General features: G+C 59.6%; 68 protein-coding genes and 6 tRNA genes (1 of these 74 only partly in view). 48 read left to right on the top strand and 26 right to left on the bottom strand.

Going from position 1 to position 53,143, the window contains the following annotated elements; all coding sequences use genetic code 11:
- Positions 1–8: 8 nt before the first annotated feature.
- Positions 9–1,856: a PHA/PHB synthase family protein gene (locus DQ393_RS06335; RefSeq protein WP_112340934.1), complete on the bottom strand. Its 1,848-nt coding sequence runs from the start codon at positions 1,854–1,856 to the stop codon at positions 9–11.
- Positions 1,857–2,016: 160 nt separating this feature from the next.
- On the opposite strand from DQ393_RS06335, the gene DQ393_RS06330 reads away from it, so the two are divergent.
- The 4 genes from DQ393_RS06330 to recJ all read left to right on the top strand — a co-directional run bounded on the left by DQ393_RS06330 (position 2,017) and on the right by recJ (position 7,149).
- A complete protein-coding gene (locus tag DQ393_RS06330; RefSeq protein ID WP_112340933.1) occupies positions 2,017–2,469 on the top strand; it encodes a hypothetical protein in 453 nt (150 codons plus the stop codon).
- 222 nt (positions 2,470–2,691) lie between these two features.
- Positions 2,692–3,912 (top strand): LL-diaminopimelate aminotransferase, encoded by a 1,221-nt coding sequence (locus tag DQ393_RS06325; protein WP_112340932.1) that lies wholly within the window; start codon positions 2,692–2,694, stop codon positions 3,910–3,912.
- 57 nt (positions 3,913–3,969) lie between these two features.
- Positions 3,970–5,289, top strand: coding sequence for a homoserine dehydrogenase (locus DQ393_RS06320; protein WP_112340931.1), 1,320 nt, complete (start codon positions 3,970–3,972; stop codon positions 5,287–5,289).
- 54 nt (positions 5,290–5,343) lie between these two features.
- Positions 5,344–7,149 (top strand): single-stranded-DNA-specific exonuclease RecJ, encoded by a 1,806-nt coding sequence (recJ, locus tag DQ393_RS06315; protein ID WP_432421982.1) that lies wholly within the window; start codon positions 5,344–5,346, stop codon positions 7,147–7,149.
- A 74-nt stretch (positions 7,150–7,223) separates the two neighbouring features.
- Here the strand turns inward: recJ and DQ393_RS06310 are convergent.
- The 5 genes from DQ393_RS06310 to DQ393_RS06290 all read right to left on the bottom strand — a co-directional run bounded on the left by DQ393_RS06310 (position 7,224) and on the right by DQ393_RS06290 (position 9,272).
- A tRNA-Glu gene (locus DQ393_RS06310) sits at positions 7,224–7,298 on the bottom strand.
- A 138-nt stretch (positions 7,299–7,436) separates the two neighbouring features.
- Positions 7,437–7,511 (bottom strand) — tRNA-Glu (locus DQ393_RS06305).
- A gap of 81 nt (positions 7,512–7,592) precedes the next feature.
- A tRNA-Glu gene (locus DQ393_RS06300) sits at positions 7,593–7,667 on the bottom strand.
- Positions 7,668–7,840: 173 nt separating this feature from the next.
- A complete protein-coding gene (locus DQ393_RS06295) occupies positions 7,841–8,626 on the bottom strand; it encodes a hypothetical protein (RefSeq protein WP_112340930.1) in 786 nt (261 codons plus the stop codon).
- 205 nt (positions 8,627–8,831) lie between these two features.
- Positions 8,832–9,272 carry a VOC family protein gene (locus DQ393_RS06290; protein ID WP_112340929.1) on the bottom strand — a complete coding sequence of 147 codons (441 nt, stop codon included), beginning with the start codon at positions 9,270–9,272 and terminating at the stop codon, positions 8,832–8,834.
- 197 nt (positions 9,273–9,469) lie between these two features.
- Between DQ393_RS06290 and DQ393_RS06285 the strand changes: the two genes are divergently transcribed.
- From DQ393_RS06285 to DQ393_RS06265, 5 genes are all read left to right on the top strand, one after another.
- A complete protein-coding gene (locus DQ393_RS06285; protein ID WP_015339721.1) occupies positions 9,470–10,048 on the top strand; it encodes a cold-shock protein in 579 nt (192 codons plus the stop codon).
- Positions 10,049–10,061: 13 nt separating this feature from the next.
- Positions 10,062–10,562 carry a DUF192 domain-containing protein gene (locus tag DQ393_RS06280; RefSeq protein ID WP_432421981.1) on the top strand — a complete coding sequence of 167 codons (501 nt, stop codon included), beginning with the start codon at positions 10,062–10,064 and terminating at the stop codon, positions 10,560–10,562.
- A gap of 149 nt (positions 10,563–10,711) precedes the next feature.
- Positions 10,712–10,788 (top strand) — tRNA-Pro (locus DQ393_RS06275).
- 180 nt (positions 10,789–10,968) lie between these two features.
- Entirely contained in the window at positions 10,969–11,274 is a 306-nt protein-coding gene (locus tag DQ393_RS06270) for an ETC complex I subunit (RefSeq protein ID WP_112340927.1), read from the top strand.
- Between the two features lie 89 nt (positions 11,275–11,363).
- Positions 11,364–11,440: transfer RNA gene (locus DQ393_RS06265), tRNA-Arg, on the top strand.
- A gap of 8 nt (positions 11,441–11,448) precedes the next feature.
- Here DQ393_RS06265 and DQ393_RS06260 read toward each other — a convergent pair.
- The 18 genes from DQ393_RS06260 to DQ393_RS06185 all read right to left on the bottom strand — a co-directional run bounded on the left by DQ393_RS06260 (position 11,449) and on the right by DQ393_RS06185 (position 19,988).
- Complete coding sequence (locus tag DQ393_RS06260; RefSeq protein WP_112340926.1) at positions 11,449–12,537, bottom strand: tyrosine-type recombinase/integrase; 1,089 nt, start codon at positions 12,535–12,537, stop codon at positions 11,449–11,451.
- Complete coding sequence (locus DQ393_RS06255) at positions 12,537–12,719, bottom strand: hypothetical protein (protein WP_112340925.1); 183 nt, start codon at positions 12,717–12,719, stop codon at positions 12,537–12,539. The genes DQ393_RS06260 and DQ393_RS06255 overlap by 1 nt, the downstream gene beginning before the upstream one ends.
- A 30-nt stretch (positions 12,720–12,749) precedes the next feature.
- Positions 12,750–13,277: a hypothetical protein gene (locus DQ393_RS06250; protein WP_112340924.1), complete on the bottom strand. Its 528-nt coding sequence runs from the start codon at positions 13,275–13,277 to the stop codon at positions 12,750–12,752.
- Positions 13,277–13,738 (bottom strand): hypothetical protein, encoded by a 462-nt coding sequence (locus DQ393_RS06245; protein ID WP_146758963.1) that lies wholly within the window; start codon positions 13,736–13,738, stop codon positions 13,277–13,279. The genes DQ393_RS06250 and DQ393_RS06245 overlap by 1 nt, the downstream gene beginning before the upstream one ends.
- Positions 13,739–13,854: 116 nt before the next feature.
- Positions 13,855–14,241 carry a hypothetical protein gene (locus DQ393_RS06240; protein ID WP_210209408.1) on the bottom strand — a complete coding sequence of 129 codons (387 nt, stop codon included), beginning with the start codon at positions 14,239–14,241 and terminating at the stop codon, positions 13,855–13,857.
- Complete coding sequence (locus DQ393_RS33165; protein WP_146758962.1) at positions 14,238–14,456, bottom strand: hypothetical protein; 219 nt, start codon at positions 14,454–14,456, stop codon at positions 14,238–14,240. The genes DQ393_RS06240 and DQ393_RS33165 overlap by 4 nt, the downstream gene beginning before the upstream one ends.
- Complete coding sequence (locus tag DQ393_RS06235; RefSeq protein WP_112340922.1) at positions 14,450–14,791, bottom strand: hypothetical protein; 342 nt, start codon at positions 14,789–14,791, stop codon at positions 14,450–14,452. Before DQ393_RS06235 ends, DQ393_RS33165 begins: the two co-directional genes overlap by 7 nt.
- Positions 14,772–15,884, bottom strand: a complete 1,113-nt coding sequence (locus DQ393_RS06230; RefSeq protein ID WP_112341067.1) for a phage Gp37/Gp68 family protein — start codon at positions 15,882–15,884, stop codon at positions 14,772–14,774. Before DQ393_RS06230 ends, DQ393_RS06235 begins: the two co-directional genes overlap by 20 nt.
- Positions 15,885–16,113: 229 nt before the next feature.
- The gene (locus DQ393_RS06225; RefSeq protein ID WP_112340921.1) at positions 16,114–16,464 is read right to left on the bottom strand and encodes a hypothetical protein; all 351 of its coding nucleotides are present in this window, start codon (positions 16,462–16,464) and stop codon (positions 16,114–16,116) included.
- The gene (locus DQ393_RS06220) at positions 16,457–16,741 is read right to left on the bottom strand and encodes a hypothetical protein (RefSeq protein ID WP_112340920.1); all 285 of its coding nucleotides are present in this window, start codon (positions 16,739–16,741) and stop codon (positions 16,457–16,459) included. Before DQ393_RS06220 ends, DQ393_RS06225 begins: the two co-directional genes overlap by 8 nt.
- Positions 16,741–17,328 (bottom strand): hypothetical protein, encoded by a 588-nt coding sequence (locus DQ393_RS33350; RefSeq protein ID WP_181592293.1) that lies wholly within the window; start codon positions 17,326–17,328, stop codon positions 16,741–16,743. The genes DQ393_RS06220 and DQ393_RS33350 overlap by 1 nt, the downstream gene beginning before the upstream one ends.
- Entirely contained in the window at positions 17,328–17,480 is a 153-nt protein-coding gene (locus DQ393_RS33345; RefSeq protein ID WP_181592292.1) for a hypothetical protein, read from the bottom strand. Before DQ393_RS33345 ends, DQ393_RS33350 begins: the two co-directional genes overlap by 1 nt.
- Entirely contained in the window at positions 17,470–17,826 is a 357-nt protein-coding gene (locus DQ393_RS06210) for a hypothetical protein (RefSeq protein ID WP_112340919.1), read from the bottom strand. The genes DQ393_RS33345 and DQ393_RS06210 overlap by 11 nt, the downstream gene beginning before the upstream one ends.
- Complete coding sequence (locus tag DQ393_RS06205; RefSeq protein WP_112340918.1) at positions 17,826–18,101, bottom strand: hypothetical protein; 276 nt, start codon at positions 18,099–18,101, stop codon at positions 17,826–17,828. The genes DQ393_RS06210 and DQ393_RS06205 overlap by 1 nt, the downstream gene beginning before the upstream one ends.
- Before the next feature lie 2 nt (positions 18,102–18,103).
- A complete protein-coding gene (locus DQ393_RS06200) occupies positions 18,104–18,295 on the bottom strand; it encodes a hypothetical protein (protein ID WP_112340917.1) in 192 nt (63 codons plus the stop codon).
- Positions 18,296–18,344: 49 nt separating this feature from the next.
- Positions 18,345–18,767 (bottom strand): helix-turn-helix domain-containing protein, encoded by a 423-nt coding sequence (locus DQ393_RS06195; protein WP_112341066.1) that lies wholly within the window; start codon positions 18,765–18,767, stop codon positions 18,345–18,347.
- Positions 18,768–18,841: 74 nt separating this feature from the next.
- Positions 18,842–19,030 (bottom strand): hypothetical protein, encoded by a 189-nt coding sequence (locus tag DQ393_RS06190; protein ID WP_112340916.1) that lies wholly within the window; start codon positions 19,028–19,030, stop codon positions 18,842–18,844.
- Between the two features lie 271 nt (positions 19,031–19,301).
- On the bottom strand, positions 19,302–19,988 hold the full coding sequence (locus DQ393_RS06185) for an XRE family transcriptional regulator (protein ID WP_112340915.1): 687 nt from the start codon (positions 19,986–19,988) through the stop codon (positions 19,302–19,304).
- 56 nt (positions 19,989–20,044) lie between these two features.
- Between DQ393_RS06185 and DQ393_RS06180 the strand changes: the two genes are divergently transcribed.
- From DQ393_RS06180 to DQ393_RS06115, 14 genes are all read left to right on the top strand, one after another.
- Positions 20,045–20,323, top strand: coding sequence for a hypothetical protein (locus DQ393_RS06180; protein ID WP_245430266.1), 279 nt, complete (start codon positions 20,045–20,047; stop codon positions 20,321–20,323).
- Positions 20,324–20,491: 168 nt separating this feature from the next.
- A tRNA-Met gene (locus DQ393_RS06175) sits at positions 20,492–20,569 on the top strand.
- Positions 20,570–20,718: 149 nt separating this feature from the next.
- Positions 20,719–21,225, top strand: a complete 507-nt coding sequence (locus DQ393_RS06170; protein ID WP_112340914.1) for a hypothetical protein — start codon at positions 20,719–20,721, stop codon at positions 21,223–21,225.
- 3 nt (positions 21,226–21,228) lie between these two features.
- Positions 21,229–21,666, top strand: coding sequence for a hypothetical protein (locus tag DQ393_RS06165; RefSeq protein ID WP_112340913.1), 438 nt, complete (start codon positions 21,229–21,231; stop codon positions 21,664–21,666).
- Between the two features lie 3 nt (positions 21,667–21,669).
- Complete coding sequence (locus DQ393_RS34200) at positions 21,670–22,344, top strand: DUF2312 domain-containing protein (RefSeq protein WP_112340912.1); 675 nt, start codon at positions 21,670–21,672, stop codon at positions 22,342–22,344.
- Positions 22,344–23,312 carry an ATP-binding protein gene (locus DQ393_RS06155; protein WP_112340911.1) on the top strand — a complete coding sequence of 323 codons (969 nt, stop codon included), beginning with the start codon at positions 22,344–22,346 and terminating at the stop codon, positions 23,310–23,312. Before DQ393_RS34200 ends, DQ393_RS06155 begins: the two co-directional genes overlap by 1 nt.
- On the top strand, positions 23,309–24,499 hold the full coding sequence (locus tag DQ393_RS06150) for an MT-A70 family methyltransferase (protein WP_245430265.1): 1,191 nt from the start codon (positions 23,309–23,311) through the stop codon (positions 24,497–24,499). Before DQ393_RS06155 ends, DQ393_RS06150 begins: the two co-directional genes overlap by 4 nt.
- Entirely contained in the window at positions 24,496–25,056 is a 561-nt protein-coding gene (locus DQ393_RS06145) for a Rieske 2Fe-2S domain-containing protein (protein ID WP_112340910.1), read from the top strand. Before DQ393_RS06150 ends, DQ393_RS06145 begins: the two co-directional genes overlap by 4 nt.
- Complete coding sequence (locus DQ393_RS06140; RefSeq protein ID WP_112340909.1) at positions 25,053–27,677, top strand: DNA methyltransferase; 2,625 nt, start codon at positions 25,053–25,055, stop codon at positions 27,675–27,677. The genes DQ393_RS06145 and DQ393_RS06140 overlap by 4 nt, the downstream gene beginning before the upstream one ends.
- The gene (locus tag DQ393_RS06135; RefSeq protein WP_112340908.1) at positions 27,664–27,957 is read left to right on the top strand and encodes a hypothetical protein; all 294 of its coding nucleotides are present in this window, start codon (positions 27,664–27,666) and stop codon (positions 27,955–27,957) included. The genes DQ393_RS06140 and DQ393_RS06135 overlap by 14 nt, the downstream gene beginning before the upstream one ends.
- Positions 27,947–28,246: a hypothetical protein gene (locus tag DQ393_RS06130; protein ID WP_112340907.1), complete on the top strand. Its 300-nt coding sequence runs from the start codon at positions 27,947–27,949 to the stop codon at positions 28,244–28,246. Before DQ393_RS06135 ends, DQ393_RS06130 begins: the two co-directional genes overlap by 11 nt.
- Positions 28,243–28,437, top strand: coding sequence for a hypothetical protein (locus tag DQ393_RS06125; protein WP_112340906.1), 195 nt, complete (start codon positions 28,243–28,245; stop codon positions 28,435–28,437). The genes DQ393_RS06130 and DQ393_RS06125 overlap by 4 nt, the downstream gene beginning before the upstream one ends.
- Complete coding sequence (locus tag DQ393_RS06120; protein WP_112340905.1) at positions 28,434–28,724, top strand: hypothetical protein; 291 nt, start codon at positions 28,434–28,436, stop codon at positions 28,722–28,724. Before DQ393_RS06125 ends, DQ393_RS06120 begins: the two co-directional genes overlap by 4 nt.
- 73 nt (positions 28,725–28,797) lie before the next feature.
- Entirely contained in the window at positions 28,798–30,936 is a 2,139-nt protein-coding gene (locus DQ393_RS06115) for a DNA cytosine methyltransferase (RefSeq protein ID WP_432421985.1), read from the top strand.
- A gap of 2 nt (positions 30,937–30,938) precedes the next feature.
- Here DQ393_RS06115 and DQ393_RS06110 read toward each other — a convergent pair whose 3' ends face one another.
- Both DQ393_RS06110 and DQ393_RS06105 read right to left on the bottom strand, forming a co-directional pair.
- Positions 30,939–31,181, bottom strand: a complete 243-nt coding sequence (locus tag DQ393_RS06110) for a DUF982 domain-containing protein (RefSeq protein ID WP_112340903.1) — start codon at positions 31,179–31,181, stop codon at positions 30,939–30,941.
- Between the two features lie 63 nt (positions 31,182–31,244).
- Positions 31,245–32,510, bottom strand: coding sequence for a DUF6161 domain-containing protein (locus DQ393_RS06105; RefSeq protein WP_112340902.1), 1,266 nt, complete (start codon positions 32,508–32,510; stop codon positions 31,245–31,247).
- A 122-nt stretch (positions 32,511–32,632) separates the two neighbouring features.
- Here DQ393_RS06105 and DQ393_RS06100 point away from each other — a divergent pair, with 122 nt between their 5' ends.
- From DQ393_RS06100 to DQ393_RS05980, 25 genes are all read left to right on the top strand, one after another.
- Complete coding sequence (locus tag DQ393_RS06100) at positions 32,633–33,970, top strand: helix-turn-helix domain-containing protein (RefSeq protein WP_112340901.1); 1,338 nt, start codon at positions 32,633–32,635, stop codon at positions 33,968–33,970.
- Positions 33,954–34,646 (top strand): transcription termination/antitermination protein NusG, encoded by a 693-nt coding sequence (gene nusG, locus DQ393_RS06095; protein WP_245430264.1) that lies wholly within the window; start codon positions 33,954–33,956, stop codon positions 34,644–34,646. Before DQ393_RS06100 ends, nusG begins: the two co-directional genes overlap by 17 nt.
- A 433-nt stretch (positions 34,647–35,079) precedes the next feature.
- The gene (locus DQ393_RS06090) at positions 35,080–35,721 is read left to right on the top strand and encodes a hypothetical protein (protein WP_112340900.1); all 642 of its coding nucleotides are present in this window, start codon (positions 35,080–35,082) and stop codon (positions 35,719–35,721) included.
- A gap of 1 nt (position 35,722) precedes the next feature.
- On the top strand, positions 35,723–37,684 hold the full coding sequence (locus DQ393_RS06085; protein ID WP_112340899.1) for a phage terminase large subunit family protein: 1,962 nt from the start codon (positions 35,723–35,725) through the stop codon (positions 37,682–37,684).
- Positions 37,685–37,737: 53 nt separating this feature from the next.
- Positions 37,738–39,297: a phage portal protein gene (locus DQ393_RS06080; RefSeq protein ID WP_181592291.1), complete on the top strand. Its 1,560-nt coding sequence runs from the start codon at positions 37,738–37,740 to the stop codon at positions 39,295–39,297.
- Positions 39,297–39,569, top strand: coding sequence for a hypothetical protein (locus tag DQ393_RS06075; protein ID WP_112340897.1), 273 nt, complete (start codon positions 39,297–39,299; stop codon positions 39,567–39,569). The genes DQ393_RS06080 and DQ393_RS06075 overlap by 1 nt, the downstream gene beginning before the upstream one ends.
- Before the next feature lie 2 nt (positions 39,570–39,571).
- Positions 39,572–40,501, top strand: coding sequence for a S49 family peptidase (locus DQ393_RS06070; protein WP_112340896.1), 930 nt, complete (start codon positions 39,572–39,574; stop codon positions 40,499–40,501).
- A gap of 2 nt (positions 40,502–40,503) precedes the next feature.
- Positions 40,504–41,055, top strand: coding sequence for a hypothetical protein (locus DQ393_RS06065; protein WP_112340895.1), 552 nt, complete (start codon positions 40,504–40,506; stop codon positions 41,053–41,055).
- Between the two features lie 12 nt (positions 41,056–41,067).
- Positions 41,068–41,709, top strand: a complete 642-nt coding sequence (locus DQ393_RS06060) for a head decoration protein (RefSeq protein WP_112340894.1) — start codon at positions 41,068–41,070, stop codon at positions 41,707–41,709.
- A 15-nt stretch (positions 41,710–41,724) separates the two neighbouring features.
- A complete protein-coding gene (locus tag DQ393_RS06055) occupies positions 41,725–42,753 on the top strand; it encodes a major capsid protein (protein WP_112340893.1) in 1,029 nt (342 codons plus the stop codon).
- Positions 42,754–42,816: 63 nt separating this feature from the next.
- Complete coding sequence (locus DQ393_RS06050; RefSeq protein WP_146758961.1) at positions 42,817–43,209, top strand: hypothetical protein; 393 nt, start codon at positions 42,817–42,819, stop codon at positions 43,207–43,209.
- The gene (locus DQ393_RS06045; RefSeq protein WP_112340891.1) at positions 43,209–43,970 is read left to right on the top strand and encodes a hypothetical protein; all 762 of its coding nucleotides are present in this window, start codon (positions 43,209–43,211) and stop codon (positions 43,968–43,970) included. The genes DQ393_RS06050 and DQ393_RS06045 overlap by 1 nt, the downstream gene beginning before the upstream one ends.
- 14 nt (positions 43,971–43,984) lie before the next feature.
- The gene (locus DQ393_RS06040; RefSeq protein WP_112340890.1) at positions 43,985–44,182 is read left to right on the top strand and encodes a hypothetical protein; all 198 of its coding nucleotides are present in this window, start codon (positions 43,985–43,987) and stop codon (positions 44,180–44,182) included.
- On the top strand, positions 44,179–45,669 hold the full coding sequence (locus DQ393_RS06035) for a hypothetical protein (RefSeq protein WP_112340889.1): 1,491 nt from the start codon (positions 44,179–44,181) through the stop codon (positions 45,667–45,669). Before DQ393_RS06040 ends, DQ393_RS06035 begins: the two co-directional genes overlap by 4 nt.
- A gap of 27 nt (positions 45,670–45,696) precedes the next feature.
- On the top strand, positions 45,697–46,071 hold the full coding sequence (locus DQ393_RS06030; protein WP_112340888.1) for a phage tail tube protein: 375 nt from the start codon (positions 45,697–45,699) through the stop codon (positions 46,069–46,071).
- Positions 46,071–46,478: a hypothetical protein gene (locus DQ393_RS06025; protein WP_112340887.1), complete on the top strand. Its 408-nt coding sequence runs from the start codon at positions 46,071–46,073 to the stop codon at positions 46,476–46,478. Before DQ393_RS06030 ends, DQ393_RS06025 begins: the two co-directional genes overlap by 1 nt.
- A 22-nt stretch (positions 46,479–46,500) precedes the next feature.
- Entirely contained in the window at positions 46,501–47,070 is a 570-nt protein-coding gene (locus DQ393_RS06020) for a hypothetical protein (protein ID WP_112340886.1), read from the top strand.
- Positions 47,071–47,073: 3 nt separating this feature from the next.
- The gene (locus DQ393_RS06015) at positions 47,074–49,206 is read left to right on the top strand and encodes a phage tail tape measure protein (RefSeq protein ID WP_112340885.1); all 2,133 of its coding nucleotides are present in this window, start codon (positions 47,074–47,076) and stop codon (positions 49,204–49,206) included.
- Positions 49,206–49,670, top strand: coding sequence for a DNA circularization N-terminal domain-containing protein (locus tag DQ393_RS06010; RefSeq protein ID WP_112340884.1), 465 nt, complete (start codon positions 49,206–49,208; stop codon positions 49,668–49,670). Before DQ393_RS06015 ends, DQ393_RS06010 begins: the two co-directional genes overlap by 1 nt.
- Before the next feature lie 11 nt (positions 49,671–49,681).
- Positions 49,682–50,308, top strand: a complete 627-nt coding sequence (locus DQ393_RS06005; RefSeq protein WP_112340883.1) for a hypothetical protein — start codon at positions 49,682–49,684, stop codon at positions 50,306–50,308.
- Positions 50,309–50,316: 8 nt separating this feature from the next.
- Entirely contained in the window at positions 50,317–51,357 is a 1,041-nt protein-coding gene (locus DQ393_RS06000; RefSeq protein ID WP_112340882.1) for a phage baseplate assembly protein, read from the top strand.
- Positions 51,354–51,806, top strand: coding sequence for a phage baseplate assembly protein domain-containing protein (locus tag DQ393_RS05995; RefSeq protein WP_112340881.1), 453 nt, complete (start codon positions 51,354–51,356; stop codon positions 51,804–51,806). The genes DQ393_RS06000 and DQ393_RS05995 overlap by 4 nt, the downstream gene beginning before the upstream one ends.
- Positions 51,807–52,006: 200 nt before the next feature.
- Positions 52,007–52,234 (top strand): hypothetical protein, encoded by a 228-nt coding sequence (locus DQ393_RS05990; protein WP_112340880.1) that lies wholly within the window; start codon positions 52,007–52,009, stop codon positions 52,232–52,234.
- A gap of 3 nt (positions 52,235–52,237) precedes the next feature.
- Positions 52,238–52,774 carry a phage GP46 family protein gene (locus DQ393_RS05985; RefSeq protein ID WP_112340879.1) on the top strand — a complete coding sequence of 179 codons (537 nt, stop codon included), beginning with the start codon at positions 52,238–52,240 and terminating at the stop codon, positions 52,772–52,774.
- Positions 52,746–53,143, top strand: partial view of a baseplate J/gp47 family protein gene (locus DQ393_RS05980; protein WP_112340878.1) — the 5' portion only. The gene runs 685 nt beyond the window's last position; only the first 398 of its 1,083 coding nucleotides appear in the window; its start codon is at positions 52,746–52,748; its stop codon lies beyond the right edge, outside the window. Before DQ393_RS05985 ends, DQ393_RS05980 begins: the two co-directional genes overlap by 29 nt.

The following is a 53,143-nucleotide window of genomic DNA, read 5'->3' as shown; positions in this document are numbered from 1 at the left end:
GCGATCGTCTATGCCCGTTCCATGACGAAGCTGCCGGGCGCCTCTTCCAGCGCATTGAGTGCCTTGCCGCCGGGTTGGCGTGCCGCCGTCATGCGATGATCCTGCGAGAGAATCCAGGCGTGCCAATGCGGCCACCAGGAGCCAGGCGTCTCCTTTGCCCCGGCGAGCCATTCCTCATAGTCGCCGCCGGTCGGGCCACCCGTCCAGAACTGGTATTTATGCTTGTCTGGCGGATTGACGACGCCGGCAATGTGACCGGAGCCGGTCACCACAAATTCCACCGGACCGCCGAAATATTGGCTGCCGACGAAGACCGACTTGGCCGGCGCGATATGATCCTCGCGCGTCGCCAGATTATAGACCGGGATGCGCACATCCTTCAGCGACAGCGTCTTGCCGTCGAGCACCATTTTGCCCTGGCTCAGCGCATTGTTGAGGTAGCAGTTGCGCAGGTAGAAGGAATGGTTGGCCGCTGCCATGCGCGTGGAATCGGCGTTCCAGAACAGGAGGTCGAAGGGCAGGGGCTCCTGACCCTTCAGGTAATTGTTGACGAAATAGGGCCAGATCAGTTCGGAGGCGCGCAGCATGTTGAAGGCCGTCGCCATCTTCGAGCCTTCGAGATAGCCGAGCACGTTCATCTGTTCTTCGAGTGCTGCAATCTGCTCTTCGTCGACGAAAACCTTCAGGTCACCGGCGAAGGTGAAATCGACCTGCGTCGTCAGGAAGGTTACCGTTCGGATGCGCTTGTTCTTTTCCTTGGCATGGAGGGCGAGGGTGGCGGCCAGCAGCGTGCCGCCGACGCAATAGCCTACGGCATTGACCTCCTGCTCGCCTGTCGCCTTTTCGATCGTTTCGAGTGCGAAATCGATGCCTTCGCGGGCATAGGAGGTCCAGTCCTTCGCCGCATGACGATGGTCGGGGTTCACCCAGGAAATGACGAAGACGGTGTGACCCTGCTCTAGACACCATTTGATGAAGGATTTCTGAGGGTTGAGATCGAGAATGTAGAATTTGTTGATCCAGGGCGGGCAGATCAGCAGCGGCCGCTTCAGCACCTTGTCCGTCGCCGGCTCATATTGGATCACCTGGCAGACATCGCTTTGTGCGATCACCTTGCCTGGTGTCAGCGCCATGTCGCGGCCGACGGCGAATTTCGTCATGTCGGTTTGACGCAGGCGCAGCTCGCCATGGCCGAGGCTGATATCCTCCGCCAGCATCTTCATGCCGCGCACCAGGTTCTCGGCGTTGGAGGCGATGGTTTCGCGGTAGACCTGCGGGTTGGTCGCGACGAAATTGGTCGGGGAGAAGGCGGCGGTGATCTGTTTCGTGTAGAACGCCGCCTTGTGACGCGTATGCTCGTCCAGCCCTTCCGCTTCGCCGACCAGCTTTTCCGCCCAGTCCGACGTCAGAAGATAGGTCTGCTTCAGGAAATCGAAGAAGGGGTTCTTCTGCCAGTCCTCATCGGCGAAGCGCTTGTCCTTGACCGGTTCGGCTTCGGCCTCGGCGGACGAATCGCCGCTGAGGCGCTGCATGGTTTTCGTCCACAGGCCGAAATAGCCGGAAAGCAGGTGAGTCTGCGCCTCCAGTGTCCGGCGAGGATCGGAAAGCCAGTATTCGCCGACCTTGGACAGCGTCTTGACCATGTCGGTGAAGGGATCGGCAACCGTGTCGACCTTCTCGCCGCGTTCGCGCGGTGCAAGCCAGGCCGAGGCTGCCTTGCCGAGATTTTCCAACGCGCGGGCAAAGTTGACGGCCATCGCTTCGGGATCCCTGACGATGTAAGGCTCGACTGACTTTGGATCGAAGCCGGGAAAGCCGCCGTTGCCTTCATTATTGTCCCGCTTGCTGTCGGTCACGCATCATCCTCCCGGCGGCAGCTCGTGTCTTGTTTTCCATTTGTACATCTTGCGGGAAAAGGAATACAAGTCGAATGAAACGCAACCCTGCTCTTGCTTTGCTGCTGCGACAAATTTAACAGTCGCAACCCACAGCAAGGAATAGCGCAGGAAGACAATTATGGGCGGCGGCATGGTGGCAAGACTGAACCGGTATTCCGTACTCTGCGGTGCAATGTGCGGGATTCTCGCATTGACGCTGGCGGGCTGCTCGACGCCCGAAGAAAAGGCGGCCTACGCCAAGCGCAAGCAGCCGCCTCAGGCGGTGATCGTAAAACCCGCCAAGGGCACGCCGATCGTGGAAACCAGCACGCAGCAATATTACAAGGATGGCTATCCTTCCTTCAACGCGCCGCCGACGGCTGCAAACGTGCAGATCAACGATCAGCAGGCCGGTGACATGGTCAAGCAGTTGACGGCGCTCGGTGCCCAGCGCAAGGCCGGCACCATATCGGAGGCCGAGTACCAGAAGCGCGTTGCCGAGATGCGTAAGCTTGCCGCCGAACATGGCCAGGATACGCTGCAGGAGATCCAGAAAGAGGGCGGCGCCCAGCCCGCCCCAACGCAGAATTAGCCTTGCGTTTCAGGCGATTTGGACGCAAAGCGTTCGTATAGGCCGAAATTGGATGTATCTGACCGGCGAATTGCACTTTGCGTGCATAGCCGCCCAAGATTCACCTTATCTTTCGAGATAGCATGACTACGGCGCCGCGAGTCCCAAGTTCGTATCGCGGCTGGCCGGGAAATCGACGAACTTCAGCGCGGTTTTGAGGGCCGCTGTCCCATGGGGAAAGAAATGGAAGAGTTTCATAAAGTCCGGCGTTTGCCGCCCTACGTTTTCGAACAGGTCAATCGTTTGAAAGCGAGCGCGCGAGCGGGCGGGGCGGACATTATCGATCTCGGCATGGGCAATCCAGATCTTCCGACTCCCAAGGCGATCGTCGACAAGCTGTGCGAAGTGGTCCAGGATCCGCGCACGCATCGCTATTCCTCCTCCAAGGGCATTCCAGGCCTTCGTCGTGCGCAGGCCGCCTATTATGCCCGTCGCTTCGGCGTGAAGCTCAATCCGGATACGCAGGTGGTCGCCACCCTCGGCTCGAAGGAAGGCTTTGCCAATATGGCGCAGGCGATCACGGCGCCGGGCGACGTAATCCTTTGCCCGAACCCGACCTATCCGATCCATGCCTTCGGCTTCCTGATGGCAGGCGGCGTCATCCGCTCGATCCCGGTCGAGCCGGATGACAGCTTCTTCCCGCCGCTGGAACGGGCCGTGCGCCACTCGATCCCGAAGCCGCTGGCGCTCATCCTGAACTATCCGTCCAACCCGACGGCCTATGTCGCGACGCTGGATTTCTATAAGGAAGTCGTCGCTTTCGCGAAGAAGCACGACATCATCGTGCTTTCGGATCTGGCCTATTCGGAAATCTACTTCGACGACGCGCCGCCGCCGTCGGTGCTGGAAGTTCCGGGCGCCATCGACGTGACGGTCGAATTCACCTCGATGTCGAAGACCTTCTCCATGCCCGGCTGGCGCATGGGCTTTGCCGTCGGCAACGAGCGGCTGATTGCGGCGCTGACGCGCGTGAAGTCCTACCTCGATTACGGCGCGTTCACGCCGATCCAGGTGGCGGCGACCCACGCCCTGAACGGCGACGGTTCCGATATCGCGGAAGTGCGCAACATCTACAAGCGCCGCCGCGACGTCCTGGTCGACAGCTTCGGCAAGGCCGGCTTCGACGTGCCGCCGCCGGCTGCGACCATGTTTGCCTGGGCGAAGATCCCGGAAAAGTTCCGTCATCTCGGCTCGCTTGAGTTCTCCAAGCTTCTGGTCGAGAAGGCGGACATCGCGGTCGCTCCCGGCATCGGCTTCGGCGAGCAGGGCGATGATTATGTCCGCATCGCGCTTGTTGAAAACGAACACCGCATCCGGCAGGCTGCACGCAATCTGAAGCGTTTCCTCTCCTCCGTGGATGAGACGATGCATAATGTTATTTCGCTGAACGCCCACCGTTCATAATATCGCGCAGCAGCCGTTCCCGCGGCTGCCGTTCCCAATACTGATCAGGAATTTTCCATGGCAGATGCCCTCAAAATCGGCATTGCGGGCTTGGGCACGGTTGGTGCCTCGCTCGTCCGCATCATCCAGAGCCGCGCTAACGAGCTTGCCGTTACCTGCGGTCGTCCCGTCAAGATCGTCGCCGTCACGGCGCGCGATCGCATGCGGGATCGCGGCATCGATCTGGCAGGCATCGAATGGTTCGGCGGTCCTGTCGATCTCGCGCAGAAGGCCGATATCGACGTCTTCGTCGAGCTGATCGGCGGCTCCGAGGGTGCTGCCAATGCGGCGGTGCGTGCGGCTCTTGCCCGCGGTCTGCATGTCGTAACCGCCAACAAGGCGCTGCTCGCCTATCACGGTGTCGAGCTCGCGCAGATCGCTGAAGAAAAGGGTGTGCTGCTGAATTTCGAAGCAGCCGTTGCCGGTGGCATTCCGGTCATCAAGGCCCTGCGCGAATCGCTGACCGGCAATACGATTTCCCGCATCTACGGCATCATGAACGGCACCTGCAACTACATCCTGACCCGGATGGAGAAGGAGGGCCTGTCCTTTGCCGATTGCCTGAAGGAAGCACAGCGTCTCGGCTATGCCGAAGCCGATCCGGCTTTCGATATCGAGGGCAACGATACGGCTCACAAGCTCGCCATCCTGACGACGCTTGCCTTCGGCAATCGCATCGCGGCCGACGACATCTATCTTGAAGGCATCACCAACGTCTCCATCGAGGATATCCGCGCCGCCGCCGATCTTGGCTATCGCATCAAGCTGCTCGGTGTTGCCCAGCGCACCGAGAGCGGTATCGAGCAGCGCGTGCATCCGACCATGGTGCCGCTCGATTCGGTCATCGCCCAGGTTGATGGCGTCACCAATGCCGTCGCGATCGAATCCGATATTCTCGGCGAATTGCTGATGGTCGGCCCCGGCGCCGGCGGCAATGCGACGGCCTCGTCCGTCCTCGGCGATATCGCCGATATCGCCAAGAGCCGCCCGGGCGAGCAGCGCGTGCCGGTGCTCGGTCATCCGGCCAAGGCGCTGGAGCCCTACCGTAAGGCGCAGATGCAGAGCCATGAGGGCGGTTATTTCATTCGCCTCACCGTACTCGACCGCACCGGCGTTTTTGCAAGTGTGGCGACCCGCATGGCGGAAAACCATATTTCGCTGGAATCGATCGTCCAGCGCTCGACGCAGCATCTGGCGCCGTCCGATCACCAGACGATCATCCTCGTCACCCATGCGACGACGGAGGATTCCGTGCGCAAGGCGGTTGCCTCGATCAAGAACGAGGGCTATCTCGTCGGCGAGCCGCAGGTCATCCGCATCGAGCGGCCGAAAGAATAATCTGAGCAGCGGCGGCGTGCCTCAAAGGGACGCCGCTCTCAAATTCCGAGAGAGATGGTGGAGCAACCGGTCGATCCAGTTCAGCGGGCATTTCTGGGTGTCGAGCGCTCGGTATCAGGCAATCGCTGGGTTTCCAGGCTCGATCAGGCCGGCCAGAACAGGGCGCTGGCCATCGCGCAGACACACGGCTTGCCGGAGCTGATTGCCCGCGTTCTTGCCGGGCGTGGCGTCGGCCAGGACGAAGCCATGGCCTTTCTCGACCCGACCATCCGCGGCCTTATGCCGGACCCGCATCTGCTGACCGATTGCGAAAAGGCCGCACAGCGTCTCCTGCACGCCATCAGGAAGGGCGAGACGGTCGCGATCTTCGGCGACTACGATGTCGACGGTGCGGCCTCCTCGGCGCTCCTCTATCGCTTCCTGACACATTTCGGCGTTCTCGCCAGCATCTACATTCCCGATCGCATCTTCGAGGGTTACGGCCCCAATCCCACCGCCATCGGCCAGCTCATCGACAATGGCGCGACATTGATCGTGACCGTCGATTGCGGCTCGACCAGCTTCGAATCGCTTGAGGTGGCGAAGGCACGCGGTATCGATGTCGTCGTCATCGATCACCATCAGGTGGCGCACGAGCTGCCGCCTTGCCACGCCCTGGTCAATCCGAACCGAGAGGATGATCTGTCGGGGCAGGGGCATCTCTGTGCCGCCGGCGTCGTCTTCATGGTTCTGGTCGCGGCCTTGCGGCTGCTGCGCGAGGCCGGCGATTCCCGCGTGCGATCCATCGACCTGCTTGCCTGGCTCGATATCGTGGCGCTCGCGACCGTTTGCGATGTCGTGCCGCTGAAAGGTCTCAATCGGGCCTATGTCGTCAAGGGCCTGATTGCCGCCCGTCATCAGGGCAATCTCGGGCTTGCAGCGCTCTTTCGCAAGGCCGGTCTCAATGGCCCCGTCACGCCCTATCATTTCGGTTTCCTGATCGGTCCGCGCATCAATGCCGGCGGCCGCATCGGCGATGCAGCTCTTGGCGCACGCCTGCTGACGCTAGCCGATGGTGGCGAAGCCGACACGATCGCCGCGAAGCTGGACGAGCTCAATCGCGAGCGGCAGGCCATGGAGGCCGCCATGCTGCAGGAGGCGGAGGCCGAGGCCCTGGCTGAGTACGGCAATGGCGACGGTGCCTCCGTCATCGTCACGGCGCGCGAGAACTGGCATCCGGGGATCGTCGGCCTTATTGCATCGCGCCTCAAGGACAAATTCCGCCGGCCGGCCTTCGCCATCGCCTTCGATCCGATGGGCAAGGGTACAGGCTCCGGCCGCTCCATCAACGGCTTCGACATGGGCCGCATGGTGCGTGCAGCCGTCGATGCCGGGTTGCTGGTCAAGGGCGGCGGCCATGCCATGGCCGCCGGCCTGACGGTGGAGCGGAGCAATCTCGGAAAGCTGCGCGCCTTCTTCACGGAGAAGGCGGAGAAGCAGGTGGCTGGGCTGGTTGCCAATGAAACGCTGAAGATCGACGGCGCGCTCGGCGCAAGCGGCGCAACCGTCGAGCTCATCGACAGGCTGGAGGCCGCCGGTCCCTATGGTTCGGGCCATCCGCAGCCCGTCTTCGCGCTACCGAGCCACAGGCTGCGCGATTCCCGCCTTGTCGGCCAGTCGCATATCAAGATCACGCTGGAGGCGCAGGATGGCGGTCGGGTTGATGGCATCGCCTTCCGGGCGGCGGAGACGCCTTTGGGCGATCTGCTGATGTCGTCGCGCGGCGCGCAGATCCACGTCGCCGGCACGCTCGGCGCCGATCACTGGCAGGGCAGCCGCCGGGTGCAGCTGCGCGTTACGGACGCGGCGAAAGCTCCGTAACGCAGATCACGCCGGATACGTGGCTGCATAGCAGCGTTTAGCAAGTAAAAACATCAATTTAAGGGGAAAAACAGTGGCACGCCCTAGGGGAGTCGAACCCCTCTTTACAGAATGAAAATCTGTCGTCCTAACCGATAGACGAAGGGCGCGTGCTGTGGCGCCCTTATAGTCAGCACCTTTCATTCCCGCAAGCGGAAAAACGAGAAAAATCGCAGAAAAACCCCAGAAAAATCGATGACTAAGCGAAGATTTTCGAGGTGCTTGTGGAAAACGTCGAGCCACGCGATTGGCACGCCCTAGGGGAGTCGAACCCCTCTTTACAGAATGAGAATCTGTCGTCCTAACCGATAGACGAAGGGCGCGTGCTGCATGGCCCAGATAAGAATAGCCCATTGCGTCCGCAAGCGGTAGGTCAATGAATTCATGACGGGGGAAAACAACAGTGGCACGCCCTAGGGGAGTCGAACCCCTCTTTACAGAATGAAAATCTGTCGTCCTAACCGATAGACGAAGGGCGCGTTCAGCTGTTGTGTGGCGCGCTTATAGCGGGGTGATTTCATTCCCGCAAGCGGCAATTTTGCTTTTTTGTGGAAAAAATGACAGATGGGTGAAACTGCCACCGGCCATGAATAAGTGAGACTTAACAGGCTCTTGCCGGCGGTATCGGAGATTCCCTGGAAACGCGGGCTCTTTACTGGCCGCTCGCGCCCTGCACCGGTTGCACCAGCAGCTTGCCGTTCTGGGGCTGGTTTTTCGATGCGATGAACTGCGCCAGCGCGGCCGCCTGTCTGCCGTTCAATTCGTGGACGTTCGGGTTCGGCGTTGCCGCAGCTCCCGACGCCGTCACCCGGGCAATCGGCTGCGGCGAACCCGCAGCCGGCGAGGTTGCATTGCGGATGACGGGTGGCGGCAGCATATCGGCCGAGGTGCGGCCGTTCCCTGCGGCATCCATCGCCTGCGGTGCCATGGTCTGCATTGTCGGCGGCGTGCTGTAGACACTGCGCATCATCGGCGTGATGGCCTGGCCGCCGTTAGGCTGGGTCTTGGCCAGCGTCCCGTCCAGGTTGACGGCGATCGGCGGTGGGGCTGAAAAGATGCTGCTTCTGTTGGCATTGACGCCAGTCGGCTGCGTGACGAGGCCGGCAATGCCGGTCTGTCCTTCAGCGGGGGCTGCCGTCGGGGCAGGGTAGAGCGCCTGATTCTGCTGGGCGACGATCTGCTGGCGCGTGCCGTTGACGCTGTGCACCAGCGGATCCCGGTAGGTGCCATCGGCTTTGCTGCGGCTGGCGTCGGCTCTGCTGTTCATGTCGGCCGCGAGCTGTTCGGCTGCCGTCGGCTGCGCGGCAGGTGCTGCGTCCGATGTCTCCGTCGGCTTCTTGGCCGTGGTCGCGCAGCCGGCGATCATCACAAATGAAGCGATGACGGCAATAGTGCTTGCGAGCTTCTTCCCGCCGTATAAAATCTGTTGATCGCACATGGGACGTTCCCCGCAAAAGGTTTGCATCGGAACGGCCCTCCTGCGAGGGGACGATGATATCGCATGCGCCGACTGGGAACGATGGCCGTGCGATATCCGATGCATGATGCTTCGAGTCGTCCAAGCATGCCGGAGGATGGGCATGGGCGGCAAGCGCGAAACGGATGGCTCCGCGCGTGCCGTAAGCCTCGCGAAAGCTTGGCTCCTACCAGGAGCCGGTATTGGGCATCGAGGCCCAGGGCTCGGCAGACGGAAGGTTGGCGCCTCTCTGCAGGATCTCGATGGAGATGCCGTCTGGAGAACGTACGAAGGCCATGTGACCGTCGCGCGGCGGGCGATTGATGATGATGCCGTTGTCCATCAGCTTCTGGCAGGTCGCATAGATATCGTCGACCTCATAGGCGAGGTGGCCGAAATTGCGTCCTCCGCTATATTCTTCCGGGTCCCAGTTATAGGTCAGTTCCAGGCTGGGGGCGCCGTTGCTGCGGGATGATTCGGCGTCCTCGTCGGCTGCAAGGAAAACGAGCGTATAGCGGCCTTTCTCGTTTTCGTAGCGGCGGGTTTCGGTAAGCCCGAACAGGGTGCTATAAAAATGCAACGAAGCGTCGAGATCGGTGACGCGGACCATCGTATGGAGATAACGCATTCTATTTCCTCTCTTAATGTCGAGCTGGTCGGATCTTTGACCGGGGCACCAGCTTCGCGCAAGTCTTGGAGCAATAATCTTAGGGTGGGAATAAACGAAAACTAGGACTTGCGCTTTTCCGTTACCAAGATGTTAATCTTGATATCAGGGAATCAGTTAACCGTAACAGTGTGACGCGTAATCGAGGGCTGGCTAGGATGGGTGACAGAATTTCATCGAAGGGAGTTGTCGACTTCGAGGAGATGTCGGGCGATACCGTCGAGCTCATCGAAATCTCAGGCGTCGTGAAGTGGTTCGATGTCGCCAAGGGATTCGGTTTCATCGTGCCCGACAATGGCATGCAGGACGTATTGCTGCATGTCACGTGTCTGCGCCGGGACGGTTATCAGACGATTCTCGAAGGAACCCGCATCGTTGCGCTGATCCAGCGCCGGGAGCGTGGCTATCAGGCCTTCAAGATCCTCTCCATGGATCAGTCGACCGCCGTACATCCCTCGCAGATGCCGCCCGTGCGCACGCATGTGCAGGTGACGGCGACAAGCGGTCTGGAGCGCGCGCTGGTCAAGTGGTTCAACCGCACCAAGGGCTTCGGCTTCCTGACGCGCGGCGAAGGCACAGAGGATATTTTCGTGCACATGGAAACGCTGCGTCGCTTCGGTCTGGCCGAGCTGCGGCCGGGGCAGGTGGTGCTTGTTCGCTTCGGGCCGGGTGAAAAGGGTCTGATGGCGGCGGAAATCCATCCGGATGCGCCGAGCCCGGTCACGCGGCCGCACTGATATGAATAGAGATATGTTTTTTGGAGTTCTGAAAAGCGCCATCTTGGCGCTTTTTCTCGTTGTGGCCATAGGCCCGTTGTCCTTCGCGGCACAAACTGCAAGCCAGCAGCTGATGGCTTTCGACTCGGAGCCGCTGACGATCGTATCGGCCAAGGGGCAAACCCATAAATTCACCGTGGAGCTGGCGCTGACGCCGGCACAGCTTGAATATGGTCTGATGTATCGCGACAAGATGCCGGCCGACCATGGCATGCTGTTTGATTTCGGCACAGTGCGGCCGGTGATGATGTGGATGAAGAACACCGAGCTGTCGCTCGACATGCTCTTTCTGGACCAGAGCGGCATCATTACCCATATCCAGGAAAATGCCGTGCCCTATTCCGAATCGATCATCAATCCCGGCGGACCGGTCGCCTATGTGATCGAACTGAATGGCGGGATCGTCAGGAAGCTTGGCCTTGCCGTCGGAGACAAGGCGACGAGCCCCACGATCTCGGCAAAGCTCGGCAAGTAGCTTTTCGTCGGGGAAGAGTCTGCCCAGCGTGATTTTACCTGTTGCAGCGGAGAGGTGAACCGTGTATCTCCCCACTCGTTCCGCAAACGGGTATCCGGCGGTACAGAAATCAGATCGCGATTGCCTGTGAGCAAATCGTGCTGATGGTTCGGAGTGTAGCGCAGTCTGGTAGCGCATCTGGTTTGGGACCAGAGGGTCGGGAGTTCGAATCTCTCCACTCCGACCATTTAAAATCCCCCCATCGATGTCGTTGAATTCGTCCTGGTAGCGGCTGCCTTTTTGCTTGAAAACAAAGGGATTCGCGGCTAAGCAAAAGTCGTGTTCGCGCGGCCTGCAAAGGATCGCGTCGAGGCAAGAGAAGCAAAGTAAGCGGATCGTTCCCGCTTGATTCGGAGGCGCTGCAGCAATGCCTGCCAAGATTTATCGTCCCGCAAAGACCGCCATGCAGTCCGGCAAGGCCAAGACTCATCTATGGGTTCTGGAATTCGATCAGGAAACTCCACGAAAGATCGATCCGATCATGGGCTATACGTCATCGGGCGATACGCGCCAGCAGCTCAGGCTGACATTCGAGACGCAGGAGCAGGCGGAAGACTACGCCAAGCGTAACGGCATCGACTACCGCGTCATCCCGCCGAAGGATCCGATCCGGCAGACCGTGTCCTATTCCGACAACTTCCGCTTCAATCGTATCCAGCCCTGGACTCACTGAAGCCAAGCACTTATTGAACGTCGACCATTGAGTTTGACGGCGGTTTCAGGCATGTGTTGCCCGCCGCACAAGGTGCGGCCAGGCCTTACGGCCCCTTAGCTCAGCTGGATAGAGCACTTGCCTTCTAAGCATGTGGTCGCAGGTTCGAATCCTGCAGGGGTCGCCATCTACTTTTTAACTATTTGATTTTGCATCTTTATTTTGCGCGAACCCCTCATTGGATTGAGAATGAGGGGTTAGGATGTTCTCGTTCAGTTTCGCTGCGCCCGAAATCGCAAGGCGACGCTTGTCTGCTTTTTTCGTATAAAGATTGGCCATTGCGTCACTTCTCCAGCCGAAGCGCGCCTTAAGCTCTGCATTGCTATTGCCGCTTTCTGCCATGATCTGAGCAAGCGCTTTGCGTAGCCCGTGCGCTCGTCCGTCCACGTGAGCATCCCGGCAAACATCCCCAAACCAATTGCCGAAAGATGCCGCGCTCTTGAAAGGTCGCTTATGAACTGGTGTCACCAGGTAGGCCAAATGTTTGGTCTTCACCTGATCGAGGATCTTTTGCAAAGCGGGATGTATCGGGATGAATAGCGGCTCGCTGTTCTTGGCGGCGCGAAACTCGATGATTCCGTCGCGCACATGCTGGGGGCCGATCTTGAAGATATCCGAGCGCCGCAAGCCGGTAAACAACAGGAGGTCCATGGCGAGGCGCGCCTGCGTTCCATCCTTATGCGTCTCATAGAATTTAGCGACGTCGTCAGGTTCCCATGGCTTGAAACCATCCGTGGCGACCTTTGGCTTTTTGACGCCAATCACCGGATTTTCCTTGAGATACCCGGCATCGACAGCCCATTCAAAGAGATAGCCCATCACTTTCATGTAGGTTATCGCGGCGAAGGGCGTGTCTGCTCGACGATCGCGGCCGGCAGCAATCTCTTTGCGTCCGATACGCGATGCGATCATCTTTCCACCGGTTTTGCAAATCGATTTCAAGACGTTACGGCGGACTGCTTGTGTTGAAGGTGCGAGGCCTTTGAATGCCGCACTGTCCTGATACTTGTCTGACAGCCATTGCAGCGTGTGCCGGCTCGGCGCAGGCGTCGCTTCCGCTTGCCCCATGCATTTTCGATAGGCTGCGTTGAATTCTGGAGAACCCCACTGCCCAGGCAATCGCGTTCGCTTGCCTTTCCCGATGCGAAAATACCAGCGAACGTTTCCGTTCTGGTCGATCTCCTTCAGGGTATAAGGATATGGTTTGCGGGGCATGTCCGCCATCAGAGATATCCTTCGGCGCTTTCGTCAAGCTCTTTTTGCGAGAACGCATTCGCGTCGCCATTGATCACGACCGCACCGTTCGGCTCGACCCTGATAGTTTTCACCTCGATGCCGGCCTTCACGACTGCCTTGATCGCTCGCTGAATTGCGTCCTGCGTGACTGGAATCGCTCTACGTCCCATGTTGAGCCTCGCGTGCGAAGGGTTCGTCGATCATCTGCGTCTCCAGCGATAGAAATCTTTCTTGAGATTGTTCCAACGAGCTGCCGCGGCCGGATCGTCGTTTAGTTCAGTCATGGATTCGATGGCGAGGATCTTGCGCACCTTGACTTTGACGCGCTCGGTATCGACGGCCTCCGGCATGTCGTGGCATTCGATCAGGAAGCGGCGGAACGCCTGGTCTTTCTGGCACTTGATCGCGCATTCGGTGGCATAATTCGGCGGCTTGCGGCTTTCTTCTATTTGCTGCAACTGATTTACGAGTTCTTTTCGCGCCCTGGCGCAGCGGTCGAGCAGCGCGAGCAGGAAGCGCTGATGGGCGACGGCCTGGACCAGAAAGTTTTGCAGGCTGATATCGATGCCAGGTAGCAGGATGGCGATCGGCGCGATCCCGCCGTCCATTGGGTCGGTGGAGCAAAGGTGCAGATCCTTTCCATCGGCCTGAATGATCAGATCGGGACCGATCGCACCAAGCTCATGACGGATGCGCCCCAGGCGTTGGATTTCCTCGGCCGTCGCCATCAGCGCTTCTCCACGCGGCGTGCGTCTCGTCGCATATACCAGCGCCGCGGCTCAGCCGGCGCGTTCACCCACACGACTTCGCCTAAGCCGACTGAGAAGCGTTCGTGCTCGAAGATGATGACATCGTCACAGGTGAGGCGCGTTTCGACTTGATCCCATTGTTCATAGCCGGATGACGACGCGTGAAGCTTTCCGCTATGGTCGCGCCAGAAGGTCTTGAACGGCCTCACGATGTAGGGGCGGTGATAGAAGATGATCGTCTTAATGTAGCAGCAATAGGGCTGGGCGCGAGATGGTCCTGGTGCCCTAGTCAGTATCGGTTCCCAGATGACTAGGCGGAACGGCTTCGGTCGCTCGACAAGGCAATCGTCGAGGTTCGGGAGTTCCGTCGAATATTGGATGATGCTTGGTTTGAGGCCGCGCATATTGCCCGGCCGGCTTTCGCTCGACGAGCTCCTCATGGCTTTAGCGCTCTACAGTCCAGTCGTCGCCATAAGCGCCTTCCATGGCCTTAGAGATATGTTCAGCAATCACCTTCGCAGATTGGATTTTGTTGTTGGTGATCATGGTTGCGCCCTCACTTCAAATCTATGTCGGGAATGATGACGGAAGGCTTGAAGATCACCTTGTAGCGGTAAACGCTGACAGGCATGGGCTCTAGCTGCTCGACAACGTATGTGACGTTATCGGAAAGGCCGGCGAAGAATTTCTTGTACGCGTCAGGGCCTGTTTTGCAGGTGATCGAAATCTCGCGATCCTTATCGGCATTTCCGAGTGAGCAAAGACCTTCGACCGACAACAGGTAATTGTCGGTTATCCCATTGATGACGACGATGCGGCGATTGACTTGGAAGTTGTCGGCTGCCTTCGAGAGATTGTGAGACGCCACGTCCGCATCATTGCAGGAAGACAGCAAGGTTGCGCAGATGACGGCTAGCGGTGCGATTGTCCGGATGAGTTTCACAGCAAGGATCCTCGTTTTCGTGTAGGGCGGCAGTTTGGGCAGAAGTGCTGCCATGTGCCGGCGTGTTTCTCGATCGACCAGCGGGCAAGCTTGGCGAGTTCCACGGCGCGAGCCACGGCGACGCGCTCAACATATCCGCCGACGCTCTCCATGGAGGCCGGGCAGCTGTCGCAGTGGATTTTGGCAAGGCCCGCGCCGCGGTCGTATTTCAGCATCGGCCGGCGTCCTGCAGGGCGGCGATATGCGAGGTGATGCGCGGCACCGAGATGCGCTGGAACATCATGCCGCCGTAGGAGCCGGCGGTGACCTCGCGGGTAAAGACGATCCGGTCGGACTTGATCTCGACTTCCTTGCGCAGATGGGGCAGCTGGTATGCCGGGCGCGGGCCGGGATCGGGCTTGCCCTTCTTGGCGATGAACAGGCCCGCCTTGCGCAAGACATGGTAGAGCGAGTCCGGATGGCAGCCGTAGATCGTGGCGATCTCGACCCGGCTTAACCCGTTATCGATATGCTCTTTGATGACGCGGATATCAGGTAGCTTTCTGGTCATGGTCATGCTCCTTGAAATGTGGTGGGAGGGGAGGGAAAGCGTTGTGCTCGACGCCGTCGAGTAGGCGGCCGGCGACAGACTTCGAGACGCGATGCATGGCGCAAGGCTTCGTCAGGCCCGTCGAGCTGGGCTTGTGGCGTGTGCCGTCGATATCGACCCAGAAGGCATCGTTGCGGGCCATGTTGTGATCGAGATGCCCCTTGCCTTCGCTGGCGATCTGCCAGTTTCCCCACTGCTTGAAGAGGAAGGGCACGCCGGCTGTGGCGCATTGGTCGCGAAGGGATCTCGCCCAGTCCGGATGCATCGGCCTTGCGTTCGGGCCGCTCTCGCCGCCGGCGACGACCCAATCGATCTTTGGCCCACAATCAAAAGAAGGGCCGTCTGGATGCATGACGGCTGTTTCGCCGGTCAGCCAGTCCCACTTATATTTTCGATCGGCCGAGAGACCGGAAAAGCGGATATCGCCCAGAAGCGGCTCGGCGCTGATCCATCTGATAGCGGCCGGTGTATCGCACAGAAATGGGATGCGCTCGTCCGCGCGACGCTGATCTTCCGCGGAGATCCCGAACCAAACGTTCAAGAGCGGGAATTCGATATCCTCGATCGCGCCGGCGGCGCATGGCGAATTCGTTACCTCCGCCGCAGCGGTGCCCCAGCGCCTCGAAAACTCACGCTCGTCGCGTTTGAAGCAACGCTCCATTTCGAGGAGATAATCGCGCATCCGCTCCGGCCGCTTCGTCAGTACCTGGAATATATGCTGGGAGCTGAGCGCCATGACCGCGAAGATCTGGTCGAGCTGCTCTTTGGTCACGCCATCGGCAAAGAGATCGCCGTGGGCTGCGACGAAGATCATGCGTGGCGCCTTCCAGCGCAGCGGCTGGTCGAGCCATTCGCGATTGAAGCGGATGTCGCCAGTCCAAACTGGGCCGGCCTTGGTGTCCGTGGTCAGGCCGAAGCGGCTCGGGATATTGCGAAGGCGCGTGCCGGCCAGGCGCATAGCATAGCAATTGGTGCAGCCGGGCGAGACGATCTGGCAACCGGTGACAATGTTCCAGGTGGCGTCGGTCCACTCGATCTTGGTGTGATCAGCCATCGACTTGCCCTCGCTGAGCCTTCCGCCGCAGGTGTTGATCGCCAGCACGACCCAGAAGGCAATCTGTTCGACAACCTCGTCCGCCATTTCTCCGTTCACGTCGATTGTGATGATGCCGCGACCGTCAGCATCGGCTATGACGCCGACTTCGCTAGTGACGTTGACCGGGAGCTTGACATCGAGCTTGGCAAGCTCGGCGACGAATTGCTGGTAAGGGGACGCGGGCGCGTCAGTCATCGACGGAGCCTCCTGCCAGCTCGATCCTTGCCTTTTCGGTCAGGGCCGCGATCTTTGCGCGGTGCATGGCGATGTGTGCTTCGATGATCGGGCGGCAGAGCGACCAGGGAACGTTGAAAAGGCGGTGCCCGTTTTCACCTGAGGGAACGCCGAGCTGCAGGCCGTTTTGCAGCCGGCCAAAGGCATCACGTGCATCCGGTGCGCGGCCGCGATCGATTTCATCGGTGATCTTCTTTAGCAGCTCCTCCGCGACCTCGACCTCGCGCCATGCGAGCGCGATGTCCATGGCGGATTCCTTGCTGAATAGAACGGCGGGGAGGGAGATCTTTTTGGTATCAGCCATTGGCCTTCTCCAGTTTCGAAAGATGTTGCTGGCCTGATGCCGTAAGGCCGTATCCCGCGCCCGCCGGTTCGCCCATGTCGGTAAAAAGGCCGCGGGCGTAGGCAACGAGACCCTTGCGAGCAAGAGCGCGCGTGACGCGGCGGATTTGGTGAGATGGAAGGCTGGAGCGGCTTTCGATGACGCTGAAGGAAAGATATCCGAAATCCGGATTCATCCCCTGCCACGCCGTCAGGCATTGTGCCTCAAGGTCGCTGAGCCGCATGCTTCCATCAGACATCAGATAGCCTCCGCCAGCTTGCGGACGCGTCTCTCGACCTCATGAATGAGATCTTCGATCGTCGCGTCTTCCTTGAGGTCGATTGCGATATTGATCGGCACCTGCATCGACACCCAGATGTCGGCCGACAGATCGATCTTATGATCCTCGCTAAAGCCCATCTCGATCATGGGATCATCGAGCTGAGCCTCAAGGGTTTTGCGCTCGATCCTCGTCCTGGCCTCGATCAATGCAAAGATGCGGTTGCGAATTGCGCCGGCAGCGATGGAGAGATCTGCCTCGAGCATGCGTTCCCATCGTCGGAAGCCTGCGAGCTTGCGATCTTCACGAGGACTGTCGACCCGAAGGAAGCCGATGCTTCGAAGCCAGCGTATCGCCGCCACGACATCGGATATCTCTTCCTGGAGGCGCTCATGATTGATCTGACCGGTTTTCGGATCTGAGGCCGATATGCCCTGGATAAGGCACCGGGCGACGATCTGCTGCAGTTCGCCGGTTTCCTCGGCGAGCTTGCCGAGGGCCTGGTGCAGGATGACGTTCGCTTCGGGTTTCCAAAGTGTGATGTCAGAAATCGATACCGCCTCCATTATTTTTCCCTCACGATCTTGGTTTTCCTGATGATGCCGTCGTGCCTGGCAAGCGCGGCCTTGGCGGCGGTGGCGGCGTCCTTTGCCCGGACGTCGAGCTTCTCGCCGTCTTCGAAATGGACACGGAACAGGAGGAGCTTGTCAGCCGGCACGATCACCTCCCTGGTAGCCGTGCAGCCAATGGAGGAGCGCGGCGTAGAGCGCGCGATCGCGATTTGTCATGCCGCAGAGATGGATGGTTGGGACAAGCGCCAGCACGATGCTTTCGATCGTGTCGGCCGAGATCATCGTCTTCGGTTCGGTGCCCTGCTGGAGAAACAGCTTCTGCGCCTCGGCGATATCGGCGCCGGCGATCGCCAGCGATGACATGGCTTCCGACATCTGGCGCGCAAGCCAGCGCTCGGTTTCCGCCTGGGTGGCGCGGGGTGTATCGTTGTCCGTCACGATCGTAAGGCGGGGCGCGCTTCGGGCTGGCGTGAAGGTGAGGATTTCGCCCATCAGGCAATCCCCCATGCATAATCGCCACGCAGGCCGGCGTCGCGGAATTCCGGCCATGTCGGCCAGCGGCGCTCCAGTTCCGCCTGGTCGCCCGTCTGGGCGACGGCGAGGAAATCGCGGCACTCGTAAACGCCGAGCTGACGGGCGAATTCAATCGTCGCGTCGAACAGGCGGCGTTGACGCTCTTCCTGTCGCTGATAGCCGACGATGGTCGCGTAAAAGATCGCGACGCAGGCGAGGAAGACAATGACGGTGAAACTGAAGAGAGCCGCCATGGTCAGAGCATCCACGCGATGGCAGCACCGAGTGAAACGGCAATTACGGCAAGAAGGGCCAATTCGAAGCGGCGCTGCCTGTCCACGGACATGTGCAGCAAGTCCCGGTCCCGGAGTGCCGCCATCGAGCCGGAGGGGAGGAATGGCGTGAAATGGTTGAGATGCGGATGCGAACTGTGCGTACGGTGCATCATTGCGATAGCCTCGGTTGCAGGTCGAGAAAGCTGGGCTGCCTGAAGCCGATCAGTTGGGCGGCGATGCGGGCGCGCAGGCGTGCGGGCCGCTACTGTCGAAGACAAGGTCGATCGTCGTGGAAGCGTCAGCCTCGTCATCGTGGCCGCCAAGCATGCGCTTGGCGCGGGCGATACGAGCTTCCAGATCTCGACAGCGTAGAGCCATATCCGCGAGGGCCGAATTGCCGAGACCGCCGCCTTCGAGGCCGAGGATCTCAAGCGGAGAAACCCGCAAAGCCTGGCAGATGATAATCAGCGTGGAAGCGGCAACGCGGTTCGTGCCCTTCTCATATTTCTGGATCTGTTGGAACGTGATCCCGAGCACCTCGGCCAGCTCCGTCTGGCTCATGCTGCGAATGACCCGGATGGCTCGAATTCTGGAACCGATGGCGCAATCCATCTGCGCCGTCGTCTCGGTGAGACGCTTCGTCATGGTATTCCCCTGTGCTGTGTTGAACATCTGCTTTGGAAGCCGCCCGTACTCCGGGCGGAGATCAAAGCAGATGACTAGGCCGCGAACTGGATGCCGCTCGCTCGGATACCGGCTGCGATGGCATTGCGATTGCGGGCAAGGCTTTCCGGCGAGATGCCGAGGTCGAGGATCTGTTCGTCGCTCATCGAGCCAAATTCGAGTGTCTTGTCGATCGCGAGCTTGATGTCCCGCTTGTCTTCAGCGCTTACGATTTTCGTTTTCATAGCGGCTCCTTTCAGCCTTCGGTTGTTGTGGCCGCCACGGGGAGGAACCGTGGCGGCCGCCTTCTGCGCTCCGGTCTGGGAGGGGTGCCCGGATGTGCGGACAATAATGCGGATAAATGACCGCTGTCAACAGGATAAGCGGTCATTTGTCCGCATCGTGGAGTAACCGCATGAAAATGCACGCGGAAAACAGTCGGCTAGAGCGAATCAAAAATGCCCGGAACGCGGGCGCGTCCGGGCGTAAGATCCGTCAAGATGAGGTGTGGTGGCGCTAGACGCCGTAGATCTCGTTGTTGGTGAGAACCTTATGGATGGAAACAATCGCGTCGCGCACGATATTCCTTTCCCCAGGTGGATTGTGCTTCTGGATCACCAGCCGCTCGGCGGTCAGCCTGATGTAGAGGCCAATCGTAGCCTCGATGTCTTCGTCGTCGCTGTTTCTGTACTGGACGATGACGGCGTCACCAGGGCGGGGCGGCTTGTCCGGATGGACGTAAATGAGATCGCCCGGCCAATATTGCGGCTCCATCGACGAGCCTTCCACATAGAGGGAATAGACATTTCGCGCGCTCATAAGGCTTGCGGGGCGCCTCACATAGTCAACCGGATCACTTGTCAGCTGGAATGCTCCGCGCAGATGAGAGCCTGCAGCCGTTCCTCTGACCGGTACATCTTTGTCCAAATGGGCAAAGGCAGGCAAGGTTGCATTTGCGCGCTTTACATCATTTTTGACAGGTGCGGGCATTGGAGATGGTTCTTCTCCCATGATTTCCTCGATCGAGACACCGAGTCCCTTCGAGATCTTTCGCATGGTTTCTCCACGCGGGCTGGCGTCCGGTCGTTCGAAGAGCTTTCGGAAATAGCTTCTCTCCAAGCCGCATCTCAAAGATGCGGTCTCTTCGTTAAGCCCTTGCCGCTCAATGATTTCTTTTAGTCTCTGAACCACTGTTTTCACCATGTGCGGATTATCGTCCGCATTGAAAATTATTGAAAGCGGTTATTTGTCCTTGACAGATGCGGCTATTTGACCGCATTCCTATCGGCATGATGCTTCGAGAACAGATCATTGTTGTTGCTGATCGTTACGCGGAAGCGGCCGGAATTGGTCGCAAGCGCGTGTCAACGATCGTGCTCAATCGCGGTTCGAAGCTCGACGATATTGCCGAAGGCGGTGACCTGAACACCGGCACCTTTGAAAAGGCAATGACATGGTTCTCGAAGAATTGGCCTGATGGTGTTGGCTGGCCGGACGACGTTCCGCGTCCTTCCGCGATGCGGGAGGCCGCCGAATGATCCCGAACCTTTCCATTGGTGGTTTCTGCCGCATCCAGAACCGCCGATCTGCCGCGCCGGTTTCGGCCTTTTTCCGGCGCGGCATCGTTCCCTCGCGCAGTTCACCAACTGACTGCGCCGACTCGCGCCGGGCTGGCGGACCTTCGATGTCCGGCGCGCTTTCTTTTCAGCAGGGTAGGGAAGCCTGGTCATCCCATGTGGTTCATACCCACAAGATCGCTGGTTCGAATCCAGCCCCTGCAACCAGTTTGCCTGTTTTGAAATGGATGCCCCGTTCATGTGGTCCTCCGTGACCTGCTGACGGCTGCACATTCTCACTTCTGATCCTTTCCCACTACGGGAAAAACCTCGCTGATTTCCCAGCTTGGGAAATGTCTTTTTGTCTGGAGAGCGGCATGCAGGACATGTTGACGGATGCATGGTTTCACCGGATCAAGGCGGCCAACCGCCTGTTGATCAAGAAAAATGGCGGGATCGAGGAAAGCGCCCGGATCACGTCGCTTTCGAAGAGCCAGATCGGCCGCTGCCATAGCGACGCCGATACCGAACTGTTGCCGGTGCCTGCGGTCATCCGCCTGGAGGCGGAATGCGGCGACTTCGCCGTGACTAGGGCACAGGCCGAACTTCACGGCTGCAAGCTGTCCGACCCGCGCGAGCGTACCGTCGATGGACAATGCCTGATGCGCGAAAATGCGGAGCTCAATCGGCGCACGGCCGAATATCAGGGCAATACCGCAACGGCCTTCGCCGATCTCAAGCTGACCAGCAACGAGTCGAAGCAGGCGATCCGCGATCTTGAGCGCATCATCGAAAAGGCGAACGACCTGATCGTCGCGCATGCCTCGGTCGTTGCAGCCGGCAGCGCCTCCATCGCGCCGTTGCGTGTCGTCGGGGAGGAGTGAGCTATGGCCTTCCAGCTTATCGTTCCTCCTCCGAAGGCGAGCAAGGGTGCCTTTCGCATCGCGACCGTGCAGCGTGGTGCACACCCTTTCAGCCTGCAGATCAGCATGCCTGCGGCAATGTTTCACCTTCAGTACGGCGATCACGAGTCCTTCGACATTCTGATCGGCGAGGGGCCTGACAAGGGCAAGCTGCTGATCCGCCCGGCCGAAAACGGTCATTTCAAGCCGACGCGCCTGAAATATACCTGTGTCTTTCGCCTTCCGGTGACCGAGTGGACGCCGCAGATCGCACTCTCCACCGACAATCCAGAGCGTCGGCAAACGGCCGAAGGCGCGTTGCTCGTGACGCTGCCCGACTGGGTCGCGAACTGGAAGGACATCCAGAAGGCGCGCGAGCAAGTGAGCCGCGAACGTCAACTTGAAAAGCTACAGGGGAAGTAAGCCATGGCGAAGGGCGAAGGGCGCGCCACCGGGCGCAATACGGTTTCGGGTAAAATGCTGCAGGGCTTCATCGAGCGATTGGAGCGGCTCGCAGAAGAGAAGAAGCAAATCACCGAAGATGAAAAGGCCGTCATGGCCGAGATGAAGGCGGCTGGGTTCTCACCCAAGATCGTCCGTCTCGTCATCAAGCGTCGTGCGGCCAAGCCTGCAGACCTGGAAGAGCTGGAAGCCGAGCTGGACATGTATCTCAATGCCCTAGGCATGACGACCGAAGCGCCGCTCTTCCGCGCTGTTGGCATGATGAATGTCGACCTCGCCGCGCGCGAGCAGGTGATCGACGCCTTCCTGCAGCTGGTGCCGATGGAAGGTGAGATCATCGTCAAGGTCGGTAAGCAGCCCGTTCGCCTTTGGCGTGATGCCAAGGGCAAGGCGCATGCCGAGGATATCGAGGATGCTCCCGCGCCCGTGGTTGCCCCCCGGCCCACGCCGGCAGCGCGTCCGCCTCGCGAGGTGCCTGATGTCGACGAGGCTGGCGCGTTCGAACTCGGCCAGGCTGCTTATCACGCAAACGAGCCGATCACCTCCAATCCATTCGCCTGGGATGACAAGCGGCGTCCGAAATTCGATGCGGGCTGGCGCGAGGCATCCGGTTCCGATGGCATGGGGCCCGAAACTTGATGGGCGAGCTTTTCCCAGTCCAGATCGACAGTCTGCAGCAATTCGGCGATGTGCTAGAGCCGTCCGAAGCAGAGGAACCGATCCTCTCGCGGCCACTCCGCGCGGCACTCCTCGAATGGCTGACCGAAATCTGGGCGAAGGATGAGCTTGAGGCGGTCAAGCTGCAGCCGCGCAAGCGCGCCCTGTTTTCGGGCGTACCAGGTACCGGCAAGACGACGCTTGCGCACCACCTGGCCGGGCGGCTGGGGCTGCCTATGCTACTGATCCGCCCCGAGCGGCTGCAATCGAAATACATGTCCGACAGCGCCGGTTTGATCGGCAAGCTTTTCGATGTGCTCAAGCGGCGCTCGGAGCCGGTGTTCCTGTTCTTCGACGAGTTCGACAGCTTTGCCGCCAAGCGTATGAACAGCGGCCATAACCAGACGGTCGAGCAGGATCACAATCTCACGATCAACACGCTGCTAGCGCATCTTGACCGCTACAATGGCTTCATGGTCGCGGCGACAAACTTCGCCGATCGGATCGACGAAGCCGTCTGGCGCAGATTCGAAATCCAGATCAGCATCGAGCTGCCGGGAGAGGCCGAACGTCGCCATATTCTGGCGCGTTATTTCGCGCCCTTCGTGATGCCCGAATCGGCGTTGACGGCGCTGGCCGTTTCGATGGAGGGCGCAACTCCGGCTTTGATGCGGCAGTTCGCCGAGCACATCAAGCGACAGATCGTCGTCGGTCCGAAGGCCGGTTGGGAAATGAACCGGGCGGCGGTGATCAGTCGTGTTCTGTCGTCCGTACAGCCGCATCCGGACGCTGGCAAGCCGCGTCTATGGAGCCTCGGCGCGAAGGATCTCGCCACGGTGAAATTCCCTTGGCCGCTTCACAAGAGCTTGAAGGATTACCCTGCGGAGCCGGCGCCTGTAGTGCATGGCGAGGCAGTTGTGCCGTTCAAGCGGCCGGGAGGCGAGGCGTGAGCGTACAATCTCTCTATCAGGTGATGCCGCCGCTTTCTCCGGAAGATTATGCGGCGCTGGAAGCCGATATCGTCAAGAACGGCGTGCTCGTTCCTGTCGAGTATGACGAGCACGGCAATATCCTCGACGGCCATAACCGCGTCGCCATCTGCGAAAGCCTTGGTCTCGTCGATTGGCCTCGCTTCGTGCGCAAGGGTCTTTCCGAAGACGAGAAGCGGGCGCATGCGCGCTCCCTCAACCTTGCTCGCCGTCACCTTTCCAGCGCCCAGAAGCGCGACCTGATCGAATCCCAGCTTCGCGAAACGCCATCATTGTCGTCGCGCGCCATCGCCGAGCGGCTGAAGGTGGATCACAAGACGGTTTCCTCGGCGCGAGATCGCATGGCGGCAACTGGGGAAATTCCCCAGTTGGAAAAGACAGTCGGGGCGGACGGTCGCGAACGCCGCAAGCCGATCCGCACCATGTTCATGCCGGAAAAGGCAAACATTCCGGAGCTGAAGCGGGTCAGCAAGGAAATTCGCGCCAGCGAGCAGCGCGAGCGCCATGCCGTCCGCTCCGATCTCGCGACGCAGATCGCCGCGCGGCAGGATGCATCGCCTTGGTGGCGGCTCGCGGGCGCCAACGGTGGCAAGGCGTATCCGGTCATCTATGCCGATCCGCCACACCGGTTCGAAACCTATTCCGCGATCACGGGCGGCGAGAAGAGCGCCGACAATCATTATCCGACAATGTCGCTCGACGACATTCTGGCTCTGGGCTGCCCGGCCGCCTCGATCTCCGCACTCTTCCTTTGGGTGACAGATCTCGGCAACGGGATTCGGATCATGCAGAGCTGGGGGTTCGTCTTCAAATCCTTCTGGGCATGGAAGAAGATCTATCCCGGCGAACAGACCGGTACGGGTTACTGGAGCTTTGACAATTGCGAGCTGCTGCTCATCGGCACACGCGGTGACTTTCCGGCGCCATTGCAGGGTACGCAGCCGATAAAATGCACGGATCATCCGGTTGGCCGTCATTCGCAAAAGCCGGCGTGGTTCGCAGAGCAGATCGACCGGCTCTATCCCGATATGCCAAAGCTGGAGATGTTCCAGCGCAGGGAGAGCCTTGCCGAGGGTGACATTCGCCTTGCCGGACAGTGGGATTTCTGGGGAAATCAGGCCGGGCGGCCGGAAGGTGAGGCGGCATGACGCCACGCCTCGATCAGTTGGCCGCTCCGGTCGAAATCGGCAAATTCTACCTTGTGCCCACGGTCGAGGCTGAATGGTATGGGCGCGTCCAGCCTTGGCCTGTCATCGGGCCGAAGCATAGCGATGCGCATTGCCTGCGTTTCGAAGAGCAGCACTATCATCCGGATCCGCGCTTCATCGCCGCTCGTCGCCGGGACGATGACTATAATTTCTGGCGCTTTGTCGCCGCTGCGCCGATCACGACGAATAAAAGGATTAATTCCGCTGGCTTGCCCAGGCCGGTCTGGCGTCGGCGCAAATGCCTGCGCCCGGCAAATCCATGGCTGCAGGACATCTTTGAGCTCGTTCAGCTCAACGGCAATTGGCAGTGCCACTTTGCCGAATGGACCGGCAAGCAGGCGAAGCATGACGGGCGCGGCTGGGTCTGCCCGCACCGCGCTGTTCCACTCGCCGATCACGCGCCGGTCGCCGGCGTCATCACCTGCCCATTGCACATGCTGCGCATCGATGCCGATACCGGCGTCGTGCTGCCGCCGCTTGAAGGGATTGCCGCATGACGATTCAGGATTACGACAGCTTTCTTCGCGGCAAAATGCAGATTGCCGGGGCCACAGGCATTTCCGTTGAGCCTGATGATATCAATCCGGCGCTCGCGCCGCACTGCAAGGTTATCGTCCGATGGGCGCTGAAGGGTGGTCGCAGGGCGATCTTCGCGAATTTCGGACTTCACAAAACCTCGATTCAGATCGAACTGATGCGGCTGATCGCGAAGGAGACGAAAGGGCGCTGCCTGATCGTCCTGCCGCTTGGCGTGCGGCAAGAGTTCTTTGACGAGGTGCGCGAGCGCTTCGTCGGCGATCATGCTGTGCGGCTGAAGTTCATTCAGTCGATGGCCGGCATAGAAGAGACGGCCGAGCGTGAAGATACAGATGGGCCGCTGGTCTACCTGACGAACTATGAGAGTGCCCGCGAATCGAAGATCGACGCATCGAGCTTCACTGCCGTTTCACTTGATGAGGCGGCTGTTTTGCGTGGCTATGGCACGAAGACGTTTCAGACGTTCCTGCCGCTTTTCGCCGGCGTGCGTTTCAAGTTCGTGGCGACGGCCACGCCATCTCCGAACCGGACTAAGGAGCTGATCCACTATGCCGGCTTCCTTGGCGTGATGGATACGGGACAGGCGCTGACGCGCTTCTTCCAGCGCAATTCCGAAAGCGCCGGTGATCTCACCCTTTTTCCTCACAAGGAAGAGGAGTTTTGGCTTTGGGTTCATAGCTGGGCAGTTTTTTTGCAGAGCCCTTCCGATCTCGGCTTTTCGGACGACGGGTACCGCCTTCCCGAGGTAACCGTGAATTGGCACGAGGTCCCGATCGATCATTCGACGGCCGGTTTCGACCGTGATGGTCAGGGCCTTTTGATCCGCAACGCCGCCCTAGGCGTCACGCAGGCGAGCGCGGCCAAGCGCGACAGCCTGGCGGCGCGTATTTCTAGGATGGTCGAGCTGATCGCTGAGGATCCGGATGCACACCGCATTCTCTGGCATGACCTCGAGGATGAGCGGCGCGCCATCGAGGCGGCGGTGCCCGGCGTGCGTTCGATCTACGGCAGCCAGGATATCAACCTCAATGAGCAGAACGCCATCGGGTTCAAGAACGGCGCATTCCGTGATTTGGCCACCAAGCCCGAGATGAGCGGTGCGGGGTGCAATTTCCAGAAGCATTGCGCCTGGGAGATCTTCGTCGGGATCGGCTTCAAGTTTCATGATTTCATCCAGGCAGTGCATCGTATCGTGCGTTTCGGGCAGAGCAGGGCCTGCCGGATCGATATCATCTATTCCGAAGCGGAGCGCGAAGTCAGGCGTTCGCTCGAAACGAAGTGGGCCGAGCACGATCGCCTGATGGAGCGCATGGCGGAGATCATTCGCCGCTATGGTCTCGATAGCCTTCCAGTCGACGAAGTTTTGACCCGCTCCATCGGCGTGCCGCGCCGGGTCGAAGAGGGGCAGTTCTTCAAGATCGCCCATAATGATTGCGTCGATGAGGCGCGCCGGACTGCCAGCAACTCTGTCGGCGAGATCATCACCTCGATCCCGTTTTCGAACCATTACGAATACACCGAGAGCTATAACGACTTCGGACATACCGACGACAACGATCATTTTTGGGCGCAGATGGATTACCTGACGCCGGAACTGCTGCGCATCCTGCAGCCGGGCCGTCTCGCCTGCATCCATGTGAAGGACCGCGTGCTATTCGGCAACGTGACCGGCGAGGGCGTGCCGACGATCTCGCCTTTCCATGCCGAGGCGATTTTCCACTACCGCAAGCATGGTTTTCAATATTTCGGGATGATCACGATCGTCACCGACGTCGTTCGTGAGAACAATCAGACCTATCGTCTCGGATATTCCGAAATGATGAAGGACAGCACGAAGATGGGCGTGGGCTGCCCGGAATATGTGTTGCTGTTTCGCAAGCCGCAGAGCGACCGGTCGAAAGGCTATGCCGATGTGCCGGTGGTGCAGCCGAAGCCGCTTGTCGTTACGGAAGACGGTGGAACGGCGCGGTGGAAGGATGGGGACCGCCGCCCTCATGTCCCAGGCTCCGGTTATACCCTCGCCAGATGGCAGCTCGACGCACATTCCTTCTGGATTTCGTCCGGGAACCGACTGCTGACGCCGGATGAAATTAAGCAGCTCGGCACCAATGTCATCGGCAAGCTGTTCGATGAGGCTTTCAAGGCGGTTTACAATTTCGATCGCCATGTCGAACTGGGTGAAGAACTGGCGGTGCGTTCGGCGCTCCCGAAGACGTTCATGTTGCTCGATCCGCCGTCTGCCGACCCGGCCGTCTGGCATGATGTCGTTCGCATGCGCACGCTCAATGGAGAACAGTCGCAGCGCAACCTCGAAAAGCATGTCTGCCCCCTTCAGTTCGATATCGTTGATCGGCTGATCGACCGATATTCGAACTCAGGTGACATCATCTACGATCCCTTCGGCGGCCTCATGACAGTGCCGTATCGCGCCATCTTGAAGGGCCGCCGCGGGCAGGCTTCGGAGCTGTCCGGAACATACTTCCCGGACGGCCTGCACTACTGCCGCGCCGCTGAAGCCAGGATCGCCGTGCCTGACATGTTCGCAGCCATGGGGCTGGAGGTGGCGGATGATGCAGCCTGACTTCTCGCCCGACATGCTCAAGCGCTTCCTTCGGCTTCGCGTCGATATGATGGCGCGCATCTCGTTTCCATCGCATGGCCGTTCGGCAGAGAAGGCTGCGCGCGCCGAGCTGCGCGAGTGTTGCCATGTCTCCAGGCAGGAATTTTGGGATGCTTGGCAGGGATTGCTGAAGAACGGCCGCACGCGTGCGCGGATATGGACGGCGCTTTGGGTCGATCCAGCCGAGTTCAATATCCTGCTGACCGACGATGGCGGTCAGGAGGTGCGCGATGCGAGCTGATGGCGACCGCGCGGATTTCGATCGCGCCTCATTCGCCGCTGGGATTGACGGCTGGCTGAAGCGTGAAGGGCTCTCCTATCGCGCCGCGATGGGCAGATACGAGGGGTTGAATACCGCACTGCTGTCGAGGGCCATTCGCCAGCATGATCTGAGTGTTGCCAATGTGCTGCTGCTTTGCCGGTTCGCCGGTCTCGATCCGATGAATTACCTCATTCTTCCGAAGCGAAATCAAGCTGTTACAGCAATTGCTACCCGTGAAACATCCGGTGAAACGGGGCGGCATTCATGACCATGGCTTCGCTCGAAACCGAAATGGGGTGGCTGCCGCTGCTGCTTACCGCGCTGGTGCTCGCCTTGGCCGTGGCCAATGCGGCGCCGGCCGGAAGCGCCTTTTCGGCGTTTCGCAACGGCATGTTGCTGGCGGGCGCCGTCATCGCTTCGGCGGCGGTCTGGCTCATGTGGGCGGTGGTGCTCCGATGACCGATTTGCCGATCCTCGAAGAGCTTGCCGATTGCGCCACGAACGCCGAGCGGGTCGACTGGCTGCTGCGTGCCCCGCCTTACGTCTTCCATCGCGAGCATATGACGCTGCGCCGTATCCTGCAGGAGCGCCATCACCCTGCAGGCGTCGCCTATGTCGAGGCCAAGCTCGCTGAACAGATGCGCACCCGCATGGCAGATGGCTCTGTCGCCATCGCCATTCGAACGGCCGTTCACATGGCCGAGACCGATCTCAAGATTTCCGCAAGACAAGAGGGGGCATCCTAGGATGTATATCGAGACGCTTTTCGGCGACGCGAGCACGACCGATCTTCGCAACAAATACAGCCATCTGCCGCCGATGATCGTCGATAGCTTCGCCGGGGGCGGCGGAGCATCGACCGGGATCGAGATGGCGCTCGGACGCTCGCCTGATATCGCGATCAACCACAATGCCGAGGCGCTGGCCTTGCACGCTGCGAACCATCCTCAAACGCTGCACCTTTCGGAAAACGTCTACAAGGTCGATCCCTTGAACTATATGCGCGGGCGCCATATCGGGCTGGCCTGGTTCTCGCCGGATTGCAAGCATTTCTCGAAAGCAAAGGGCGGCAAGCCGGTCGAGCGTAATATCCGCGATCTCTGCTGGATCATTCCGGGCTGGATCGAGCGAATTCAGAAGAGCGGCGGCAAGGTCGATGTCGTCATCATCGAGAATGTCGAGGAGTTCAAGGATTACGGGCCGCTGATCGAGACCGAGCGCGGGCTGATGCCGGACCCTGAGCAGAAGGGTAAGACCTTCCGTAAATGGTGCAAGGCAATCCGCCGTCTGGGTGGCAAGATCGAGTACCGCGAACTGCGGGCCTGCGATTTTGGTGCTCCAACCATCCGCAAGCGGCTCTTCATCATCATCCGCTTCGATGGTCAGCCGATCGTCTGGCCGGCTGCGACCCATGGCGCGCCAGATGATGCCGACGTCATCGCCGGCAAGAAACTGCCGTGGCGCACCGCGGCGGAAATCATCGACTGGTCGTTGCCATGTCCTTCGATCTTCGATTCGAGTGCGGACATCATGGCCAAGCATGGCCTGAAGGCCGTGCGGCCACTCGCCGACAATACCATGGCCCGCGTCGCACGAGGCATGAAGCGCTATGTGCTGGATGCGGAGCGGCCGTTCATCGTTCGCACAGATATGACCAGCGCCTACAAGCGCAATGGCGTGAACGATATCGACGCTCCGCTGAACACGATCATGACGGCAGGGTCGTTCGGAGTGGTCTCTCCCCATTTAGCCTCTTATTATAGCCATTCTGGCAATCGCAGTGAGCGCACGAGCGAAATCGATGATCCGCTTGCGACGGTCACCTGCGAAAATCGTCATGCGATCATCGCCCCTTCCGTTATTCGCTTCAACACAGGAGCTACCGGGCAGGATCTGCGCGACCCATTATCGACCATCACGGCGAATGGGTACATCAAGCGCCCGGGAGGTGCTGCACCGCTTGGCGTCGTCGCGCCGCACCTGATGACGATGCGCAATTCCGGAAAGCCGTTCAACGGAGCCGACGAGCCGACACATACGATCACGGCAGGTGGCGCGGGACTGACCATTGTCGCGCCGGTCCTGACGGCGGCCCAGCAGGGCGGCTCCATTCGCAGCGTCGAGCAGCCGCACCATACGATCACAGCGAGCAGCAAGGATCAGAATTCGGTCATCGTACCGACCCTTGTCGGCTGCGGTGGCCGCGCCGGGCAGAGCAGACCGAGGGGCGCGGACGAGCCGACAGCCACGATCACTGCGAAAGCTGATGTCTGCGTTGCGACGGCGTTTCTCGCGCAACACAACTATCTTGAGCCGGGGCATGATGCGCGGGAACCGCTTTCCACGATAGTAGCCCGTGGCTCAACTCAAAGTCCGATAACAGCGTTCATTGCGCGTCAGTTCGGGACATCGACCGGCCATGACGTAGAAAAGCCGCTCGCCACTACGACGGCGGATGGCGGCGGCAAGTCCCTGCTGGTCGCACCCTACCTCCAAGCCTATTACGGAACTGGTGATGGTGGCGAGGAAGATCAGCCTTGTCGGACAATCACGACGAAGGATCGGCACGGCCACGTCGAGGCCTCGATCGGCGCGCCTCCTTTCACGGAAGATCAGGCTGCCCGGGCGCGCCAGGTTGCTGATTTCCTTCGTGAACATGGCTTCTGGGATGATCGGGAGTTTGTCACGATTGAGATCGCCGGCGAAACCTTCGTGGTTGTCGATATCGGTATGCGGATGCTGACGCCGCGCGAGCTGTTCAACGCGCAGGGATTTCCGCCGCAGTATGCGATCGACGGCGCCTGGGTCGTGCCGTTGGAAGGCGGAGTGCCGCAATGGCGTTCGTTTCCGAAATCGATCCAGGTCAGCTGCGTCGGAAACTCCGTTTCCCCTGTAATTGCCGCGGCGCTGGTCGCTGTCAACGCGGATCACTGCCGCGTCGAAAGGATGGCAGCGTGAATTCAGTTCCGCACAAAGATATCGGCTTCACGGCAGGCGTCGATAAAGGCTTTTCGAGCCCTGTCGGTCGATGCCTTCTCCTCGATCGCGTCCAGGCAGGCCTGTTGGGCGCGCACGAAGGCTTTGCCACTGCTCGGCCAATCTCCCAAGAGCTGACGCGCGGCGTCCTCGACAGTGGCGATGTGGCGGTATTTGCCGAGACCGATCTCAATCTCGACGGCGGGTTTCCAGCTGTGAACATGCATGGCGCTTATCCTCCTTCCGGGAAAACGATAAGCGACTCCTTTCGTTCCGGCGATCGCGACCCGTCACCTTGGTCCGATCTTGTTGATCAGCTCAATTACGTTCGGAAAATCGGGAACGTCGGGAGACTGGCCCGGGCCTGGCCGATACAGTGCATTCAGCATGACATTGCGTTCGTCTTGGCTGAGGTTGCTGTCGACGTCGAGGCGAAGGAAGGTGTCCATCATTGCTTGACGGAGTTGCGCGTCATCCATGAGAGCAAGCGATCTAGTTGCAAAGCGCACCAACAGGCGAACGAACCAGATAAGAAGAGCTACAGGAAGAATAATCAAAATCAATCGATTGATACTGGCCAGAGAAATTTGGGCCAGCGTGGCATCAGGCTTGAGATTATCGATGGGAGTTATCAGGACGTCCTGCAGCGCGCCGAGTACTTCTGTGTGTCGGCTTATGAGTGCAATGGGAACCGCGACGAGCAAAACCGCGAGTATGAAAACAGAGTACCAGAAGGCCTCTCCGGTCTTCTTAGCTTGCTTGCTCCAATAGTCGCGCGTCGCGCTTATGGCGTATTTCCGCTCAATGGCTGCGGAGAAGGTCGTATAGTTTGCCTCAGTATTGCTCACCCGCTTTTCGAGAGCCGACAAGAGCATGTCCGCTGCTTCGATATTTTTCGTCTGCTGCGCATAGGTTTTATCAAAATCCTCATTTCTCTGCCTGAGTTCGGCGTCACGCTCTTGAAGCTGGATGATATTTTCATTGAAGCGATTGATCGTTTTTTCAGCATTCAAGAGTTGCTCGTTGAACTGCACAGCGAATTTGCCGGCGAGGTCGGACAGTCGGTCCTGTCCCTCCTCATGTTCTACTTCGAGATTGCGCCAGCTCGCGTAACTGGCGATCTCGGCCCCGATTGCCATTTCTATCGAGGGATCGATCTTCAGTGTTTGGTTCTGCGGTCTCATCGGCATGTGCATGGCAAAGAGGTAACGGAATTCAAACATCCACTGAGCAGCGATCGCGCACAACATATCGGGTGTCTTCTGCATGTCCCGAAGTTGGGTAAGAAAGGCTGCCACCTTTCTCTGGTCTATCGGGCGGATCATCTCGAATGCGGCGGCCATGGTCGGCGCAAGCGTTCGATACTCAAAATCTCTCATCATCGTTTCGAGTACTGGGATGATCGGCCCATAAGGGCCTTCCTGTCTAAATGCGTTGATTTCACCCGCCATCAGTTGGACCCATGTATCCTTTTCAGCCTCTGGCGAGCTGTCTGGCGTGTCCAACGGATCGGCCTGAAAAATTGTCTGCAGAAAATTGTAGGTCGCGCGATCCATCGTCTTCCTCGGTTTGGGGTTCTGCAACTATGCAGTTCATTGTTTAAGCGACGCTTACACTCGCTATCAAGCCGCAGTCAGCCAGAACTTTATGATTGCGCTTCCTCGCCCGGGAGGGTGCTTTGAGCCACGACGCGACCAACTGGGCTTCCAAACAGCGGGGCATCAAGCCGGCGCTCAAGGTCGTGCTTTGGCAGCTGTGCGACCGGTTCCATCCTGATAACGGGTGCTTTCCATCACAGGAGACGCTTGCGGCCGATTGTGAGGTCTCTCGCTCCGCTCTCAATGTGTACCTAGACGAACTCGAAACGCGGGGCCTGATTGCGCGGGAACAGCGCCGTGAGAAAGGATCGTTTCGGCAGGAACGTACGCGCTACCGGTTTCCGTTCGAAGCTGATTTTGTTGCCAAAACGCCGGAAAAGCCGTGTCCAGATTCTGGACACGGGAGCGATGACGCCGTGTCCGAAAATGCCGCCGAGCCGAGTCCAGAAAATGGCGAAAGCCGAGTCCAGAATCTGGACAGTAACCCTGTAAGGGAACCAGTAAATGAACCCGTAAGGGAGAGAGAGGCGCGCGATCGCGATCATTCAGGTTCGATCATCAATGCAGAGCTGACCAAGCGGGTTCAAAAATTCTGCACTGGCGATGGCTACCGGGAAGGCGAGTGGCCGAAATGGGCGACATCGACGATCGCCCATATCGCCAAGCAGTTTGCACAGTTGTCCGCGGATGATCAGCGTGCGGCTTGCGAATGGCGGGATGCTTTCCTGGCGAAGTGCAAGCGTGATCGTGTGACGCGGCCTATGCCTGTGGCGAACTACTTCCGCGACAAGGTCTGGGAGATGTTGACCGAGGCCGACAAGGTGGCAGTACGGCCGGTGGCCGGCGGCGCGCCGGCGGTCTCGGGCGGCAAGGTGGCTGTGCCGGTGTTTGGGCCAGCGTTCGCGGCAGCCCGGGCTTGGGCCTTGGTTCAAGGTCCGGTTTACTTCGAGCTTCCTGACGATCTCCGGGAAAAGGTCCGGGCCTCCTATGAGGTCTATACCAGAGCGTCTTCCACCTCGGCTCTGAATTATCGGCAGAAACTCGGGCTCATGCTTGACCAGGCGGGTGAGCTGCTTTTCCCCGATGACTTTGAGGCGCGGGAGTGGGAGCGTCGAAAGGTCGATGAAGGCTTTCCCGAAGTTATGCGGCTGCATGCTGCCGCCAAGGATCGCAACTATGTCACCGTTGATCCGATCTTCGAGCGCGTGAAGGATCTATGCGAGGCGGTGCCGGTTGGCTCCGACATGTGGGAGCGCTGGCGTAGATATCACGAAGAGCAGGGTTGGCCGTTTGTGCCGACGCCCGCCGTGATGAAGGTCGTGTTCTTCCCCAAGGGCGGCCCTGACAAACTTTCAGATTTCGAAATTGCCGTCCAGGAGACGGTCAGCAAGGAGCGGAGCGATGACCATGCAGCGTAGGATCACCGGTAAGAAGATCAATTTCAGGCCGATGATCGAGGCTGAGCTTTCACGCGAAGAGCGTGATCGCGCCTATGGCCGGCAGGAGCGGGTCGCACGGAACAAGCGGATCATAGCGAATCAGCTCCATGCTGCATCGACGAAAATCATCGAATCGAAGCCGAAAGCGGCACGTTGGTATTGCCTAAGGGTCGAAACGGGTCGCGAATTCGCTGTGGAAAAAGTTTTATCCGATGCGTCTGTTGAGGTGTGCGCGCCGCGCGAGAAATGGGTGCGGGTCTGGCGCGGGGAGAAAATCGAAGGCGAGTCCCCGTTGTTTGCATCCTATATTTTGGTCCGCTGCGTTCCATCGGCGGATGCATTCGTGGGGCTGAAGCGTCAGAAATCCGTCATGGATATTGTCGGTGGTGACACCGGTTACCACGTTGTCCGAGATGAGATTGTTGAAGCATTCAAGGCACTTACGGTCGAATGTGAAATTCCGAGAATAGCGACCGACAAGACGATGACGGACGGAGATAGGGCGTTGATCGAGGTAGGTCCGTTTGCTGGATTTGAGTGCGTCGTGGTGTCGGTCAAGTGGTCACGCCAGGCGAGGGCGAGCGTGCTGATTACGGTGGATGGTCGTCAGTTCCCGATCGACAGCATGCCTCTTGCATTTCTGAAAAAGCTGTGAGAGTCATTTCTACATTGGACGAGCCGGATAACGCAACCCTCCGATCCCCGATCGTAGCGACGACGGGCAGAGCAGGCGGAAGCGCCTCAGGGAACATGCACCCGGCCCCAGCCCTGAATGCCGCCCGATGAGGCGACCGAGTCAGGGTCAGTGCGATAGCTATAAGTTCCAGATGACAGGCGGCCCTCGGGTCGCCTTTTCCTTTGCCAGCAGCTCGGGCATGGGCCGCAAAGGTGAGGGCGCCAGCCCCGTGAAACACGATGTTTCACGCCCCGGCCGACCCCCACCCCACCCCCTGGGGCAAGGGACCGTACCCCCGTTTTGCCCGCCTGCGGGCCCGGAGGACCCCGCGGGGTGCCCAGTCTGACACTAAAATCGAAGCCTAAACTTCTAAAGAACGGCTAAAGAGCTAAAGAACGCGGTAAAGATCGAGATGGAAGGCGCGGTTTCGAAAGGTGAGTTCGCCGCCATCATCGGAGTTACTCCGGGGCGTGTCAGTCAGTACATCGCGGCGGGCAAGATCACGCAGGCCGCTTTGGTCGGGATCGGCCGCAATGCGAAAATCGATGTCGAGCGCGCGAAGGCTGATCTGCGCGGCGCTCTCGATATTTCGCAGCGCATGGGGAACGGGATCGACACACGGCTCGACCCGGATCTTCCCTTCGAAAGGCCGACAGGGGCGCGCGGATCGGGAACCGACTTGCCGCCGCCGGTTCCGAGCATCGACAGCGACATCAAGCAGGCCAAGCTTGAGCAACTCCGTCGCATCAACCGAAACGGCGCGATCGCGGAAGCGCAGCAGCGCGGGCAGCTGGTTGAGGCGGAAGCGTCACGGGCAGAGCGCGCGAAGATTGCCGTGACGATGTTGCAGGTATTCGAAGGGGCATTGACCGATTTCGCCTCGGAAATGTCTGCCGAATACAAGCTGCCGCAGCGCGATATCCTGCATCTCCTGCGCAGGAAGTTTCGCGATGTCCGCGTGAAAGCGGCCGAACATATGCGGAAGCAGGCCGTTCAGCTTGCTGAGACGGTAGAAACCGAGCTAGCGGCGGACGATATCGAGAGCCTGAACTGATATGACGTCCGTCATCGTCGAGACCGCCAACGCAAGGCGTATCAGTTACGACGTCATGGCGGAGATCCTGGAGCCGCCACCTGAGGTCAACTATCTCGCCTGGGCCGAGGACAACATCGTTTTCTCGGAGAGAGAGAGCCAGTTTCCGGGGCCCTACAATCGGGATCTCTTCCCTTATTTCGACGAGGTTCTGAGGGCGCTTTCGCCGGATGATCCTTGCCGCATCGTTTCGGTCCGAGCCTCGGCGCAGATCGGCAAGACGGTCGTCGCCAACATCTTCACCTGTGGGTCCATCGAAATGGACCCAGGCGATTTTCTCTACGTCCACCCGACAGAGAATAACGCCCAGCGCTGGTCGAAGATGAAGCTTGCGCCGATGCTGCGCAACACGACGGCATTGTCGAAGCTATTCCCGATGAAGAACCGGGATGGTCTCGATAGCGTCCTCTACAAGGAGCGCATCGACGGCCGAGGCGCGATCCAGATCTCCGGCGCCAATTCGCCGGCGTCACTTTCCCAGGTGACGATGAAGCGGCAGGTTCAAGACGACCTGTCGAAGTGGGAAATCAATGCCGGTGGCGATCCGGAGACGCAGGCCGATAGCCGGTCGCGTGCTCACGAATTCGCCAAGATCCTGAAGATATCGACCCCACTCGTCATGCCCGGGTGCAGGATCACCCGGAACTTCGAGGATGGTAGTCAGGAATATCCCTATGTGCCGTGCCCGCATTGCGACCATTTCCAGGTGCTAGAATGGGAAAACATGCTGGCGAACCTCGACGAGGAGAAGCCGGAAGACGCGCATTTCTCTTGCATCGAGTGCGGCGGACTTATCGAGGAATATCATCGCCCGCAGATGACGCGGCGGCTGGAGTTCCGAGCGCATAACCCGAAAGCCAAGCGCCACCATCGATCGTTCTACATCTGGTCGGCCTACTCGGTTCTGCAGTCCTGGGAGCGTATCGCTCGTGAATGGCTTGGAGCCCGTGGCGATCCAGCGTCCGAACAGACGTTCCTCAATGATACGGTTGGCAAGGCCTATGTCACCTCTGGCGAAGCGCCTCCCTGGGAAACGCTTCGTGACCGCGGGGCGAATTCCGACTATGCCAAGGGTCGAATCCCGGCTGGCTTCTTCATTCTTACGATCGGGATCGACTGCCAGGACGATCGTGTCGAGTGGCAGACGATTGCATGGGGCAGAGATCTTCGACGCGCCGTCATCGATTGCGGCCGCATCCCCGGCCATATTTCGGACAAGGCCTGTCAGGAGCGCCTCGATGCGATGCTGCAGCAGACCTGGCCGAACAGCTACGGACAGAAGCTTGCCGCGGACAAGGTGGCGATCGACGGCAACGCCTATACGGAAGATGTGTGGGAATGGGCTAAACGCCATCCTGCGGCGCGCCTAGTCATGGTTCGCGGCAGCAACACGGACAGCGCTCCACTGACGCAACGCGTCAAGAAGGAACGTAACCACAAGACCGGCAAGCTGCTGAAATACGCCAAGCGGTTTTATAACTTCAATGCAAGTGTCCTCAAAATGGCGCTCTACCGCAATGTCGCTAAGCAGGATCCGCTCGAACGTGGCTTCGTTGCTTTCCCGACCGGTCTTGAAGACGATTACTACCAGCAGCTCACGGCCGAGCGACGTGTTCCGAAGAAGCGAAAGGACGGCTTCACGGAATACAAGTGGGAAAAGGAAAAGACCCAGGCCAACGAAATGTTGGACACGATGAACCAGGCGGAGGTCGCCGCGATCCTCTACGGCATCCGCGATCTACCTGATGTCATCTGGGATAGGCTCGAGGCGGAACGGGAAACTGCACCTCAGGAAGCGCAGCTCGATTTCGAAGACGGCTTATTCGCTCGGCTCGTGCCCACGTCCAGCCCGGCGGAGACATCGGCAACCAGGCCGCAGAGCAAACCAGCAGAGAAACCGAACAGATGGCAAACTCGCAATTGATCGGTTCAATCTTGGCAAAAACTCGCAAAGCCTTTGCATTCTCTTTGGATACGTTGGCTCCCCCGAAGGCACAGGGTTATCTTCGCGATACGCGCTCCGGCGTGATCGCATCCCGCCCGGCGGTCCTTAGGGAGCATCGTGACGAGATCCGTCGTGTCTGGGATCGCACCGCTGCCCTTGCCATGGACATGATCCAGAACTCGGGTCGGCTGAAGGGTGCTTGCGATCAGATTATTGCCGACACGGTTGGTACGGAATTGACGCTTAACCCGCAGCCGGATTTGACCCGGCTCGGATACAATGATGCTGAGCGGCGCGATTTTATCACACTGGTTAAAACCGACTGGAAGCAGTGGGCCTGGAACAGGAGAGAATGCGATGTCCGTGGCAAGCTGACCGTGCCGCAGCAGGCGGATGTCGGTATCCGTTACTGGATCGCATTTGGCGAAAGCCTGCCAATGGTCACTCATCTGAGCGATGCCGATCAGGCGCGCTACGGTCTGAGCACCAGCACGAAAATGCTGATGGTCCCGCCGACAAGGTTGGTGCGTGACACGCAGGAAGCCCTGGGGCTGTATCAGGGCGTTTTCCATGACGAGAACGGACGCGCGACGGCCTATCGCTTTCGTTATCGCAAGAATGGAATGTTCGTTACCGAGGACAAGCCTGCGTACGACACCTTCGGTCAGCAGCTCGTCGAGCATATCTTCGACCCGATGGACGCGACCGATGTCCGCGGCATCTCCCTGCTGGCGCCGACCTTCCGTCGCTATATCCAGCACGAGATGCTCGATGACGCCACGCTGCAGACCTTCATCCTGCAGACGCTTTATGCGGTCACGCTGACAAGCGAGGCGCCGAGCGCCGATGCATTCGAAGCGCTTGAGGTTCTGAAGGATGCTTCGCCAGCCAATGCGAGCGCCTTCGTCGATGATTTCGCCCAGTATCTCAAGGCGCGGATGGATCGCGCTCTGGAGAGCCGCATCAATGTCAGCGCCGATCCGACAGTGTCGCACCTGGCGCCGGGCGAGGATTTAAATTTCAAGAAAGCGAGCACACCCGGCGGTGAATATCTGCCGTTTTCCGACAGCCTCTCGCGCGACACGGCGCGCGCCATGGGTATTACCTTTGGCGGGCTGACAATGAACTATACCAATGCCACCTACTCTTCGGTGCGCATGGAAACTTCGTCGCTCTGGCCCGTCGTCTTACGCCGACGCGAGCGCATCGCAGCGCCGCACTATCAGATGGCTTATGAAAACTGGCTCGACGAGCAGATCTTCACCGGCAGCATTCCATTCAAGGGTGGTTATGAGGCGTTCGCCGCCAATCGCGATCGTGTCTGCTGGGCGCTGTGGCAGGGGCCGGCGAAGCCAACCGCGGACGATCAGAAATCGGCCAAGGCTTCGAGCGAGCGGATCATCAACGGCACGACGACCCTGGCTCATGAATGCGCCGAACTGGGTCTCGATCCGGATGAAGTCTTCGAGCAGCGGAAGCTTGAGCACGATCGCTACATCGCTGCCGGGTTGCCATCGCCGTTCGAGCGCGGCATGCCGAGCGACCCGGTGATCCAGGACGAGCAGCCGAAATCTCAAGGGACATCCGCCTGATGGTTACGGTCAATATCAACGGCGCCATCGTCGACATGGAAGATCCCTGTGCGCTTTGGCAGGCACTCTATGCAGTGAAGCTGAAACGCCTGTCTGGCGAACAGGTTCAGGAGACCGAGATCCGCTCTCCGGTCGGGCAGCGGCGGCTTCAGGTGGCGAGTAGCAGCATGGAAGATCTCGATGCTGAGCTGAACCGACTTCAGAATGAGTGCGCCAAGAAGAACGGCAAGCCGCGCACGCGGTTCGCCAAAGGGATTCGCTGGGGCTGCTGACTATGAGTTTTGCATTTGCACACATTTCGCAGCGGATTTTCGGGACGCCTTTGCTCTACGATGAGCGCAAGGCTGAGACCTTTGTACGCGCTCTCGGCGCTAGGATTACCGGGTCGGAAGTCATTGTCACGAACGGTTCTGGTGGTGTCCAGCATACGGCGTTCGAAAACGGGCGACCGCTTGCGGGCAAGCTTGGGGAGCCGCTTGGACGCTTTCTCGATCGCCGTGGATACGCGGCATTCGATGTATTTCAGAATGTCGCACTTATCCCTGTCGAAGGCACGCTTGTCCATAAGGGCGCGTGGATCGGCTCATCGTCCGGTGAAACGTCCTACCAGGGAATACAGACTCAGATCGCGGCGGTCCGCCAGGCGAAGGCAGCCGGCAAGATAAAGGGCGCAGTGCTGGAGATCGACTCCTATGGTGGAGAGGTCAACGGCGCTTTCGAGACCGCCGCTGCCATCGCTGCGATGTCGCGCGAGATGCCGACCATGGCGATTCTGACCGACTTCGCCTATTCCGCCGGCTATCTCACGGCAAGCCCTGCTCGCCAGATCGTCATGCCCAAATACGGCGGCGCTGGCAGCATCGGCGTCATTATGATGCATGCCGACTACAGCGAGGCGCTCCTGCAGGACGGCGTCAAGGTCACGATCATTCGCGCCGGCAAGAAGAAGGCTGAGGGCAATCCCTACGAACCGCTGCCTTCCGATCTCGCTGATCGATGGCAGGCGCAGGTCGAGGCTATGCGCGAGGATTTCGCCGACACTGTCGCGCGCGGGCGCAGCAAGCGGATCACGAAGGCGAGAGCGCTGGCAACCGAGGCGGATGCATTCGACGCCGCCGACGCTCTCTCGCTCGGTCTCGTCGATGCGATCGCCGATCCGCTCGAGGCGTTTTCCGCCTTCGTGAAGGAAGTCAACCGGAGCTGATCATGAGCAACTTGCTTGATGTCGTTCGGGCTGCGGTACAGCCCGAAACGATCACCGATTCCCTTGATGGGAATGTGCCGGGCGCATCCGCGTCCCAATCTCCAACGCCGCCGTCGGCGGTTTCACTGAAAGAGGAAGAGATGTCTGACCCTCAGAACAAGCCCGGCGCAGGCAATGCTGATGCCGGGCATGCCGAGGCCATTGCCGCGGCTCGCAAGGAAGGTCACGCCGAGGGCGTGAAGACTGCAACCGATCGCTTCGCCGCTGCGCTCGGCGCCGATGGTATCAAGGGCGATGGCAAGCGCATGGGTGCCGCCCTCGACCTGGCTGTCGGCTCGGCTGACATGTCGGCCGAGACGGTCGTCGCCTTCGTCAAGGCCAATGTGCCGGAGATGAAGGCTGATGCTGGCGGCCAGTGGGGTAGCTATGCCGCCCGCCGCCTGGCGGCTGCGAACATGGCAGCGCCGGAAGCTGGCCAGGATGCCGACAAGAAAGCCGCTGGCAAGGCTGTCCTTGCCGAGGCCGTCGACCGCACCAACAAGCGCCGCAAGTAAGGAGGCTGCATCATGACTCAGATCCTTTCTGACGATCGCCACACAACGGCGAGCTACATCGTCTCCGAAGCCAACGGCTATCGCTCTCGCGAAGTCGGCGTCGTCGTATCCGGCTCCGGCATGTTGAAGGCAGGCACGGTGCTCGGCCAGGTCGCGCTGGGTACGGCGACCGCAGCTGCCAAGAGTGGCGGCAATACCGGCAATGGCACCATCAGCGCCGTGACGCTGCTCGAAGGCGCCAAGCTTGGCGTCTACAAGCTGCGCTTCACTTCGGCCACCGCATGGACGCTCGTCGATCCCGATGGTTTTGAGATCGGCTCCGGCGCGAACGGTGCGGCGAACGCCAACGATCTCGCCTTTACCACGACAGCGGGTGGTACGGCCTTCGTCGGCGGCGACGGCTTCGATATCACCGTTTCGCCCGGCACCAAGAAGTTGAAGCCGCTCAACCCATCGGCGGTCGACGGTTCCCAGCATGCCGTCGCTATCCTCTATGAAGGTTGCGACGCGACCGCGACCGACGTTCGCCGCACCTATACGGCTCGTGATAGCGAGGTGCAGGCCGACATGCTGACCTGGCCGGCCGGCATCACCGATCCCCAGAAAACCGCCGCGCTCGCCTCCCTGGCTGCGCTGGGCATCATCGCCCGATAAGGAGGGGCGCGATCCATGGCACTTGTCGTAGATATCTTCAACCAGAATGCCTTCGGCGTCGTCGAGTTCCAGGAGGAAGTCGTCGAGAAGGTCGATTTCAAGCCGCAGCTGCTGGGCACCATGAACTTGTTCGAGCCGATATATTCGCGCTCGCGCATGATCGCCGTTGCCGACCGCAGTGGTGTCCTGAGCCTGATCCCGACCTCGGAAAAAGGCGCGCCTCCACAGGAGCTGATCCCGCGCGGTGCAAAGGTTCGCGCCTTCGAGGCCGTGCGCCTCGCCAAGGGTTCGACCATTTATATGGCCGAGATCGCCGAAACCTTGGCGCTCCCCTTCGACCAGCAGACCCGCGATATCACGCAGGAAGTGGCGGAGCGTCAGGGCTTCATCATGGACGACATGGAGCTGACGTGGGAGCACATGCGCTTCGGAGCGATTCAAGGCCGCGTGCTCGATGCGGACGGTACGACTGTCCTCTTCGACTGGTACAGCGAGTGGGGGATCGCCGAGCCGGCGGAGATCGATTTCGAACTGGACGATGCCAATACCGATGTCCGCAAGAAATGTCGCGACCTTCAGCGCGCCATGCAGAAGGCATCGAAAGGCGCATGGAATCCCTCGACCAGTATCGCTAGCTTGGCGGGCGACACCTTCTTCGATCTGCTGGTCAATCACCCGCAGATCAAGGAGACGAAGGTCAATACCAACCGCGCGCCGATGCTCGAAAATATCGAGGGTTATTCCTCGATCGAGATCGAGAACATTACCTTCATCAACTATCGCGGCACCGATGACGGTTCCACCATCGCCATCCCTTCGGACAAGGCTCGCTTCTTCCCAGTCGGCGCCCGCGGCGCCTTCCAGGTCGGCTGGGCGCCGGCTAGCGAGTTCAAGGCCGGTTTGAACAAGCGCGGCCAGCCGGTCGTCGGCTTGCTTCTGTCCGATCCGTCCGGCCGTGACGAATGGGACCGTGTAGAAAACTACAGCTATCCGCTGTTCATCTGCACGCGCCCGGAAATGCTGCAGCGCGCCAAGGCGGCTTAATGTTTGCGGGGCGGTCTCTGGCCGCCCCGCCGATCCTCGATTTGATTGGAAGGCCTGATCGCGATGAATTGGGCGAGTGCTCTCGGAAACATGGAGTCGGTCTGCGCCGATGTCTTCGACATCACGCCGTGCCGGCTTCAGCCTCGGGCTTCCGGGCGCTCGGTCAATCATGCGGCTCAGAATGACCCCAGCCGGCAGCCTTTTGATTTCATGGGTACGCTGGAGCTTGGACCGCCGTCGACGAAGGTTTGGCGGCATCTTTCGCCAGATCCCAGCGATATGGGCAATCGCAGCGATACCGTCTCCTATGACGCTGTGCTGACCGCCCATACCGGTGAGTGGCCATACAAGCCCAAACGCGACGATTTCTTTGTCGTTGGTACCGATACCTGGCGCATAGCCGCCATCCTGCTCGACGGCACGGTTCGTCCGGCCTATTTGTTGGTGAAAGCCTGATGCTCGCAGCTGAAGCACTTCGCCTCGCGGCAATCGAGATCCTGCTGCCGACCGCGTCGCAGCCAAATGGACCATTTCCCACCCTGGCTGGCCCCAGGGTCTATGATAGTCGAGCGATGCCGCTCGAAGATCTCTATCAGAACGGCGATGTTCTCGAAAACCTCGACGAGACGGATGAAGTGGCGGAGCCGCACCCTGCCTATACGCCGGTTTTGTCGCTCTATACGCCAGAAAGCGGCGTGAAGCTTCGCGGCCCGCATGCGGCTGCTTGGGATACCGAAGCTGAAGCCGTACTCGAAATCGTCGCCGAGCTTGCCGTTACCGCCACGGAAAACGGAGTGACATTCGTCGATGCGATGGCGAGCGGCGATCCAGACGCCAGGCTCGTGCTCGCGGCGCTCTGTGCACAGGTTCGTCGGGCGTTGGAGCGCAGCCAAGCCGGCGGTCTCTGGCGGCACCTCGTGCGGCAGATCACCGACACGCAATACAAAACCTATGCGCTGCCCGAGCTCGGGTTGCGCTGGCATCGAGTAACGATCACCATACATTGCGAGATCCGCGACGATTGCTTTGACATGACGGCCGGTGGTCTACCTGAGCCGATCAAGTCGCTCTACGACGCGTTGCCCGACGAGTCCTATGCGAAGAGCAAGCTTGCCGCGCTCGCGGCACATTTCGCGGCGGAGCCTCTGCCTGCGCTCAAGGAAATCCATGTGAATACCGGGCCCGTCGAGAGCGGACCCGACGATCTCTCTCCCTGACATCGGAGCCTGTCATGCCTGACGACATTTACGTGCCGCGCGACGGCGCGCGCCTTCCTGTGCCGTGGCCGGAGGATGGCCGCCCGGTCGACCCTCTCAACAATTTCGAGCGCCGCCTCGTGCTCGAAGGCGATCTCGTCCTGAAACCCGCAACCCCAGCCGCTGGCACCAAGAAAGGCCAGAGCGGCGAGACCGGAGGTGAGCAGCAATGACCTCGAATATCCCTGCCAACCTGACGGCGCCGATCTTCACCTTCGACGTGACGAGCGGCGGCGCTTTCGAGAATGAAAACCGGGTGATCATCCTGGCCCATGGCCTTGATGCCGGCTCGCTCGATGCCGGCAATCTCGCGATCTGCAATTCGTCGATGGATGCCCGCATCCTCGCCGGCGCCGGTTCCATGCTCGAATCAATGTTCCAGGTTGCCCGGCTCAACGCACCGACGCAAGAGATCTGGATTGCTCGTGTCGCCGATACCGGTACGGCCGAGCAGCGTACGATCACGATCGGCGCTGTGCCGGCGTCTGGCGGGCAGGGCATTCTGCAGATCGCCGGCGAAAGCGTCTCTGTGCAGATCAATGCCGGCGATACGGCCAATGCGGTTGCCGCCGCGCTCGCGGCTGCGATCAACGGTTATTACAATCGCCTGAACAAGATGTCCCTGCCGTTCACGGCCACGGTTGCCACCAATGTCGTCACCATCACGGCGCGGCATAAGGGCGCCTACGCTACCGGCCTCGATCTCTTCGTTCCTGTGCTCGATACCGTGAACGCTTTCGACGGCCTGCTGACCGTTGCGACATCGGTGCCTGGCGCCGGCGTTCCGAGCGTCGCCAACGTTCTCGCGGCCATGAATGACGACCCGTTCGAGATGATCGTCTCTGCCTTCGGCGACACCGCGAACCTGACGCTGCTGGATGCCTTCCTCAACACCACATCCGGCCGCTGGTCCTACGCCAAGCAGCTCTATGGCCACGCCTTCTATCCGGCGACGGATACGTCTTCCAACCTGGTGACGAAGGCGCTCGGCAAGGATAGCTGGCACCTGACGATGATCCCGCGCTTCTCGGCCGGCGGCAATGCCGAGCCGGATTATCTGTGGGTTTCCGGCTTCGTGGCGCGCATCGCGCCATGGATGGGCGGCGGTGCAAACGGCGATGTCTCGCGCAACCAGACCGGCCTTGTGGTGCAGGGTATTTCCGCGCCGCGTGACCGCAACTACTGGATGGACTATCCGACGCGCGACGCGATGCTCAAAAACAGTGTTTCGACCTGGAGCATAGATCGCAGCGGCAATGTGCAGATTGACAAGATCATCACGCAGCAGCAGACGACCAATGGTGCGCCGGATACGACGTTCCGGGATATCCAGAAGATCTATCAGCTCACTTATGCGCTGAAGAAATTCCGAGCAGATCTCGCGGCCCAGCATGCCAACAAGGCGATTGCCGACGACAATCCAGACAACCTCGACTCGATCGTGACCGTCAAGGACATCAAGGCAACGCTGTTCCATAGCTACCAGCAGATGTCGGGCGTTCTCGAAAACGCGTCGGCCGCGCTTGCCAATATGGTCGTCACGCGTGACAGCGACAACGCCAACCGTGTCAACGTCTCGCTTCCGCTCGATTTCGTCAACCCGCTCGACATCTTCGCGGGTCTCGCCACCGCATACAGCCAGTTCGCGAACGCCGCCTGAGGCTCGCCCTGAAAGGAGACATATATCATGGCAGGCAAGGATTTCGGCGGCATTATCAATGTCCGCCTCTCCACCGGCACGACGTTTTCTCTGCGCGGAACGCTCAATATAAATCCGTCGCGGCTTTCAACCGAGGCGGTGACCAACCAGGATGGTTCAGTCGATCGGACCGGCACGGTTCAACCGGCACGCGTCGAGCTCAATTTTGCCGACCGCGGCATTGACTACAACGCGCTCATGCAGTCAGCCCGCTTCAATATCACGTTCATTGAAGATTTCACGGGTGTGACGCATTACTTCACGAGCGCCTTCATGGTCGGTGATCCACAGAGCAATCGTCAGACCGGCGAAGTCACGGGCATCAGCATCGCGGCCGAGAAGTATAGCCGGAGCGATGGCTGATGACGACGCCAGTCCCGCTTTCGCGTAAATACAAAGCGCATGACAAGACCTTCAACGAGGTCGTACTGCGTCTTCCGACCTACAAAGAGATTTTCATGGACGGTCTCGGCAAGCCGTTCGAATTCCAGATGACTGCCAGTGGTCCGATCCAGGTGACCTATCCTGAGGTCATCGACGGCTACCTGCAGCAGATCGTTATCGAGCCTGGGTATGAATATATAGCCGGGCTGGAGCCACCGGATGCGATGGCGCTTGAAAGGGCCGTCTGTGATTTTTTTCGCATTTCGACGGCATCGAAAAGGTCGCGGACTGGCTCATCTTCCAGGCCGGCTTCGACCCAGAAGTCGTCGAAAATGCCACGCCGCCAAGGATCCTCTACTGGGGAGAGCGGTACGCCGAGCACTTGAGCCGCATCAGGCGGAATAGACCATGACCACCGGCTTGCTTCACATCGATGATCGCGATTGGGTCCAGGTCCGACGCGCGATCGAGCGCCTCCCCGGAGAGATCAAGACCAAGGCGATGAGCCGCGCCATGCGCCGCATGACGCAGATGGCACGAACAGCGATTGTCGACAGCAACGCGAAACAGGTCAAGTTGCCAAAGGAGGTCATCGGATCTTTGACGACTGCCGCATTCAATGCTGGCGGCAACACCTCAAAAGTCGTCGTCGAGTCCGGCTGGATACCGTTGCGCCGACTGGGTGCCGTGCAGGATGCATCCGGCGTCTACGTCAATCTTCGGGGCTCCTATCGCCACGCATTTATCGCAGCATTCAAATCCGGTCATGTCGGTGTCTTGCGTCGCATTCCAGGGACAAGCATGCTTTCAAATCCGCGGAAAGAGCAGATCCGTGAGTTGTTTGGGCCCAATCCAGCGCATGCCATCACGAACAATCCGGACGTCTATCTGGAGGTCATCGCAGGCCTCATAGAGGATCGCCTGTACCCGCGATACGTCCATGAGCTCGACTTCATCATCTCACGCGCAGGGCGTTGATTCATGGCTAATCGCAAAATCAAGGCTGAACTAGAGGTCGACGGTAAGGACAGTACTGGCCCGGCGTTCCGTTCCGTTGCAACCCGCATGGGGCAGATCGAGAAGCGGATCGGGCAGTTCAACAAGCAGGCCGCCGCATTCAACAGGACTGCTGGCGAGTTCGGAAAGCGCTTCAAGGATTTCGACAAGACCGCCGGCGCGATGGCCAGGCACCATGATAACATGGCCAAGGCGTCGGGATTGCTGATGGAAATGGGTGCCCGTGTTGGCGGCGTTGCGGCCATCGGCTACGCCTTCGCCAAGGTCACCAAAGAGTCGGCAAATTTTCAGGAAAGCCTCGTCAATATCCAGAAGAAGGCCGGTGCCTCTTCAGAGCAGATGGCGACGATGCGCGATGAGATCGTCGATCTCAGCCATAAGATGCCGACATCCCTCGATGAGATCTCGAAAGCATTCGAACGGGGTGCCGCAGCGGGCATTCCGCTCAGCGACCTGAAAGAGTTTGCCTCGCTTTCTCTCAAGGTTGCTGATGCTTGGGATGTTACCGCGGAAGAATCTGCGAATGCCTTTGCCGGTTTCCATGCTTCGATGGGCATCAAGTTCGGCCAGGACATGAAGAATTATGCCAGCTTGATCAACGATCTGGCTGATAGCGGCATTTCCGATGAGCGAGACATCAAGGATTTCGTCGATCGCTTCGGCGCGTCCGGTGTGAACTTTGGCATGTCGCCCCAGGAGGTCGCGGCCTATGGCGCCGCCATGCTGAACCTGAAGATGCCGGCCGAAGTTGCCGCGCGTGCAATGAACACGCTGACGAACACGCTGATGGCTCCGGAGAATTTGTCGAAGAAGGCGGGAGGCGCCTTTGAGAAGATCGTTGGAAACACAAAGGAGTTCGCCAAATTGTCGGGCAACGACAAGATGGTGTTCTTTCTCAAGCAGCTCGACAAAATGACTTCGCAGCAACGCGCGAGCACGCTTGGTGCATTGCTTGGCCAAGGCTTTTCCGACGAAACCATGCGTCTCGTTGCCGGCCTTCAAGAGGTGCTGCGCAACCTTGATGTTGCGCACAAGGAAACCGCTAAGGCATCGAACAGTGTCGACCAAGTCTATGAAAAGCGAATGGAATTGTTCAATTCGCAGATTGCCGTGCTTCAAAACAACATCAAGAATATCGAAGTCAGTCTGGGGAATTTGATACTTCCAGGTGCCACCGGCGCTGTGAAGGGTGTCAACGATTATATTTCCGATCTCGATGCCGAGCGTCGCGGCATGGACGGAATGACGACGGATGAAATCAATGCTCAGCGCCGGGATTATATCAAGCGATATAAGGAGCTGCATCCGGCAACTGGCTGGCGCGACAAGATCATTCTGAACGATACGGCGCTGAAAGAATATAAGCGATCGCTGCAGCGTGTCGGCCGCGGCGAAATACGAGATGTGTCTGAAGACCTGGATGCCGAACAGTCTCGGCAGACATGGAGCGAGGGCTATGCCAGCGGGAAAAACAAGGCGTCAGTGGGGAGGCAGAATTATCAGCCGCCGCCTATTGACCACGGATATACGATTAAGCGGCTTCCCAAGATCGGGCCGGAGATAGCTTCTCGCCCGAAATTTGGCAGCCAAGAAACAGACTACCCACCGCCTAGTGTCGCTACCACTGTGGCCAAGCCGCCGTCGCCGCCAGGCATGAGCCTAGCCGACCAGTATGATGAATATCATCAGGGTTGGCGTTTGATGCGTGAGAACCAGCCGCTATCCGCTCCGCCTCAACAAGGCGTCAATGAGTTGATGACGAAGCTCTATGGGAATGATCTCCCGACTGTTGGAGCGGACGCGTTGAAACAGAATGCGGACGAGGCTGGCAAGGTGGTTGTTGACAGTGGCAAACAAGCCGGAGACTCGATCAAGAGCGGCGGTGAAAGTGCCGCGGCCTCAATTCTTGAGGCGGCACGGGCCCTTGTAGACGCCGCCAACAGGCTAAATGCGATTAACGTCAAAGTTCAGAACGCGTCGTCGGCTGGCGGGGCGGTTGGTCAGATGGCCGGCCGCGTTAACGCCGATACGGGAAAGAGCAACACCTTCGCGAGCGCGCCGCCTGGTGGAAATACAGGGGGAGGCGGTGGTTTCTGATGGCAGTACGTGACTGGAGAAAAACGCTCCTGCCAGCGAGCTTTCGCGGTGTGCCGTTCTTCATCGATGGCGAGGATCTGAGCGGCGGTCGTCGCCTTGCAAAACACACATATGCTGGCGGGGAGGTAACTCTGCCAGAAGATATGGGCAAGGCCGTCGAGAGCTTCGATGTCACCGGTTATCTCGTCGGCGACGATGCAGACATCAAGGCCAAGGCTATCCAGGCTGCCTGCAGCGTGGCCGGGCCGGGCATGCTCATCATGCCGATGGATGGCGGCATGATGGCCTATGCGGAGGGTTTTCGCCGCACGCGCGAGAAGGATCGGATCTATTACATCCGCTTCGATGTGACATTCATCCCGGATGGCGCTTTACCGGTCTCGGCTCTGTCGATCGGAGACGTCTCGGCCGTTGTGGCGTCCGGCTTCTCGGCTGCGGCATCAGCGTTCGCCCGCTTGTTCTAAAGGTATTGTCGATGGCTGCGAATAAAGACACGATCCTGTCGTGGCTGGCGGACCTCTCCGCCGCTGTCATCACGGATGCGGACGATCTCGCCGAGACGTCCGATCGCATCGTGGCGGCGGCAGATCTGGGTGCCGATGCTTTCGCTCCGGAGGCGTTGGACATTATGCGCGTGATCGCCGAGAGCGTCACGAGCCCGACCGGCTTCGACATGATCATCATTCCGGACACGATTTCTTCTGGCGATACATTCGATGCGATGGCAGTCCTTGTCTCCCTCGGCCTCTCAGTGGCCGGCGGCCGGGTGAACTGGCAGTCGCGGCCGCAGGCGCGCAAGGCTCGCACGCGGATATCATCGGCCGGCGATGCCGGTCTCGCGGTCGCGTCGGCCATGGGCGGCGATGGCGCCGATCTCTATTCCTGGCTTTCGTCAATCGTCGAGGTTGCCTGCCGCCTTGTTTCCGATCTTGCGGCGAATGCCGTCCCGATCGTTCGAGTTCAGACCGGCATTTCCCTTCCGTCGACCGTGCTCGCCTATCAGCTCTACGGCGACGCCGCACGCGCGGTCGACCTGGTCGATATTGCCGGTTCGGCGACGCCGCTCGTCATGCCCACTGCATTTGATGCTTTGGCATCTTGAGATAGCCGATGTTCGAAACCGTCCTCATTGAGGGTCTGCCGCCTCACAAGGAGATAACGATAAAGCTGTCGGCCGAAGAGGCCGCACGGACTGCAACCATCGATGTCGTTCCGGTTGGTAATGGTGTTCCGGTAGTACCGGATCAGCCGACCAAGATCACAGCGACCGGCGATCTCGTGTTGACGGGTTATGTCCGTGATGTCGAGCCGTCGCATGATGCAGATAGCCGGTCTCTGTCTGTATCCATCGTTTCACGCACAGTGGACGCCGTCGAGTGCTCCGCCGATCATAAGACCGGCGAGATCATGGACAAGTCCCTTGCGGATATTGCTCGAGAACTCGACGATAATGGCATTGGCATCGAGGACGATGGCGGCCTGCCGATCGAGCCGCGGCACAAGCTGCGCGTCGGCGAGAGCCTGTTCCAGTCGGTCGAGCGTCGCGCCCGGGGGCGCGGTGTGCTGATCTACGACACGCCGAAAGGAAAGCTTAAGCTCGCGACGAAGCCGGAAGGCACGCACAGCGGCAGTCTCATTTTTGGTGTGAACGTCGAGAAAGCGAGTTCCCACCTGACGGGGCGCCATCGCTATTCCGAAGTGAAGGTCCGTGGCCAGTCGAGTGACGGCGTCGACAAGCAGCAGCTGCGGGCAGAAGCGAAGGCGAAGGACAAGGGTGTCTCGCGCCGCCGAGTGTTGATTCTGCGCCATGAAGGCGAGACGACGACGGATCGCATGAAGAAGCGCGCAGGCTGGCATTCCAAGCGCGGCGCGGGGAACGGGACGACGGCCTCGATCACGGTCACCGGCTGGCGCGATGGCGCTGGCAAGATCTGGTCGCCCAACTGGCTGGTGCAGGTTTCCGATCCATGGATCGGGATCGATGGCCTGATGCTGATCAAGGGCGTGACGCTACATCAGGGCGACGACGGGACCACGGCCGATCTTGAGCTTTGCGATCCGCGTGCGCTGGGCGGCGAAAACCCGCGCGGAAAGTCGGCGAAAGTCTATTCGGCGCCGCTCGCCAACGATGTGGACTTCGAGGAACAATGAGCGGCTTTCGTATCGAACTCGACGGCGCCAACCTGGAGCGCAAGGGGCAGCAGTTCGTAAGCGGCCGAGGTGTCTATAACGACGCCTTCACGCGCATCCATCGTATTGAGCCGCATGGCTTCGCCTCCAGCCCCATCAAGGGCGCAAAGGCACTTCTGTTTTCACCGAACGGAGATCCCGACCAGGCCTATGTCATAGGCGGCGAACATCCGTCGCATCGACCTGCCAATCTGCCGGTCGGAGCGACTGCCATCTATGACATGAGCGGCAACATCATCAAGCTGGTGAATAGCGAGGTGATCTTCGATTTCGCGTCGCGGACGGCCACTTTTACGGCTGGTACTTGGACCATCAACGGCGACGTGACGATTAACGGTAACGTCACCATCAACGGCAATCTCAACGCTTCCGGTTCCATCACGGACGGTGATGGTGACGGCGGTGCTTAATCGGAAAATTTGGATGCGCTGGCGACTGCGCGGCAATCGGGTGCGGACGCGCACAGGGATACTGCGTGACAGAAGCGGACCAGCCGAGGGGGAAACCGGGCGCTTCGACGGTTGCGTACCGGACCCCTGAGTTTCGATGAATTGGGCGATCGCTCGCGCCCGATCATGGCAACCAACGAGCGACATCAAGGAGAAGACGCATGAGCGCACCCATATGCACAGCGAAGTTCAAGCTGATCAGCCGCGTGGAAAATCAGGCCGGCTTCACGCTTACATTCGAGCCGGTTACGTCAGGCAGCAAGGAGAATGACCAGTTCTTCAGATACACCCCCTGGGGCAAACTTGAGCTAGGAACGATTAACGCCGAGGCCGCTAGCGGCTTCAAAGTCGGCGGTGAATATCTCCTGCCCTTCACGCCGGTTGAATAATCCATGCTCAAGATCATCCCAGTCGATGATGGCGACGATCCATACCGCGCGCCGGATCTCGGCTGGGATGGTGAGGTCGGCGATCTCCTCATCAATCCCATCACTCATGCCGATGCACCCGGCGATTTCCGGGCAGAGCAGGGGCTTGCGACAGCGGTCCTGATCTACCTGATGACCGATCGCCGCGTCGATGCAAGCGAGTTGCGCGACGGCGACGAAAACCGTGGCTGGATCGGCGACAGCTTCGACATGGGGCCGGACGAGCAGCCGCTCGGCTCTCGGCTCTGGCTGCTGCGACGATCGGCGATCTATGACGGCATCGAGGTCAAGGTCGAGGCCTACGTCCGGGAGGCGCTGCAGCCCTTGCTTTCAGTCAAAGCCGTCGCTCGCATCGATGTCGCGGTTGCGGTCGACCGGCCGGGAAACAAAGTCAGCTACCAGGTTTCGCTCTACGGGCGGGACGGCGCGAAAATCTACGACAACAAATTCGAACTTCTCTGGGATCAGATCAATGGCGTGGAATATCCGCTCTCTGGCTGAGGCCTCGGCTCGTATTCGCGGCGCCTTTCGGCAATATCTGCCTGGAACCGATACCGCGCTTCCGAATAATTTCGTGACGATCATCGGCAAGGTTATTGCCGGCCTTGCGCACGAATTCGAGCTTCGCATCGCCTACCTCGTCAAGCAGATGTTCATAACGTCGGCGACGGGTAAATGGCTTGAGCTGCTGTGCTCGGACGTCGGCATCTATCGCAAGCAGGCATCCGCCGCATCGGGATCGATCACCGGAACCGGCGCGGCGCTGACGACCTATCCGGCCGGCATCAGATTCATTTCCGGAAGCGTCACGTACCTTTCGACGACGCCGGCGACATCAGCTGCCGATGGCTCGCTGACGCTGTCGGTCAC

Origin of the sequence: Martinezella tropici, from assembly GCF_003287875.1 — a bacterium.
GTDB lineage: Bacteria > Pseudomonadota > Alphaproteobacteria > Rhizobiales > Rhizobiaceae > Rhizobium > Rhizobium tropici_C.
The sequence above is the reverse complement of the archived record's forward strand: the minus strand, read 5'-3'. Positions and strand labels throughout refer to the sequence as shown.

Excerpts from the sequence above, each read along its gene's own strand:
- DQ393_RS06330 (WP_112340933.1), top strand. The coding sequence starts at position 2,017 with ATGGGCGGCGGCATGGTGGCAAGACTGAACCGGTATTCCGTACTCTGC.
- DQ393_RS06325 (WP_112340932.1), top strand. The coding sequence starts at position 2,692 with ATGGAAGAGTTTCATAAAGTCCGGCGTTTGCCGCCCTACGTTTTCGAA.
- DQ393_RS06320 (WP_112340931.1), top strand. The coding sequence starts at position 3,970 with ATGGCAGATGCCCTCAAAATCGGCATTGCGGGCTTGGGCACGGTTGGT.
- recJ (WP_432421982.1), top strand. The coding sequence starts at position 5,344 with ATGGTGGAGCAACCGGTCGATCCAGTTCAGCGGGCATTTCTGGGTGTC.
- DQ393_RS06295 (WP_112340930.1), bottom strand. The coding sequence starts at position 8,626 with ATGTGCGATCAACAGATTTTATACGGCGGGAAGAAGCTCGCAAGCACT.
- DQ393_RS06290 (WP_112340929.1), bottom strand. The coding sequence starts at position 9,272 with ATGCGTTATCTCCATACGATGGTCCGCGTCACCGATCTCGACGCTTCG.
- DQ393_RS06285 (WP_015339721.1), top strand. The coding sequence starts at position 9,470 with ATGGGTGACAGAATTTCATCGAAGGGAGTTGTCGACTTCGAGGAGATG.
- DQ393_RS06280 (WP_432421981.1), top strand. The coding sequence starts at position 10,062 with ATGTTTTTTGGAGTTCTGAAAAGCGCCATCTTGGCGCTTTTTCTCGTT.
- DQ393_RS06270 (WP_112340927.1), top strand. The coding sequence starts at position 10,969 with ATGCCTGCCAAGATTTATCGTCCCGCAAAGACCGCCATGCAGTCCGGC.
- DQ393_RS06260 (WP_112340926.1), bottom strand. The coding sequence starts at position 12,537 with ATGGCGGACATGCCCCGCAAACCATATCCTTATACCCTGAAGGAGATC.
- DQ393_RS06255 (WP_112340925.1), bottom strand. The coding sequence starts at position 12,719 with ATGGGACGTAGAGCGATTCCAGTCACGCAGGACGCAATTCAGCGAGCG.
- DQ393_RS06250 (WP_112340924.1), bottom strand. The coding sequence starts at position 13,277 with ATGGCGACGGCCGAGGAAATCCAACGCCTGGGGCGCATCCGTCATGAG.
- DQ393_RS06245 (WP_146758963.1), bottom strand. The coding sequence starts at position 13,738 with ATGAGGAGCTCGTCGAGCGAAAGCCGGCCGGGCAATATGCGCGGCCTC.
- DQ393_RS33165 (WP_146758962.1), bottom strand. The coding sequence starts at position 14,456 with ATGCTGAAATACGACCGCGGCGCGGGCCTTGCCAAAATCCACTGCGAC.
- DQ393_RS06235 (WP_112340922.1), bottom strand. The coding sequence starts at position 14,791 with ATGACCAGAAAGCTACCTGATATCCGCGTCATCAAAGAGCATATCGAT.
- DQ393_RS06230 (WP_112341067.1), bottom strand. The coding sequence starts at position 15,884 with ATGGCTGATCACACCAAGATCGAGTGGACCGACGCCACCTGGAACATT.
- DQ393_RS06225 (WP_112340921.1), bottom strand. The coding sequence starts at position 16,464 with ATGGCTGATACCAAAAAGATCTCCCTCCCCGCCGTTCTATTCAGCAAG.
- DQ393_RS06220 (WP_112340920.1), bottom strand. The coding sequence starts at position 16,741 with ATGTCTGATGGAAGCATGCGGCTCAGCGACCTTGAGGCACAATGCCTG.
- DQ393_RS33350 (WP_181592293.1), bottom strand. The coding sequence starts at position 17,328 with ATGGAGGCGGTATCGATTTCTGACATCACACTTTGGAAACCCGAAGCG.
- DQ393_RS06210 (WP_112340919.1), bottom strand. The coding sequence starts at position 17,826 with ATGGGCGAAATCCTCACCTTCACGCCAGCCCGAAGCGCGCCCCGCCTT.
- DQ393_RS06205 (WP_112340918.1), bottom strand. The coding sequence starts at position 18,101 with ATGGCGGCTCTCTTCAGTTTCACCGTCATTGTCTTCCTCGCCTGCGTC.
- DQ393_RS06200 (WP_112340917.1), bottom strand. The coding sequence starts at position 18,295 with ATGATGCACCGTACGCACAGTTCGCATCCGCATCTCAACCATTTCACG.
- DQ393_RS06195 (WP_112341066.1), bottom strand. The coding sequence starts at position 18,767 with ATGACGAAGCGTCTCACCGAGACGACGGCGCAGATGGATTGCGCCATC.
- DQ393_RS06190 (WP_112340916.1), bottom strand. The coding sequence starts at position 19,030 with ATGAAAACGAAAATCGTAAGCGCTGAAGACAAGCGGGACATCAAGCTC.
- DQ393_RS06185 (WP_112340915.1), bottom strand. The coding sequence starts at position 19,988 with ATGGTGAAAACAGTGGTTCAGAGACTAAAAGAAATCATTGAGCGGCAA.
- DQ393_RS06180 (WP_245430266.1), top strand. The coding sequence starts at position 20,045 with ATGCGGCTATTTGACCGCATTCCTATCGGCATGATGCTTCGAGAACAG.
- DQ393_RS06170 (WP_112340914.1), top strand. The coding sequence starts at position 20,719 with ATGCAGGACATGTTGACGGATGCATGGTTTCACCGGATCAAGGCGGCC.
- DQ393_RS06165 (WP_112340913.1), top strand. The coding sequence starts at position 21,229 with ATGGCCTTCCAGCTTATCGTTCCTCCTCCGAAGGCGAGCAAGGGTGCC.
- DQ393_RS34200 (WP_112340912.1), top strand. The coding sequence starts at position 21,670 with ATGGCGAAGGGCGAAGGGCGCGCCACCGGGCGCAATACGGTTTCGGGT.
- DQ393_RS06155 (WP_112340911.1), top strand. The coding sequence starts at position 22,344 with ATGGGCGAGCTTTTCCCAGTCCAGATCGACAGTCTGCAGCAATTCGGC.
- DQ393_RS06145 (WP_112340910.1), top strand. The coding sequence starts at position 24,496 with ATGACGCCACGCCTCGATCAGTTGGCCGCTCCGGTCGAAATCGGCAAA.
- DQ393_RS06140 (WP_112340909.1), top strand. The coding sequence starts at position 25,053 with ATGACGATTCAGGATTACGACAGCTTTCTTCGCGGCAAAATGCAGATT.
- DQ393_RS06135 (WP_112340908.1), top strand. The coding sequence starts at position 27,664 with ATGATGCAGCCTGACTTCTCGCCCGACATGCTCAAGCGCTTCCTTCGG.
- DQ393_RS06130 (WP_112340907.1), top strand. The coding sequence starts at position 27,947 with ATGCGAGCTGATGGCGACCGCGCGGATTTCGATCGCGCCTCATTCGCC.
- DQ393_RS06125 (WP_112340906.1), top strand. The coding sequence starts at position 28,243 with ATGACCATGGCTTCGCTCGAAACCGAAATGGGGTGGCTGCCGCTGCTG.
- DQ393_RS06120 (WP_112340905.1), top strand. The coding sequence starts at position 28,434 with ATGACCGATTTGCCGATCCTCGAAGAGCTTGCCGATTGCGCCACGAAC.
- DQ393_RS06115 (WP_432421985.1), top strand. The coding sequence starts at position 28,798 with ATGATCGTCGATAGCTTCGCCGGGGGCGGCGGAGCATCGACCGGGATC.
- DQ393_RS06110 (WP_112340903.1), bottom strand. The coding sequence starts at position 31,181 with ATGCATGTTCACAGCTGGAAACCCGCCGTCGAGATTGAGATCGGTCTC.
- DQ393_RS06105 (WP_112340902.1), bottom strand. The coding sequence starts at position 32,510 with ATGGATCGCGCGACCTACAATTTTCTGCAGACAATTTTTCAGGCCGAT.
- nusG (WP_245430264.1), top strand. The coding sequence starts at position 33,954 with ATGACCATGCAGCGTAGGATCACCGGTAAGAAGATCAATTTCAGGCCG.
- DQ393_RS06090 (WP_112340900.1), top strand. The coding sequence starts at position 35,080 with ATGGAAGGCGCGGTTTCGAAAGGTGAGTTCGCCGCCATCATCGGAGTT.
- DQ393_RS06085 (WP_112340899.1), top strand. The coding sequence starts at position 35,723 with ATGACGTCCGTCATCGTCGAGACCGCCAACGCAAGGCGTATCAGTTAC.
- DQ393_RS06075 (WP_112340897.1), top strand. The coding sequence starts at position 39,297 with ATGGTTACGGTCAATATCAACGGCGCCATCGTCGACATGGAAGATCCC.
- DQ393_RS06070 (WP_112340896.1), top strand. The coding sequence starts at position 39,572 with ATGAGTTTTGCATTTGCACACATTTCGCAGCGGATTTTCGGGACGCCT.
- DQ393_RS06065 (WP_112340895.1), top strand. The coding sequence starts at position 40,504 with ATGAGCAACTTGCTTGATGTCGTTCGGGCTGCGGTACAGCCCGAAACG.
- DQ393_RS06060 (WP_112340894.1), top strand. The coding sequence starts at position 41,068 with ATGACTCAGATCCTTTCTGACGATCGCCACACAACGGCGAGCTACATC.
- DQ393_RS06055 (WP_112340893.1), top strand. The coding sequence starts at position 41,725 with ATGGCACTTGTCGTAGATATCTTCAACCAGAATGCCTTCGGCGTCGTC.
- DQ393_RS06050 (WP_146758961.1), top strand. The coding sequence starts at position 42,817 with ATGAATTGGGCGAGTGCTCTCGGAAACATGGAGTCGGTCTGCGCCGAT.
- DQ393_RS06045 (WP_112340891.1), top strand. The coding sequence starts at position 43,209 with ATGCTCGCAGCTGAAGCACTTCGCCTCGCGGCAATCGAGATCCTGCTG.
- DQ393_RS06040 (WP_112340890.1), top strand. The coding sequence starts at position 43,985 with ATGCCTGACGACATTTACGTGCCGCGCGACGGCGCGCGCCTTCCTGTG.
- DQ393_RS06035 (WP_112340889.1), top strand. The coding sequence starts at position 44,179 with ATGACCTCGAATATCCCTGCCAACCTGACGGCGCCGATCTTCACCTTC.
- DQ393_RS06030 (WP_112340888.1), top strand. The coding sequence starts at position 45,697 with ATGGCAGGCAAGGATTTCGGCGGCATTATCAATGTCCGCCTCTCCACC.
- DQ393_RS06025 (WP_112340887.1), top strand. The coding sequence starts at position 46,071 with ATGACGACGCCAGTCCCGCTTTCGCGTAAATACAAAGCGCATGACAAG.
- DQ393_RS06020 (WP_112340886.1), top strand. The coding sequence starts at position 46,501 with ATGACCACCGGCTTGCTTCACATCGATGATCGCGATTGGGTCCAGGTC.
- DQ393_RS06015 (WP_112340885.1), top strand. The coding sequence starts at position 47,074 with ATGGCTAATCGCAAAATCAAGGCTGAACTAGAGGTCGACGGTAAGGAC.
- DQ393_RS06010 (WP_112340884.1), top strand. The coding sequence starts at position 49,206 with ATGGCAGTACGTGACTGGAGAAAAACGCTCCTGCCAGCGAGCTTTCGC.
- DQ393_RS06005 (WP_112340883.1), top strand. The coding sequence starts at position 49,682 with ATGGCTGCGAATAAAGACACGATCCTGTCGTGGCTGGCGGACCTCTCC.
- DQ393_RS06000 (WP_112340882.1), top strand. The coding sequence starts at position 50,317 with ATGTTCGAAACCGTCCTCATTGAGGGTCTGCCGCCTCACAAGGAGATA.
- DQ393_RS05995 (WP_112340881.1), top strand. The coding sequence starts at position 51,354 with ATGAGCGGCTTTCGTATCGAACTCGACGGCGCCAACCTGGAGCGCAAG.
- DQ393_RS05990 (WP_112340880.1), top strand. The coding sequence starts at position 52,007 with ATGAGCGCACCCATATGCACAGCGAAGTTCAAGCTGATCAGCCGCGTG.
- DQ393_RS05985 (WP_112340879.1), top strand. The coding sequence starts at position 52,238 with ATGCTCAAGATCATCCCAGTCGATGATGGCGACGATCCATACCGCGCG.